Here is a 55970-nt window from a genome sequence, read left to right as displayed (position 1 = left end):
GGCGGCCGGTTTCAGGTGAGCGCGGCCAGCGCGGCCTCCACCGCGGCGGCCCTGACCTCCTGCAAGGGGAGGGTGGCGTGTTCCACCACGCAGTCGGACATGCCGCCGAGTGCCACGGTCGCGTGGATCTGCGCGGCCGTTGAGGGGGCAGGGCCGAGCAGAAGCGTGGTCAGCTGCTTGCGCCAGCGCCACATCCGCTCCACCAGGTCGAGTTCGGCGAGCATGGCGGGCGCGCGCAGGACCATCATGAGCTCTTCGCGGTGCCGCCAGATGAGGTCGAAGTAGTCCTCCAGCAACGCGCGCGCATCCCCCGGCTCGCGCTCGGCCGTGAACGCCTCCAGCTCGTCCATGAACGGCTGGACGATACTTCTGACCAGGTCCTCGCGGGAATCGAAATGGTAGTACAGGGCCGGTTTGGTGATGCCCAGCCGGTCGGCGATGTGCTTGAGGCTGGTGTTCTGCACGCCCTGCCGCAGGAAGAGCTCGCGTGCAGCTTCCTGGATGCGCGTCTTGGTGTCCGAAGGCCTGGCCATAAACCAAGAGTAGGGCTTACCTATCGTTAGGTAAGCCCTTGTGCGCTCTTGGGAATCATGCTTACCTATCGTTAGGTAAAGATTCTACCTAACGTTAAGTAAGCGAGGGGCGTATGCGAGTTCTCATCTCCGGTGCCAGCGTCGCCGGCCCCGTCCTGGCCTACTGGCTCATCCGCCACGGCTTCACCGTCACCGTGGTGGAGCGGGCTGCGGGATTGCGCAAGGCGGGCGGGCACGCGGTCGACCTGTTCCGCCCTGCCATGGACATCGTCGAGAAGATGGGCCTGATCGAGCCGGTCCAGGCCGCCGCGACCGGCACCGAGTGGCTCGCGTTCCGTACCGAGAACGGCGAGCGTTCCTACGAGCTGGGGATGGCCAGGCTGACGCGCGCCATCTCCGACCGGCACGTCGAGATCATGCGCGACGACCTCGCGGAGATCCTGCACCGGGCCACCCGCGACGACACCGAGTACCTCTTCGACGACTCCATCACCGCTTTGGCCGAGGACCCGGACGGCGTCGAGGTGACCTTCGAGCGCGGGCCCGCCCGCAGATTCGACCTGGTGATCGGAGCCGACGGGCTGCACTCCACCGTCCGGCGCCTGGCCTTCGGCCCGGAGGAGCGCTTCTCCACCTGGATCGGAGGCTACCTGGCCGTCATGTCGATCCCCAACTACCTGGGCCTGCGGGACCGCATGGAGGGCATCACGGGCGTGAACAGGATGGCGGCCGTCTACGGCGCGGCACGCCTGGACGAGGCTCGCGCGGTCTTCCTCTTCCGTCCCGAGACCGAGCTCGACTACCACCACCGCGACGTCGACCGGCAAAAAGAACTGCTGCGCCGGCACTTCGCCGGGATGGGCTGGGAGGTCCCCCGGCTGCTGGGTGAGGAGCTGGAGCGCGCCTCGGCGTTCTACTTCGACTCGATCACCCAGTTGCGGATGGACACCTGGTCACGCGGCAGGGTGAGCCTGGTGGGCGACGCCGGCTACTGCCCCGGCCCCGCGGTCGGCGGCGGCACCAGCCTCGCCGTCGTGGGCGCCTACGTCCTGGCCGGCGAGCTGGCCGAGGCGCGCGGCGACCACACCCGGGCCTTCACGGCGTACGAACAACAGATCGGCGACTACGTACGGCGCAGCCGGACCTTCGCCGTCGCCACCGCCAAGCGGCTCATCCCCGGCAGCCGCCTGGAGCTGTGGGCCTTGATCCAGGGAGCGCGGTTGATCAACAACGCTCCCGCGCCGCTCGCCCGTGCCCTGACCGGCCTCAACGGCAGGGGCATGCGCCTGCACGACGAGGTCACGCTCAAGGACTACCCGCACGAGACCTACCGGGCGGTGGCGTCAGAAGCAGACCAGCGACGCGAGATCACCCACCGTGCGCAGGTCGATTAGGCCGTCGGAGGTGTCTCGGCCTTCGCGGCGAAGAAGGCGAACAGCATCCGGCCCAGCCCGGACGGGTCTGTAGCGGTGCAGGAAGTCTCCGAGGGCATCGGTGCGTTCGTCATTGCTGGCGTAGGGCCATAGGTGGGCCCATTCCTCTACCAGGCGCCCGACGGCATCGAATCGATCCGTTCAACTGTGAAGGTTCGACACAGGTCCGGATGGTCCTGAGCATGCTGATTCGATCTTGGAACCGCGTTCGAGGCGCCCAACGCAGCATGAAAATTACACGACGTCTAGAACCGCATGATCTCATCAGGCGTGATGGGAGCCAGGCGGCCGAAGTGATCCGATCTCTGTGGAACCCTGAGCATTGACAGGTGGGAGTTTGGGCCTTATGTGTGATGTTCGGCCACGCCGTCGAACCGATACGACGCTCCCATTACGAGGAGACAGGATGCCCCCTCAAGCCGTCGGTTTTCGCCGACGAACGGCGACGGCCTGAACGGCCGGGCGGTGGCGCCCGCGGAGGGGCGGCCGGCCTCGGGAAGTGCCTCACAAACGGGATTCACCCGAAAGGATTACCGATGAAGCGGAGCGATCCCTCCTCCCGTCCTCGACGTAGGGCGAGCAGGTGGCCGGCTGTGGCGGCGGCCTTACTGCTGGTCGCGTTGATCGGGCCTCAGCCGGCTGTGGCGGCACAGCGGTCAGCGTCGTCGGAGTCCACCGCGTCGGAGTCCACCGCGTCGGTCGCCGCCGCTGGAGACCTCGACGGCTTCACCGCGGGCAATGCCGCGGTCGCCTCGGTCGATCTGGCCGGGACGTGGAGCTTCACTCCGGCGGGCCGGTCGACGACGTCGATCAAGGTGCCCGGAGGTGGCTGGTACAAGCAGGGTTTCACCGATGTGTCCCAGGCGGTGTACTCGCGTACGGTGACGGTGCCGGACTCGGGGCAGCCGCAGTCGGCGTGGATCGAGTTCGGCGCCGTGAACCACCAGGCGACCTTGTCGGTGGACGGCCGGGTGGTCGCGACGCAGACCACGGCCTTCACTCCCTCGAAGTTCGACATCAGCGCCTACGCCGCCCCGGGCACCACTCATACGATCAGCGTCGATGTGAAGGGCCGCGGCGCGTTGAAGGCGTCCAACGGCCGGTACCTGGTGCCCGACGCCGCCGACTGGTCCGAGGCGGTCCCCCAGGGGATCTTCCGTTCGGCGTTCCTGCGGGTGTACCCGGAGGTGTACGTCAGCGACACATTCGTGCGTACGTCGGTGGCGAACAAGACGTTGAGCTACGACGTGTCGGTGCGTAACACGTCGGGCAGTTCCCGGTCGGTGACGCTGACCGGGTCGCTGTCGTCCGACAACGGAACGGCTTTCAGCTACCCGCAACTGCCCAGCCGTACGGTCACCGTGGCGGCCCGCTCGACCGCGACCGTGACCGTCGGGCCGGTCGCGTGGAACCTCGACAGCACCTCGTACTGGTGGCCCAACGTGCCGTACCGGCCGGGGTACCGGGCGCAGCTGCACCGGCTGGCGGTGCATGCCGCCACCGATGACGGGCACACCAGCGACGCCACGTACCGGTTCGGATTCCGGGAGGCCACCCAGAACGGTGAGTACTACTACCTCAACGGCGTGCGCGTGAACTTCCGCGGCGACAACCTCCAGGGTGCCAACTACGACCGGATCAACAACGGCGGCAAGGGCGACGCCTTCGACACGCTGCCCGGATTCCTTCCGCCTTCGTCGGGCAACGGCGGCTGGCCGCAGGCGGTGGACAACTACCAGCGGCTGAACTTCAACGTGGTGCGCATCCACCAGGAGCCGGCCAGCCCGTACATGTTGGATGTCGCCGACGAGATGGGCCTGATGATCATCGGCGAGACCGCGATTCGCGGTTCCTCCGGCAAGCAGGATTGGATCGCCGGGCACGACAACATGGTCAACCACGCCCGTGCGCTGGTCCTGCGCGACCGCAACCACCCCGCGGTCATCCGCTGGAGTCAGTCCAACGAGCCGAACCAGAGCGGCCAGGATTCCGAACAGTTCGAGAAGGACCTGTACACGGCGATGAACGGCGCCGACGGCACCCGGCCGATCATTGCCGAGGTGGGCGTCAACGGGAATGTCAACGGCTATCCCGGGATGACGTACGCCAACTTCGCGGTGATCCCGCACTACGTCGACGGCTTCGGCAGGTACGGGGAGCGCCTGATCACCGTGAACGGGCGGCCCGACGGCGAGGGCGAGTACATCTGGCCGGCATGCAACACCAAGCAGGGCTTCGAGTGGTTCGCCACCGCAACCCTGGCCAAGCGCGGCAAGGACGCCAGCGACCTGCGTCCGTACACGCTGCTGTCCGCCTGGGCCAGCGTCGTGCCCGGAGTGCGGACCACCGACTTCGTCCCGGAGGAGGGCGGTCGCCCTGTCTACGGTGCGGACAACCTCTCGAACCCCTGGAGCAACCCGCAGTTCCAGCGCGTGCAGGCGGCGTTCAACCCGGTGGCAGCGGTCGACCTGCCGTACTGGTCGGCCTCCGGCAACTCGGACGCGAACGGCACCTTCCCGCTGCCGCAGGCCGTGCCCACCTACGCCCGCAACGCCACGGTCACCCGCAACATCACCGTCTTCAACGACGACTTCGCCGACACTTCGGTGGGCTTCACCTGGACGGCGCGGCTCGACGCGCCGGACGGCGCGGTCGTCGCGTCCGGAAGCACGACCCTGACCGTCCCGCTCGGCTCGCGGGTCACCCAGCCGGTCACCTTCACCACCCCGGCGAGCGGCTCACGGGTGTACCTGGTACTGACGACCACCAAGTCGGGCGCCACGACGTTCAGCGACGCGGTCGAGTACTTCAACCTCGGCGCAAGCGGACCCACACCGGGCAACTACCGCATCGTCAACCGCAACAGCGGCAAGCCGCTCGCTGTCGCGGGCAACTCCACCGCGGACGGCGCCAAGGTGATCCAGCAGAGCGGCACCGCCACCTGGACCATCGCCACGACCTCCGACGGCTCCTACACCCTCAAGTACGTCCCGAGTGGAAAGATGCTCGACGTCAACGCCGGCAGCAGCACGGCCGGGCTGCAACTGCAGCAGTGGACGGCCAACGGCGGCACCAACCAAAGGTGGTATCTGCGATCCACCGGCAACGGCTACTACACCATCGTCAGCTACAGCAGCGGACTGGTGGCGGACGTCTCCGGTGCGGCGACGAACGACGGGGCGCAAGTCGTGCAGTGGGCCGCCAACGGCGGGGCCAACCAGCAATGGCAACTGAACCCGGCCTGACCGGACGACCCGGTTCTCGCCTGCTGCCGCGGCGTCGACCGCGGCCGGCTCCTACAACCATGAGGAGATCCACATGGCTTGTTCGCACAGCTCGGGGGGCCTGTCAATTCCCCGAAATCGTGGAGGGCTCCGTTATGCGGCTTGAGCCATCCTGGCTTCGGCCATGAAGGGTTCGTAGTCGATGGGTGACATGCCGTCGCAGGCGCTGTGCCTGCGACGGCAGGTTGTGGAAGTCGACGATCCAGGTGGAGATCTTCAGTCGGGCTTCGTGGCGGGTGGCGAAGCGGTGCCGGTGGATGTACTCGACCTTGATGGTGGAGGTGAAGGCCTCGGCGGCGGCGTTGTCGAGAGCGGAGCCGACTCGCGCCCAGCTCACCTCGGCGTCGGTCGGCGAGAAGCTCTCCACCAGCTCCCGGCCCGAGACCACTCGGGCGAAGCGTGGATAGGCGATCCGGTCGATCGAGGTCACCACCAACCTCCCAGACCATCATCAACAAGACGAAGTCCACCCCAACGATCAGTCGTCAGACCGCGGTGTGTTTCCGTCGTATTCCGGCCATGCCCTCGGTAGGGAGGCAAACGGGCAAGGGGGCCGGGAAGGACCTGACGGGGTTCTCGGGGCGGCGTAGCGTCGAGGTATGGCCGAGGAGTAACAGGAAGCGCCGATCTGCGGTACCTGCTTGGGCGCGGGCATCGACGCCACGACAACTCCTTCGTCGTCGGCGTGCCACCGAGCCACGACGTCGCCCTGGTGCTCATCGACGACGCGAGGCGAGGCCTCATCGACAGCGCGAAGCGGTCCCGGTGCGAGCTCGGAACTCATCCATCGCTGCTGCCTTGTCCGGGGTCGGCCTCGACGGGGTCGACGGGCCGCAGCATCAAAAGCATGACGGCCAGCACGATGGGCCTGGAGATGATCTCGAACCAGGAACTGCCGGCATCCCATTGGATGACGGTGGAAAGAGCGATCAGAGCCCATGCGGCGATGAGGATCCGGCGCGCGCTGTGGCCGCGTCTCCAGTCCACCCCGGCCTGCAGCGCCAGCACGACGGGAGAAAGGGTCAGCCAGAGCGGCACCAGCCACGCCCAGAACCCCGACTGGTCGAGCCCCTGTGGCAACTGTGCCCACGCCAGCAGGTCGGTGAGCGAGAGCCACACCATCAGCACCGCTCCCAGCACGAGGACCGCCCCCTGAGCGGTCAGCCGCACCCGCCGGAACCACGTCGACTCGATCGGCGACGTCTCGCTCATTGGGGACTCCCCTCCGCGACAAGACGACGGTCGCGATCACCTTCGACATCGAGCTAACCGCATCACGGTCGGTGTCGTCCGGCAAGCGAGGCAACCCTGCGGGTCTACGTCATTGCGGCCGCGCTCCGGGCCCCCTTGCTGCTCCTGACCGCGTACTCGACCTCAGTGGATAACTGTGATTATCCACTGAGTGCCCCTATGATCTCAGTGAACAATGTCGTCCCGGAGCGCCCGGAACCCGGGGTGAAACTCAGTGGATAATAACGAGCGCCGCAGATGATCACCTCCCTCGCCGTCCCGCCACGGCCCGGCGCGGCCTTGGTCGGCGCGCTCGGCGAGCCGCGATGAACGCGCCCGTCGTCCCGCTCCGCCCCGGCGTCGACGTCGCGGCGGCCGCGCAGCACGCCCTGGCCGCCGTGCACCGCCACCTGGATCGGTGCAAGCTGTCGGCCAATACCGTCAAGGCCTACCGGCGCCAGAGCTCCGCGCACGTGGCCTGGCTGGCCGAGCACGGCGTCGACCACGACGACGCCTTCGCCGACCTGGTCGGCGCCGGGGCCGCCGTCACCGCCTGGCGCGAGCACATGATGGGCGCCCGCCGGGCCCCCGCCACCATCAACCAGGCGCTGGCCGCGGTGACGCTGCTGTACGCCCAGGTAGGTCTTCGGATCGACGTCAAGGGCGCCCGGCTGCCCAAGCCCGGCGAACCCGACGCCCTGAGCCCGGCCGAGCAGGGACGGGTGGAGCGGGCCGCGGCCCGCCGGGGCGTGCGCGACCGGGCGATCGTCGCGGTGCTGCTGTACGCCGGGGCCCGGGTGGAGGAATGCGGACGCCTGGAGACCGGCGACGTCGTGCTGACCGCCCGCACCGGCCATGTGCGCCTGCACGGCAAGGGCGATGAGGTGCGCACCGTCCCGCTGCCGCCGATCGCTCGCGAGCACCTGGCCGCCTGGCTCGACGCACGCGTTGGGGATGAGGCCGCCGGCGAGGGCACCGGCGTGCCGCTGTGGTCCGGCCAGCGCGGGCGACTCACCGACTCGGGCATCACCCAGATCATCGTGGCCATGGCCTGCACGAGGCGCTGGCCACGATCGCCGCCGCGGCGCTAGAGGTAGCGTGCCCATCAGCCGCCAGTGAGAGGTGCCGCCGGGCATCTTCTTCAACAAACAACGGAGTCCTTGCGTGAGTCTTGTGCCGCCCTATCGGCCGACCGGTGTTCTCTTCGGCGCCGCGTACTACGCCGAGTACCACCTCAGCGACCGGGTCAAGCAGGACCTGGACCTGATGAAGCAGGCCGGGTTCACAGTGATCCGGGTGGGCGAGTCGGTCTGGTCGAACTGGGAGCCGGAAGAAGGGCGCTTCGAGCTGGAGTGGCTGCTACCGGTGCTGGACAGTGCCCATGAACGCGGCATCAAGGTCATCCTGGGCACGCCCACCTACGCCGTGCCGCCGTGGCTTCAGCAGGCCTACCCCGAGATCGCCGCCGAGCGAGCGACAGGGAATCCGATTCCTTGGGGGGCCCGTCAAGAGGTCGACTACTCGCATCCGGCGTTCCTGTTCCACGCGGAGCGAGTGATCCGCAAGGTGGTGGGCCGCTACGCCGACCACCCGAGCGTCATCGGCTACCAGGTCGACAATGAGCCGGGCCTGGAGCTGTTTCACAACCGCGGGGCGTTCATCCGCTTCGTGCGCCGGCTGAAGGTGCAGTACGGCGATGTGGACACGCTCAACCGGGAGTGGGGCCTGACGTACTGGTCCCACCGGATCGCCGACTGGTCCGAGCTGTGGCGCCCCGACGGCAACAGCCTGCCGCAGTACGACCTGGCCTGGCGGCGGTACCAGTCGGAACTGACCACCGAGTTCATCTCGTGGCAGTCCGACATTGTGCGTGAGTACGCGCACGAGGACCAGTTCGTGACCACCTGCATCAACTACCCGCGCAAGGCGCACGACGACCTGAAGCTCTCCGCAGCGCTCAGCGTGACCGCCGGCAACCCCTACTACTCCATGCAGGACCACCTGGATGTGACCAAGGAACTGGCCCCGCAGACGGAATGGACCACCACGGGCGTCGCCGGCTTGTTCCGGCAGGCCGACCGCCTGTTCTCCTCGCGGCAGGAACGCTTCCTGGTCACCGAGACGAACGCGCAGAGCATCGACGGCAGCGCCAACAACCTGCCCCCGTGGCCCGGTCAGCTGCAGCAGGCGGCCTTCGCCCTCATCAGCCGCGGCGCCGCCATGATCGAATACTGGCATTGGCACACCATTCCCTACGGGGCGGAGACCTACTGGGGTGGTGTGCTCCCGCACTCCTTGCAGCCGGGTCGTGTGTACCAGGAAGTGTCCGCCATCGGTGCCGCGCTCGAGAAGATCGGCGACGCTCTGGACGGTTTCGAGCCCGACGGTGACGTGGCATTGCTGTGGTCGAACGACACGCGGTGGGCATTCCAGTTCTTCCCGCCGCTGAGCGTGGCCGGCCGCCCCGACCCGGCATCCTACGAGCGCATCTTCGACGCCTTCCACCGCGGCGTCATCGATGCGGGCGCGCAGGCGCGCATCCTGCACGCCCAGCAGGCCGTCGAACTCGGCGCAGCCGAGCTGGCGAAGCGTTACCCGGTGCTGATCGCACCCGCCTTCTACGTGGCGGCCGACCGCGAGCTTGAACTGCTGCGCGACTATGCGGCAGCCGGCGGGCACCTCATCATCGGCATCCGCACCGGCTACGGCGACCACGAGGCCCGCGCGCGCGTCGATGTCGCCCCCGCGGTCCTGCGAGAGCCCGCCGGAGTGCACTACGAGGAATTCTCCAACATCGATGAGCCGATCCCGGTCACCGGCCGCGGTGATTTTTCTTCCCCCGCGACCGCGGCGGCCACCTGCTGGATCGACGGCCTCATCCCGGAGGAGGCCGAACCGATCGCCGAATACATCCACCCGCGCTTCGGCGCCTTCCCTGCCGCAGTGACACGAGCCCACGGGTCTGGTCGCATCACCACGGTCGGAACCGTCCCGGACCCGACCCTGTCTGCGGCAGTGATCGCCTGGGCGCTACCGGCGGCGGTCGCCGACGAGCTCGCCCCGTCGCGCGCACTGCCCGTCACGATCTCGTCGGGAACCCTTCCGGACGGCAGACGTGCCTGGTTCCTCTTCAACTGGAGCTGGGACGAGGCCTCCGTCACGATCCTCCGGCCCACCAACGACCCGGTGGCCGGCACCGCCCACGAGGCCGGGACCGCCCTCTCCATCCCCGCATGGTCCACGCGGATCCTGCTCGACGGCTGAGTCCGTCCAGGTCAACGAAGCTCCGACACCATCACCCACGAGAAGAAGAACACAAATGTGTCGGGCTCATTGCAGTTCGCCGGGCAGCAAGCTGAACATCACCGAGTCACGGCGCCCGCCCTTGAAGCGCACGTGCGAGCGCAGCACTCCCTCACGCACGAACCCGCATCGTGCGGCTACGCGTTGGGAGGCGACGTTGTCGGGCGCGCATGTCAGCTCCAGGCGGGCAAGGTGGATGTGGCCGAACGCCCAACGCGCCAGCAGTCGCAGTGTACGAGTGGCGACCCCCCGCCCACGTGCGTGCGGTGCCAGCCAACAGCCGATCGCCGCACGCGCCTGGCCAAGGTCTACGTCATATATCGAAGCCCCACCCAAGATCAGGCCGGAGTCGGCCGCATCGGCTACGGCGAGGTTGAGTTCCTCCCCGCAAAGCCGTGCTTCCTCCTCCTCGTCGAAGCGCCTCCGCACATGCTTTTCGGCGAAGGGCTCGACGAGCGGCCAGGAGAAACGCAGACACAGCGGGTCGCAGAAGCCGGCAAACCGCTGCGGCACATCGGACCTTCGCCAAGGACGCAACGCAACGACCGCATCGGCGAGTGGAGGATCCGGAAACAGCAGCGCTGACACACCCCAGAAGTTACAACGAAGCCCGCCTCTCTGATCAGGCGGTCTCCTCGGCAACAACCTCAGCTGTCGGCGGCCGCAATCGACCAGCTCAAACAGTTCCCGAGGAAGAGCCGCACCCATCGCGGTTTGTCCCGGGGTCTGAATCAGGTGGACAGCCGGGCGTTCATCTAACGGTCGCCTGACAAACGCGAACGGGAACCCGTCGGAACACGCTGCCGTACCCCGCCGAACCGTTCATCTGGCCGTTCATTTTCCGGTAGCGTTCGGCTACCTTTCGCGGCACGTTTGATGAACGGGGGGCTCTCTTCGATGGCGCTCATCGGCCTGGTCCGGGTCAGCACTGACAAGCAGAACGCCCAGCGGCAGCATGACGCCCTCGACCCCATCTGCTGGAAGGTCTTCGAGGAGAAGACCAGCGGCAAACTCGCCACCGACGACCGGCCCGACCTGTTGAACGCGCTGTCCTACATCCGCGACGGCGACCTGCTGACCGTCCAGGAGGTCGACCGGCTCGGCCGCAACCTCCTGGAAGGCCTGATCGTCCTCAACGACCTGTTCCAGCGCGGCGTCGGTGTCAAGGTCCTGGAGGGCATCGCAGCTGGCGAGCACACCGAACGATCCCTCATCCTCGACCTCGCACTCGCCCTATCCGAAGACCGGCGCCGCGACATCGTCCGCAAGACCCGCAACGGCCTGGAGGCCGCCCGCGAACGCGGCAGGGTCGGTGGCCGCCGACCGGTCGTCGACGACGACAAACGCGCCGCCATCCTCGCCCGCCGCCAGCGCGGCGAATCCATCCGCGCCATCGCCGCCGGAGTCAAAGTCTCCGTCGGCGTCGTCCACAAGACCCTGGCGGCCATCGAGGGCAACCCCACTGACCAGGCCCCCACCCCTTGAGGAGAGCGCCCTGCCGCTGCCCCAGATCCCGCTCGACGACCCGCGTATCCTGGGCCTGGCCAAGACTCACCAGCAGCTCGCCCCACGACGGGCGCTCGCCCCGACCTGGGAGGAGCTGACTGACAAGGAGCGGGAGGGTTCCCCTTCCCGATGCCCGGACGCCACTCCGCGTCCGAACCCCAGGCGAAATCCCGGGCACGCCTACCTCGCCACCCTCGGCCACTACGCCTCGGCGCAGACACGGCCGAACGCATCACTCGCGAAGACGACCCGCCAACCGCCGCTGCTGACCGCAACGGACTTATTTCGTTACCGGCAGGCCTTTCACCGTGGGATGTCCATCCCCACTGAGCGCGCCCAGAAGGCGCAGCCCGTCCTCGGTGGGGCTCCCGGGTGCCGCGGACAGCACCAGCAGCTCCATGCCCGATTCATCCGGCAGCGCGAAGTTCTCCTGGTGCAGTTCCAGCAGTCCGACCAGCGGGTGCCGGTACGCCTTGCGTCCATGTGTGCGGGCGCGTACGTCCGCGCGGGCCCAGAGGCGGCGGAAGCGCTTGCTGCCCATCGCCAGCTCGCCGATAAGCGAGGCCAGGCCCCGGTCGTCGGGGTGCTTCCCGGCCGCCAGGCGCAGGTGCCCGACCACGTCGAGGGTGCATTTCTCCCAGTCGGCATACAGGCCGCGCTCGTCCTCATCGAGGAAGATGTGCCGGGCGGTGTTCAAGCCCGGCATCTCCCGACCGTAGAGGAGCCCGGCGAGGCGGTTCCCGGCGGCCACGTCCAGCCGGTGGTCCATGATCAGGGCGGGCGCGTCGGTGACCAGGTCGAGTACGCGAAGCAGCTCCGGCCGCAGGCGCCCGCTGGGCGATTTGGCGCGGCGGCGGCGCTGCCGGGCAAGCCGGTACAGGTGCCCGCGTTCGGTCTCGTCAAGGCCGAGGACGCGGGCGAGCGCGTCGAGGACCTGTTCGGAGGGCTGGGTGGCGCGGCCCTGCTCCAGGCGTACGTAGTAGTCGACGCTGACTCCGGACAGGTGTGCGACCTCTTCGCGGCGCAGCCCTTCGACGCGGCGGCGGCTGTCGGTGGTGATGCCGACGGCCGCTGGGTCGACCCGGGAGCGCCGGGTGCGCAGGAAGCCCGCGAGATCGTCCATGCCCCCAGTATGGCTCCGGTGACGCACGTGAGGGTGGTCCTGCTGTTACCAGGAAGTCCCGTCCGATGGAAGAGGCGCCCCTGAATGACGAGGCCTCGGCGGCCCGAGCATCTATGGCGACACACCTCTTTGAAGGGAACAGCCATGAAGACGCTCATTGTCTACGCCCACCCCGAGCCGCGTTCGCTGAACGGCTCTTTGAAGGACCTCGCCGTGTCCACTCTCGAAGCCGCCGGGCACCAGGTGCGGGTGAGCGACCTGTACGCGATGAACTGGAAGGCCGTGGTGGACGCGGCGGACTTCGGCGAGCACGCCACGAGCCCGCTGCAGGTGATACCGAGTTCGGCCGGGGCCTACGACGCCGGCGCGCTCACGCCCGACGTGGCGGCCGAGCAGGAGAAGCTGCTGTGGGCCGACACGGTGGTCTTCCAGTTCCCGATGTGGTGGTACACGATGCCGGCGATCCTCAAAGGCTGGGTGGACCGGGTGTTCTCCTTCCACTTCGCGTACGGCGTCGGAGTGCACGACGAGACCCGGTACGGCGAGCGTTTCGGTGAGGGGACGCTGCGGGGGCGGCGGGCGATCCTGTCGGTGACCGTCGGGGGCCCGGAGTCCCACTACACCGATCGCGGGATCAACGGCCCGATCGAGGACCTGCTGTTCCCGATCCACCACGGGATCCTGTACTACCCGGGCGTGGAGGTGCTGCCGCCGTTCGTGCTGTACGGCACCGACCGGATGACCGACGAGGACTACCCGGACGTCGCCAAGGCCTGGGAGCAGCGGCTGCTCACCCTGGAGTCGACCGAGCCGATCGCGTTCCGGCGCCAGAACTTCGGTGACTACGAGATCCCGTCACTGCGGTTGAAGGAGGGCCTGGAAGTGCCGGGCCGCAAGGGTTTCGGCCTGCACGTGCGGGATTAGCCGCCGGCGAGGGACAGGACGAGCGACCACCCGCATCAGAACGGCCAGTGACGATAACCCGAGCTCCGACGGCTCGCTAACGTCACTGGCCGTTCGGTTGCTGCTCAACCCCCGAGCCCACCACCCAACCCGTCGAGCTGGCCGTCGCCGTGGTCACCGCGCCGGCTGCTGTGCTGGGGTTCGGGGGTGCTGTAGCGGGCGGTCAGGTACTCGGCCGCCCACAGCCGATCCCCCGGCCGCGCCTGCTGCAGGTCGTCGGCCAGCAGGGCGGCGAGTCCGCCGCCGGGCCGCAGCAGGCGTTCGGCTAGGCGCTCGGGGCTGGTGTCGTGCCGCCGGTCGGGTCGCCCCGGGCGTCTCAGCCCGGGGCTCCCACAGAACCGTGCGTAACAATCTCTCGTTACACGGCTCTTGTCGTTCTGGTCACCAGACTACCGGAACCGTGTTCACCCAGATCCAGTGAGCGAAGAACGTGGGCCGCAGCTTCACGACCCTTTCCCACTGGGCTTGGGCCTTCTTTCGGCTCCGTAGCCGCTTGTACTTGTTGCGCGACCACCGCATCAGGTAGGCGTTGATGCGGGCCAGGAGGGGATGCAGCGCGGAGCGATAGAACGCTCCGTAGTACTGCATCCAGCCCCGCACGACCGGATTGATCTGCCGTGCGAGGTCGTGTTCGGAGGACCCGGAGCGATGGTGGAGCCGCCAGGCTCGCACCTTCGCCCCCATCTGCTTCAAGGCTTTCTTGCTGACCGCCGGGTTGAAGCCGCAGCGCATCTTCCCGGTCTTGGTCCGCACCCCTCGCGGCCGGAAGGTGAACCCCAGGAACGTGAACGACGTGTGCTCGTGTGAGCCGCGCCGTCTGTCGTCCTTGCAGTACACGATCCGGGTCTTGTCCGGGTGCAGGTGAAGTCCGACCTTGGCCATCCGTCCCTTGATCGCCGCCAACACTTCTTCGGCCTGCCCCAGGCTGGAGCAGTGCACGACCGCGTCGTCGGCGTAGCGCTCGAACACCACATCGGGGAACTCCCGGGCGATCCAGGCGTCGAACGCGTAGTGCAGGAACAGATTCGCCAGGACGGGTGAGATCGCCGACCCCTGCGGGGTTCCGCGCTCTCGATCTTGCAAGGTTCCGTCGGGCAGTGCCAGCGGCGCGGCAAGCCACCGCTGGACATACAGCACCACCCACGGCAGGTCGGTGTGCGCCTGGACCGCCTTGACGATCAGAGCCCAGGGCACGGAGTCGAAGAACTTCCGGATGTCGAACTCGACCACCCAGTCGAACTCCCAGCAGCGTTGCCGACAGGCCCCGACCGCATCCAGCGCCGAGCGGCCCGGACGATAGCCATAGGAGCTTGGATGGAAGATCGGTTCGACCTTCGCTTCCAGCACCCCGGCTACCACCGTCTGCGCGATCCGATCCGCCACGGTAGGAACGCCCAGCATCCTGGTGCCACCGCCGTGCGCTTTCGGGATCTCCACAGCCATGACCGGAGGCGGAAAGTACGTTCCCGAAGACATTCGATTCCAGATCTTGTACAGGTTGTTCTTCAGATCCTTCTCAAATTCCCCGATGGATACCCCGTCCACCCCGGCTACGCCCTTATTCGCCTTGACCTTCTCCCACGCCACCTGGACAGCCCATTTGGAGATTTCAAACGGCTTGCCCGGTGCTTTCAACTCGTTCACGCGACTCCTCCCGGAGAACTTCCGGTTGATCGAACAAACGGGTCACGAACGACCCGGCCCCTTCGCTCCAGCCCCGTTACAGGACCTTCACCACTACTACGGGCCGGTCCGCCAGCGCGCCCGGCAACGGGTACTCTGACGCCGCCTCCCGGGGTTTCCCCCGACCACAGCTCTCCCCTGTCGCCCGCCGAGGCGGGCAGTGTCCGAACAGCGCCTTCTCCTGTTCCACTCGAACGCCGCAGACCGGACTCACGCCACCTCCATGCCGGACACCGCCTGGCCAATAAGCGGACACCCGCCAGGCTCATCCCGGGGTCGTATTCACTCCCCGGTTTCGATGTCATCTGTTCTGATTTCGACACGTCGTCAGTGGTTCACTCGCGTTCGCCTTCCCGGTCCCTACCTGACGCCTTTGCAGCGCCTTTTCCTCATCGCTCACCACGACTGTCTTCAGCAAACGCAGCATGAGGCGGTTTGAAGCCTCCCTCCGCAGGGCGACTTCGAAGGGCCAAACCTTCATCGTCCGAGCAGCATCGCTCCAGATCATTCGCCTACATCGAACTCTCCTTCACGTTCAGGACACACGAATACGGCAGAAACGGGTCGCAGGCGTGCCGCTTGCTCTAGCTGTGGACCTCGATTCGGGTCACGGTGGAGGACGTGAAGCCTGTCTCGATAGTGGTGGCTGCGGTCGGCGTGGCGTTGGTGGCGGAGATCGTCTGGGTGCTGGGCCCGGGGCGCGCTGGGTGCTGGAGCACGTGGACGGGATGGCGATCGGCGGGCCGGAGGGGTTGGCCGGTAAGGACCTGGCAACGGCCCTGGATGCGGTCCGCGGCCGGGTGCTGGCCGTGGCGACCGGGCTGGCTGCGCTGGTCGCGGTCTACTACACCGCGCGCAACGCCGACACCGCCCGGCGCACCTTCCAGCTCGGCGAGCGCGGCCACGTAACCGACCGCTACGGCAAAGCCGTCGAGCAGCTCGGCAGTGCCCAGGCCCCGGTCCGCCTAGCGGGCCCGACGGCCCCCTTCTGCCATATTCCGGCCGTACCCCCGTAACGCACGCCAGCCATCCCCACGCGCGAGGGCGAGCAACGACGAGGATTCAGCGACGAGGGCACGTCGAGGATCGTTGCCAGCCTGCGCTACGTGCAAAGCCGTACTGGATCCCGACGGCGGATGCCTCAACAGACGCCGTTAACGAAGAGGTGCCACCGGTCGGGTCGGCCCGGGCGTTTCCGGGGTTGAGGAACAGGATGATCAGCACCTGATGTCCTTGCTGGTGTGGTTGAAGGCCTACCAGCGGCTGGGGTACTTTTCGAAGCTGGCCGACGTGCCTGCAGCGGTCGCCGAGCACGGACGAGATCGATCCCGTCCGATCGAGGTGATCGGACGGGATCTCATCGGCTCTCTTCAGATCGGCTTAGAAACGGCCCTTTCTATGGGATGGGTTGTTTGAAGTCCGCCGCATGATCCGCCGCCCACCGCGCGAAGGTGCGACCGGGACGGCCGGTGAGACGCTGTACGACGGCGGCTCGCTCCTCGTCGACGGGTGCGGGGTCGCGTGCGGACTCCGCCCACATTCCGAACAGCCAGTCGACGACCTCCGCCGGATAGCCATCCTGAATCCACTCGTCGCGGGCCTGTGTCGGATCCTGCTCCTCGAATCGGATCTCCTGACCGATCGCCACCCCGATCGCCTTCACCTGCTCGGCCACGGTGAGTGCCTCGGGTCCGGCGAAGGTGTACGTCATGCCCGCGTGGCCGTCCTCGGCCAGGACCGTGGCGGCCACCGCGGCGACGTCAGCCTCGTGGGTGGGCTGGGTCACCGCGCCGCCGTAGGGCCGGCGTACCACCCGCTCGGTACGCACCCTCTCCGCCCAGTCCAGCCAGTTGCCCGCGAACTCACCTGGCCGCAGGTGCGTCCACTCCAGCCCGGACTCCTCCACTGCCCGTTCGACGACCTGGTAGCCACTCCCGAACACGTCGTCGTCGGCCTCCGCTCCGGATAGGACCACCACCTGCCGGACGCCGGCCCGCTTCGCCATCGCGACGACGTCGGAGACCGCGTGCGGAACGGGGAACAAGTACATCCGCTCGACGCCTCGCAGGGCGGCCCGCAGTGACTCGGGCCGCTCCAGGTCACCCTCGACCACGGTGACCCCTTCGGGCAGCCCGGCGACCGCGGGCCGGCGGGTGAGTGCGCGCACATCGTGGCCCGTCTTCAGTAGTTGGCCGACAACCTCCCGGCCCACCAGGCCGGTCGCTCCGGTCACCAGGATCGTCATGCCGCCTCCTCCGTGCGTCCGGCCGGACGGAAGTCCGCCGCGTGGTCGAGGGCCCACCGCGCGAAGGTACGCGTGGGGCGTCCGGTGATCTGCTGGAAGGTGGTGGTCGGCGGGAGCGATCCCGGCCCGTCGACTGCCGCGGCCAGCAACTCGATCCGCCAGTCGGCCATCTCCGGCGGGTAACCGTCCTGAAGCCACTGCTCGCGGGCTTGCTCCGGTGTCAGTTCCTCGAAGCGGATCTCTTCCCCGATCGCCCTGCCGATCGCCTTCACCTGCTCGGCCTGCGAGATCTTCGCCGGACCGGTGATCGTGTACGCGGCGCCGACGTGGGAGTCGCCCAGCAGTGCCGCGACCGCCACTTCGGCGATGTCGGCCTCGTGGACCAGCGGATATCCGGCGGTGCCGTACGGCTCACGCACCACCCGCTCGGCGCGGATCCGCTCCGCCCATCCCAGGGCGTTGACCGCGAGCAGCCCCGGTCGCACATGGGTCCATTCGGCATCGGTGGCCTCCACCATCAGCTCCAGCTCCCGATGAGCCTGCCGTTCCTCGGCGAGGTGGCGCCGGAGCGGGCTGAGGCTCCGGTCACCCGGCTCGTCACCGGGGGCGAATCCGGCAGCCGCGGCGGAGTGCACCACGAACCTGCGAACACCCACCTTCGCCGCCTGTTCGACGAACCCGGCCCTGGGCTCTGAGGCGACATAGGGGAAGGGGAACAGGTAGACGCGCTCGATTTCGTCCAGCACGTCCGGCCAGGTCTCAGGCCTCTCGAAATCCCCGTACACCACCTCGACCCCGTCGGTGAGGCGCGCAGCCCGCGGATCGCGGGTCATGGCTCGCACCCGCTGACCGGCACCCACCAGCCGATCCACTACACGGCGACCGATGTTCCCGGTCGCACCTGTCACTAGAATCGTCACGTTGCTCCTTCGGTTGCCTGACTGGATGGCACAACAGACCGCCGTCGCGTTGTGGCCCTTCGCGGCGGCGGTCGTTTCCGGGATGCTAGGTCGGTTTCTGAGTAGCCGCATATGGATCGTTCCAAGGGCGTTTTGCATCGCTTTCGATGGTGACCGGCAGCGGCAGGCGTTCCGGCTCGTCGCCCGGTTGAACCTGGCAGCGACTTCCCACCCGCACCATGCCGGAGTGCCGGTAAGACTCGTGCCACAGGTACACGCGATTGCGTCGGTGCAGATGGAGGCCAGGGCGATACCGGCCAACGCGCGCACCCTGTCGGATCGATCCGGTCAGCAGCAGAAGCCGAGCCACGTCGCTCCAGGAGGCGTTCTCGACGATGTCGACGGCCGCGCGGTGGGCCGGAGCACCATACTCGCTGGGCCGGTTTCTCATGGGCTCCCAGCACGAGGCGCAGCGCACGAACGCCACCTCCTGGGCCATCGCCGGGTCGATGTTGGTCACGGCCGCCTGAACGCCCGTGGTGGGGTCGGTGGTGTTGACGAGCGCGATGACGACCGGACCGGTGAAAACGGGGGGTCAGGTTGGGTCGGACCGGGGCGCCCGCGCTTCAGCGAGTCGCTGTCCGATCTGCCGCATTCGGTAGGGATTTCCCCGATTACTCGGGAGTGGGCCCAACGCCATCGTTGCTCCTGGAAGCGCCCCGGCAGCGGGCCGGGCGCGCCGATCGAGCAACTGGAGGACGACGGATGCGACTTGCATCAGGTGTGAGAACCGGGCGGGCCACAAGCGGCGCCCGGCGCGTCACGCCGCGCACGGCTGCGGTTGGTCTCCTGGTTATCGGGAGCCTGCTGGCCCTGCCGGCACTGCCCGCGCATGCCGACCCGCCCCCCGTTTCCAGTGCCGCCCCCGACGCGGTCGCAGAAACCTCCCCACCTGACGACGGCGCCCTCATCACCCCCGAGGAGGCCCTGGATCGGGACGCCACGGCCGTCGCGGGCCTGGCGAAGGTCTCGGTCTCCGAGGCCAAGCGGCGGCTGACCATCCAGCAGAGGGTCACGAAACTCGTGGAGTCGCTGCCTGAGGACGTCCGGGCGCAGTCGTACGCCGGAGGCCGGTTCGACTTCACCGCGAACAGGCCGGCCACCCTCTACTTCAAGGGCCAGGTTCCGGACGCGGTGCAGGCGGGCACCATTCCCGAGATCGAGTTGACCGGCGGGAGGAAGTACTCGTTCGACGAGATGGTCGCCCGCCAGAACGCGGTGCACGCGGCGGCCAAGGATCTGGGCTTCACGCAAATCCGCTCGGACTTCGACCTGGTGACGCAGCGCATCGGACTCACACTCGCGCTTCAGCGAGAACAGCCGGACCTGCGCGGGCGGGCACTGCGCGACAAGCTGACCGCCCGCCTGGCCGGAGGCCGACTCGCCCTGCAGAATTCCGACTTCTCCATCAAGGAACTCGCTCCCGGGACCAGGCTGGCCGTTCCCAGCACCGGGTACGGAGGATCGATCCTCCGCAGCGGTGGCGCCTACGCGTGCACCTCGGCCTTCGTCGTCCGGCGCACCAGCGACCAGGCCGAGGGCGTGCTCACCGCCGCGCACTGCGAGGGCATCAACCAGATGGATCAGAACAACTCCGCTGGCGGGGTCGTCTCGACCTTCTCCGCGCCGTTCGTCAGCGAGCACATCGGCGCCAACGGAGAAGTGGAGTGGCACACCACCACAGGCCACGACGACGTCCCTGAGTTCTGGGACACCTTCAGCACACGACGCACCGTGACGTCCCGCATCGGCAGTTCCGGCTACATGTCGGGGGCCTACGTCTGCCACTTCGGGCGGACTAGCGGAACCACCTGCGGCGTGATCAACAATCCGAGCGTGAGCATCAACTTCCCGTGGGGCGGCTGCGGCGGCTGCACGAAGATCGCTTCGAACATGGTGCGCGTCTCGGGGGCAGCCAGCCTGCCGGGCGACAGCGGAGGCCCCTGGTATGTGCTCAACCAGGCTTTAGGCGTTCATCACGGGTATGACCCGGTCAGCCTCGATGTGTTCTTCAGCCCGATCGAGCGGGCGGAGAACCAGTTCGGCGTGAAGGTGCAGTTCGGCTAGCCCCACCTCTCCCGATCCCCCGCGCCGGAGCGCTTGTCTGGGCCCGGGGGAGGTCGTGGCCGGAGTCCCCTAAACGGACGGGACCCCGGCCACGACCGCGTGAACGTCCGCCCGCCGCCCCCGGTCTGCTAGGGGGAGCATCGGCTCAGCCGGTACGGGGGCGGTCGGCGGCCTCGGGTCGTGGACCGAGCCCCGCCAGCTCGCTGCGGTTGCGCACGCCGAGCTTGCGGTAGATGCGGGTGAGGTTGGCCTCGACGGTCTTGACGCTGATGAACATCCGTCCGGCCACCTCACGGTTGGTCAGGCCGGACGCGACCAGCCGGTGGATCTCCTGCTCGGTGGGCGTCAGCTGGCGATCGGGCACCCGGCGCTGCCCGCACCTGCGCAGTTCGGCCGCCGCCTGCGCGGACCACAGCGGCGCACCCAGCTCGTCGAAGGTCTGCTCGGCCTGGGTCAGCACGTCCCTGGCCGGGATCTTCCGCTTGCTCGCCCGCAGGACCTTGCCGTATACCAGCAGGGCGCGCCCGCGTTCGAAGGGCATCGGCAAGGCGGCGCATGCGTCCAAGGCCCGCTGCGCGGCGCGGGCCGCCCGGTCCAGGTCGCCCTCGGCTGCGGCGACGACCGCTTCGCTACGGGGCAGGATCGCCAGCAGCCAGGGACGCGGCGCGACCTCGGCCCGGTTCCGCAGCCGCGCGAGCAGCTTGCGCGCCTGCGTCGTCCGGCCGGTGGCGGCAGCGGCCTCGATCTGGTCGCCGTGGAACATGTAGCGCGCCGGTTCCTTGATCTTCATGGCGCCGACCAGTCCGTCCGCCTGGCTCAGGTGGTGATCGGCCCGCTCGAGATCCGCCGCGGACAGCGCGACGAAGCCGAGGACCTGCCGCAGCAGGGCGGCCACGTACGGGTCGCCGGACTCCTCGGCCTGCTCCAACGCATTCCGGGCGGCGGCCTCGGCCTCGCCGACGCGACCGAGGTGCGCATCGACCAGGGCCAGGGCGTACCGGCCGAAGCCGAGCCAGCGCCGTTGGCCGGTCAGTTCGATCACCTCGATGGACCGCCGTGCCTCCTGACGGGCCCGCGGCCAGTCCCCCAGCCAGCAGTCGATCTCGGCGAGGTGCATCAGCGCGTGTCCGATCGCGGGTTCGTCCCCAGATTCGGTGGCCAGGCTGAGCTCGACCGCGAAGCGCTTGCGCGCCTCAGCGGGGTTCACGCATTTGGCCCAGGCCCCCAGGCTCTGTCGGCTCCATGTTTCGGCCCAGTGCCGCGACGGCTGCGCCGGCAGTAGGCGGGCGGCGCGCTCGAGATCGCGATGGGCGATGCCCAGGCCGTTGGTGAGCCGATACATCGCCCGTACGGACAAGGCGCACGACAACAACACGGGCTCCGGACACGCCCCCGGCCACTGAAGCACCTCGACGGCGGCCTCGGCGGCGGCCAGTTGCTCGGTCGCGTCGTGGGTGCTGAACCAGGCCCGGCGTAGGTGTAGCTCCGCTTGCAGGTCCCGCTGGCCGGTCGCGTCGACCAGCGCGCGCTGGCACAGCCGACCCGCCTCGACCGTGCCGCCCTCGTAGAAGACGACCTCGGCAAGTCGTAGCAGCGCCTGGGACCGCAGTGGGTCCGGCGGCCTAGCCGCCACCACCGCCTCCAGCACGCGACGGGCACGAGCGGCGTCCCCTGCGGCGAGCAGGCACCGCGCCTCGTCGACTGTCCGCCGATGGCCACCGTCCATATCGGCTGGCGGGGTACGGGCCGCCGCCAGGTTCCACAGTTCCGCAGCGGCCGCCGGGCTCCCCCGGTGCCAGGCGCTGGCGGCTCCTTGTTCCAGCAGTGCCGCGACCTTCTCGTCCGGCCCGTCTTCGCACAGCGCCAGGTGTCGGCCCTGCTGCTCGACATCGGAGACCACCTCAGCCAGCCGCCGTCGCACCCGCCGATGACGCTCGGACGAGGTCACCGCGCGGACGGCGGAGGCCAGCAGCGGGTGAGTGAAACCGATCCGGCCCTGCCGGACCTCAATCACGCCGAACTCCTCCGCCACCGTCAGGGAGGACAGCCGCCCTTCCGGCACCCCGATCGCCGCCCGCACCGTCGCGACCGTCGGGTGCGCCAGCAGCGCGACATGCAACAGCACATCAACGACGGGTTCACCCAGCGCGCGTATCCGCTCACCCATCAGCTTCGCCACCGACTCGGGAACGGGAAGCGGTTCACCGGGCCCCGGGTAGGCGCCGGTGCGGTGAAGGGACCGTACGATCTCCAGGGCGTACAGCGGGTTGCCTCCCGAGGCCTGGTGGAGGCAGCGAAGTGCCGGCATGCTCCACTCCTCACCGGTGTGGCGCAATAGCATCCGACGCAGCGCGCCCAGGCCGAGGGATCCCAGCCACATCATGCCGACGCGGGAGGCGGGCAGCGCCTGAGCCAGCCCCAGCGGTGGGGCGGCTGACGGCCTGGTCCGCATCGCCACGAGCAGGCCCACGGGCTCCTCCGTCAGACGGCGCACCACGTAGGCGATCGTCTGTGCGCTGGTCTCGTCCAGCCACTGCACGTCGTCGATCGCCAGCAGGACGGGACCCTTCCGCGCCAGGGCCCGCACCGCCGACAGCGCGGCGGCGCCGAGGGCACGCGGGGCCAGCGGTGCTCCCTCGGCCTCCGCCCGCTGAAGAAGCGCCACCTGCAGAGCCTGTGCCTGGAGCGGCGGAAGCATGTCGCCCGCGTCCTCAAGCACGCCATGAAGCAGGTCGGCCAGCGCGCTGAGCGTCAGTGTGGTCTCGGCCTCGGCGGGCCGGCAAGACAGAACGCGGTGACCGAGGGCACCAGCGCGGGCGACGCCATGGTTCCACACCGTGGTCTTGCCGATGCCTGCGTCGCCAGCCAGGACGAGAGCCGCGGCGCCACCGGACAGTGAGGTCAGGAAACGGTCGAGGATGGCCAGTTCGCGGGCGCGACCTCCCACCTCAGACAGCGCGTACCCCATCATCCCGATCACCCCGAATGCCTCATGCGATTTTGGCCGGGCCCAGCCAGCCCTTCCGCTTGCACCGTCCGATCTCGGCCGACCAGCCGTGCGGGCCGGAGCGGCGGCCGCCCCGCCGTCACCCAGGCAGGGCGTGTCCCCGCGTCATCGCGAGATGTGCGGCTTCGAGCCACCGACCGGCTTCCACGCCGAACTCATCATCGAGATGCGCCCTATCCGGGCGCGTGCGTGACGCCGCTGAGAGTCTGACTCGCCTATGACGAAAAACTCGCCAGGCGGTCTCCCTTTTCGTCGACGGTCATCCTGAATTCATAAGCCCCCGAGCCATGGCCGAGGTGGGGAATGTGCAGGACTTGCCGGAGAGCCATGTCACCGCCGGGGTCAGGAGGGCCGACACGCATGACGGCACTTTAACCACGGCGATGCGCCCGCAACTATGACCATGAAGGTTTGAAACTCCTACAGCTCCGGTGAGCCGCCACTCGGACTCCTGATCGATGGGTCACCTTCGGCAAGCGGTCGGCGCGGTCGCGAAGTGGCGAGCGGTGCCGGTATTGCCGAGGTAGAACGAACGAAGGAGCAGGTGGGGAAAGAGCAGGCAAGGCGAGGGGCGGGGTGCATGGGATGGTCAAGGTCCTCGGTCGAGCGGCATCTGCGGGCTCGGCCCGGTGACCCGGCTACGCCGGTTGACCAGCAGTCCGCGCTCGCGCGTGTGGCGTGCGGAGCTGGACGGGACGAGCGTGGTGATCAAACAGATCGCCGGTGGTGCGGACGCTGACCTGCGCTTCCACCGTGAGGTGAGCGCGTTGCGACTCGCGCGCGGGCCGATCCGCCGCTGGTGCCCGAAATCCTCGGCACCGACCCCGACCACCAGATCTTGGTCTTGGAACATCTCGACGCCGCTGAGCCGGCTGATGGCTGGATGGTCGACTACGCGGCGGCACTGGCCCGGCTGCACGCGACGACGAACGCCGCCGACGCCGGGGCGCTACCGCGCTGGTCCCCGCCCGGATCCGGCGATCTCGACGCGTTCGTTCGTCTGGCCGGCCAGTTCGGCGTCACGGTGGCACCGGCGGTTCGGGCGGAGTTCGACGGCGTGCTCGAGCGGCTGGGCTACGTGCTGGGCAACGCGCTGTTGCACGGGGATCCCTGTCCTGGAAACGACCTGTACACCCGTGATGGAGTCCGTTTCGTCGATTTCGAGCAGGCCTCCCTCGGCAACGGAGTGACCGAGCTGGCTTACCTGCGTATCGCCTTCCCGACCTGCTGGTGTGTCACCGCCACCCCTTCGGCGCTGCTGCGCCGCGCCGAGGAGGTCTACCGCGCCGCGTGGACTAGCGCCACCGGCGCCGAGCCCCAAGGTGACCTGGCCGATGCGTGTATCGGCTGGCTACTGCGCGGCGACGCTCTCGTCGAACGGGCCCGCCGCGACGGTAGCGACCATCTGGCCAGGACGGCTGAGCGTGACTGGCGCTGGGGCACGGCCACCGCCCGCCAGCGCCTGCTACACCGCCTGGGGGTCGTCGGCGAGCTCACCGCCGACAGCGCCGATCTCGCGGGCATCGGCGGCCTGACCACGATGATGCGCGATCGCATGCTCGATCGCTGGCCCACGCTACAACCGCTTTCCCCGCGTCGCCTCCCGGGTCAGCACGGCCGTCGAAGAACGAGCGTTTTCCGAAGATCATGAAGTCGGCGCGGTCGGCGCGCACCCGTCAAACTCACGCGGCGGCTGCCGGACGGGTGACTCGAGCGGCGGCCACGTCGCGCTGCATGCGCAGGTGAGCGCGGGCGGCTTGGTGGTCGACGCGGCCGCGATGATCGCGCGGGGAGCGAGGTCGATTCGCATGCGAGGGAGCCCCGGCCAGGATGAGGCGGCCTTGGCCCGCGATCGCGTGGTTAGGGGTTCCGGTAGCAATGAAGAAATTTCCAACGAAGTACCGTCTGACCTACGCTGATGAAGGCATCGTAGAAGCCGGGGTTTCGGCTGTGGATAGCCGAGCCCGGCATCGGGCCGGATTGGCCCCGTAGCACTCTCGCCGTGCTGACCTGGGCAGACGCTGTTCCGGGAAGGGGACAGTACTCAGGTTCTGTCCAGTTTGCGGCAGGTCCGTTGGATTTTTCACGATTACTACTGGGATGCCATCAGGCCGCTTCGTCGTGAACCGACTCCTGGGGCCGGGGCACGGCGTCACCCGCCCCGTCCGGCGGCCTCCGGCCGGAACCGCCGGGGAAGCCCTCGGCCGCGCGTGCGGTATCCGCCTAAACGCCCCGAACACCTGGACAGGGGAATGATCAACCCTAATTCTTTGCCTCGATGTCGCCGTCCCATCACATGGATGAAGTGTTCACGTCGGTCCGCAGGAGTTGGTTGACAAGTCGTCATGGTTGTTTTGAACAGGAGTTAGCCCAGGTGTCTCCTTCTCGTCGTACCCTCCTCACCGGCGGTGCCGTCGGCGTAGGTCTTGCCGTCGCCGGTAGCCTCCCGTCCCTGGCCCAGTCCCACCCGGACCGGCCCCGCCCGCCGGCCGGGAGCGGCCACCCGCCCTTCCCGCCGCTCGTGGACGACCCCGACGGCATCCTGGCCCTGCCCAAGGGCTTCGAATACTCCGTGGTCACCAAGACCGGCGTCACTCGGCTCGACGGCGGCCAGGGAACGACGCCGTCCGACCACGACGGCATGGCCGTCTACGACGCCGGCCGCGACCGTTACACCCTGATCCAGAACCACGAGATCGACCCGGGCGCCGAGTTCGGCGTACCGCACGTCAAGGGCACTGTCTACGACCCCGGCGCCGTCGACGCCGGTGGCTGCACCGTAATCAGGACTGACCGCGCGGGCCGCAACCACGGCGAGTTCGTCGCCCTCTCCGGCACCATCGCCAACTGCGCGGGCGGGCCCACCCCGTGGGGGACGTGGCTGACCTGCGAGGAGGCCGAGGAGCGGGCCGGGGATTCCTGGAAGGAGAACGGCAAGTCCGGCGTCTTCCAGAAGGACCACGGTTACGTCTTCGAGGTCTCGGCCGACGGCAAGGCGGACCCGAGGCCGATCAAGTGCCTGGGCCGCTACGCCCACGAGGCCCTGGCGATCGACAAGGACCGCACCAAGATCTACCTCTCCGAGGACGCCGACGGGCCCAACGGCCTCTTCTACCGCTGGACCGCGCCCCGCGGCGTCAAGCTCGGCCCCGGGGTGCTCACCCGCCTCGCTCCGGACGCCGGCGTCCTCGCCGCGATGCAGATCATCATGGATGACGGCTCGGTGCTGCCGGACGTCGCCTACCTGACCTCCGCCCAGCTGGGCCGCCCCTTCCCCGTACGGTGGATCGAGGTGCCTGAGCGCGACGCGCGGACCAAGACCGTGCGCGAGCAGTTCGCCGACGGCCAGGTTACCCGCGGACGCAAGTTCGAGGGCGTGTGGGGCACCGACGAGGGCGTGTACGTGGTCAACTCCTACGCGTGGGACGAGGGTGACCTCCCGGCGGACGCGGCCCCGCACGACGGCATGGTCTGGTTCTACAACTACCGGGCCCAGACCATCCAGCTGGTGACGTACTTCCCGCACCAGACCGCGTCGGAGGAAGGCACGCCGACCAAGTACAGCGACCTCACCTTCGACGGCCCGGACAACGTCACCGTCACCCCGTGGGGAAGCCTCGTGCTCGCTGAGGACGGCTCGGGCGCCTCCCACGTGCTCAGCTCGATCCCGGGCGGCCCGACGTACGCGATCGCTCGCAACCAGCTCAACGACTCGGAGTTCTGCGGCCCGACCTTCACCGCCGACGGCAAGGTGCTCTTCGTCAACATGCAGGACCCCGGCCTCACCCTGGCCATCACGGGCCCCTGGGAGAAGTATTTGGGCTGACGAGCCCGATCGACCGGCAGAGGGTGCGGAGCAGCTCGGTCCTGGCACGTTCGGTCCCGCCAGAACAGGGTCCTGACCTGCCAGGACGGCTTCGCGCTGGTCGACCGCCTCGAGTCCTGGATCGAGCTCGACCTCGATGGTGCCGTTGAACGCCTCGGCCGCCGCGTTGCCGGGCGCGCGGCCCGCCCGGACCGCCGACCGGACCGCGCGCAGACGGTTCGCCGGCCTCTCACCGGGCACCTCATGAACGGCGGACCAGTGCGCGAACGCTGACCGCGAGCCCGACCAGGCACCAGGCCGGCAGCACCACCAGGTCGGGCCAGTTCACCCCCTGGCCGCCCGACACCAGCCCGGCACGCAGCAGGTCGCGCGCGGGCCGGAACGGGAGCACGTCGTGCACCGCCCTGAACCAGTCAGGCAGCTGACTGGCCGGGAAGGTGATCGGCGAGAACACTGGAGCCCCGCCCGCGGCCGACACCGTCACGCCGTGTCGAGGCCGGTCAGCAGCGCGGCTGCGGCCGCCGCTCCCCGGCGTCGACGACGCCGGAGTGATCGACGAGATCGGCGACGAGGTAACGGACTACGCCGTCGGCGACGAGGTCTTCGGCGCGGTCGACGTGGCACGGCTGGGCGGCGCGAGCGCGCAGTACGCGGTCCTGGGCTTTCTGGGCGCGCAAGCCGCACGGCATGACGTGGGCCGAAGCCGGCGCGGCGGGCACCGGCGTCGAGACCGCGACCCGCGCCCTCGACCTGCTCGGCATACAGGACGACACGACACTGCTGGTCGACGGTGCGGCCGGCGGCGTCCACAAACTCACGTCGGCCGCAGCACTCGCCGGCCAGGGCCGTTTCCGCGTTCCGGTCCGGGCCGCCTACCCGGCCCATCGGGCGGCACAGGCACACGAGACAGCCGCGCAGCCGCCCCGATGGGGGGGCGGACCTGACCCATACCGGTTAGACCGCGACCGGCACGACTGAGCGCTCACCGGTACCCCCTGGTAAGGCGCCGCTCCCGGAGGGGATCGACTTCGATCGCCTCGTACCCTGACCGCCGATCCGCCGATCCGCCGATCCGCCGCTTTGACCGCGGGGCCGCCTGAGGCGAACGCGCAGACGAAGGGCCGCTGAGAACAGGGTTCACGCCGGGATCCGGCTCCAGCGTGGAGCGGTCACGGGGCGAGGGCGCCGCCGACGAAGGTCCGCTCCGGAGGAGAGGCGAGGAGCTCGACCATGATGCCCGGGCGGAGTTCCTCGCCCAGGACCGATGTGATCGCGTCGGTGAGGGCGGCGCCGAGGCGGGCGGTGATCTCGGCGGCGTCAGGACGTTCGAACACGCCTGCCCGGACGCCCAACGTGACCGAAGCGCCGGTATCCACGGGCACGCCCCCCTGGGCGAAGCGGCCCGTGGGAACACCGGACAGCCGGATGCTCACCAGCGGCCGCGCCCACTCGCCGTAGACGCCGACGATCGCCTCGGTCAGGGCGATCACGAGCTCGGGTTCGTTGCCCGCTAGCCTGGCGTCTGGAAGATGGGCGGTCAGATGCGGCACAGTGGACCTCGTTTTCTTTGACCTTAAAGGCTTTGAGTTTAAAGGTAACGGTGAGGGGTTGCTGATGTCCACCGAGCCGGGTGGTATCGCCGTCGACGAGGCCGTCCGCACGCTGCTGTTGCTCATGCCTCGGCTCGTCGGCCGCGCCAAACGCCTGCCGATTCCGCCGGAACTGCGAGACCTCGACCTGGCGCCCCGGCACCTGGCCCTGCTGGCCCACCTGGAATACGACGGCCCTGCCAGCGTGAACGAGCTCGCCGATCGGCTGGAGGTGGCGCCGACGACCGTCAGCCTCATGGTCAGCGAACTCGTGCGGCCACGTGTCTTGGAGCGGACCGCCGACCTCGCCGACCGTCGCCGCCGCATCATCGCCATCGCCCCGGCCTACGCCGAACCGATCCGCGCCTGGCTGTCCGGCAGCGCCACCGCCTGGGAACACGTCATGAGCGACCTGTCGCCCGCCGAACGCGCGACCGTCGTCACCGCGCTCCGCTCCTTCGAGGCCGCGCTGGAACGCCGCGATCCGCAACCGAACGACGAACCGCGAAGCTGACCAGGGCCAGACGGAAATCGGGTTCGGCTGATCACGCCCTGCGGTCTGATCGCGGCAGGAGGTCGCGCCAGCGTTCGGCCGACGCCAGAGCGTCCAGGCTGATCCGCTCCAGGAACGCACCGCCCCTGGCCAGGCGGCGTCCCACCGGCGTGTCGAGCCCGAGCGTCTCCCCCGCCGCCTTCGCGATCTCCGCCGCCGCGAGCGTCTGCTGCGAGCTGATCATCGTCGAGTGGTACCAGGCGTCATCGTCGACCACGTAGATGTCGTGCCGCCGCCGCGGATCACGTTCGCGCCTGATCAGCCCCTGCCGGGTCAGGTAGCCCACCGCCGTGGAGATCGAGGCGGGACTGACCTTCAGCCCGCGCGACAGCTCGGCCGCGGTGAGCCTGCCGTCCTCGCTCAGCCACAGGCCGATGAGCACGCGCGCCATCATTTTCGGCAGGCCCATCCCGATCGCCATCTCGACGGCTCCCTCTTCCGCCTCGAAGACCTTGCGGTCCTGGGGTTCGGCCTCGGGCGGACGTGCCGGGGTGCCGCGCCGCGCCCGCCGCACCGCCGCCTGGTGCGCCCGCTCGGGGCGGTAGTCGCCGGGGCCGCCGTTGCGGCCGACCTCACGGCTGATCGTCGAGGTCGGCCGGTCCAGCCGCCTGGCGATCTCGGCGTAGGAGCGGCCTTCGGCGAGGCCGGTCGCGATGCGCCGGCGGTCCTGCAGGGTCAACCTTCCTTCTGACATGAGACCACTATTGCGTTCGGCATCACACAATGCAATGCTTCATTGCATTCAGCTTCAGGGTCCACGCATCAATTTATCCATGTTGAGCTGCGCATATATGTATTGGTTGATTGACATAATTTCTGAAAGCAACGTAGCTTTCAATTATGATGAACACGTACTATCGCGACGAGCCGATCACCCCGTCCCTCGACCGCTCACCCGCCTGCCCCTTCGATCCGGCCCCTTCGCTCACCGCCCTGCGCGCAGAGCGGCCGATCGCCCGCGTGGCCGTGCCCGAGGGCGCCCCCGGCGTCTGGATCGTCACCGGATACGACCTGGTCCGCCAGATCCTGGCCCACCCGCGGTTCAGCTCCCGCTACGAGACCCACTACCACCCCCTGGCGGGCGGGCACCTGCCGCCCGCCCCCGTCGGCGACCTGACCGGCATGGTCGCACCCCGACACACCCGCTTCCGCAAGCTGCTGGCGGGCAGGTTCACCGTCCGCAGGATGAACCTGCTCACCGAGCGGGTCACCGAGATCACCCGTGAGCGGCTCGACGCGATGGAGCGGCAGGGGCCGCCCGCCGACCTCGTCGAGGTCTTCACGCAGCCGGTTCCAGCGCTGATGATCTGTGAGTTGCTCGGCGTGCCGTACGAGGACCGCGACCGGTTCCAGAACTCCGCCCGGGCACTGCCGGACGCCGGGACCGCCGAGGCGCAGTACGCCACCTTCGCCGAGCTCGGCGCGTACCTGCGGGAGCTCGCGCTCGCCAAGCGGGCCAAGCCGACCGACGGCCTGCTCAGCGACCTGGCCACCGGCGGCGACCTGACCGACGAGGAGTTCGGCGGCAGGCAGCTCAGGGCGGGCGACACGGTCATCATCGCGATCAACGCCGCCAACAGGGACCCGGCCAGGTTCGCAGACCCCGACGTGCTCGATCTGCGCCGTTCGGCCGCCGGGCATCTGGCCTTCGGCCACGGCGTCCACCAGTGCCTCGGTCAGCAGCCTGCCCGCATCGAGACGCGTGTCGCGTTTCCCGCGCTGCTCATCCGCTTCCCCACGCTGCGGCTCGCCGTACCGGCTGAGGAGCTGTCGCCGCGCACCGGCCCCTCGCAGGTGTACGGCGTGCACAGCCTGCCCGTCACCTGGGATCGGGGGTGAACGCGATGCGGACCACGCGAAACTTCGTCTCGGTGACGGGGCTGCGTAAGTCCTACGGCGCCCACCGCGTCCTGGACGGCATCGACCTCGCCATCCCGCAGGGCACCGTCTTCTCGCTGCTCGGCCCCAACGGCGCGGGCAAGACCACCACGGTGCAGATCCTGTCCACCCTGATCAAGGCCGACGCGGGCGAGATCCGGGTCGCCGGGCACGACCTGGCCAGGGAAGCCGACAAGGTGCGTGCCGCGATCGGCGTCACCGGCCAGTTCTCCGCGGTCGACGGCTTCCTCACCGGCGAGGAGAATCTGCGGCTCATGGCCGACCTGCTCCACCTCGGCCGCGCCAAGGGCCGTGGGCGCGTCCGCGAACTGCTGGAGCGCTTCGACCTCACCGACGCCGCGCGCAAGCCCGCGGTCACCTACTCGGGCGGCATGCGCCGCCGGCTCGACCTCGCCATGACCATGGTCGGCACGCCCGGGCTCATCTTCCTCGACGAACCGACCACGGGCCTGGACCCGCGCAGCCGCCGCACCATGTGGCAGATCGTCAGGGACCTCGTCCAGCAGGACGGCGTGACCATCTTCCTGACCACCCAGTACCTGGAGGAGGCCGACGAACTCGCCGACCGCATCGCGCTGCTCAGCCAGGGCCGGCTGGTGGCCGAGGGCACCCCCCAGGAGCTCAAGCGAATGGTCCCCGGCGGCCACATCGTCGTGCGCTTCGCCGACCCCGACGGGTACCGCAGGGCGGCCGGCCACGTCGGCGCCACCTCCGGCGACGACGCGGCGCTCACCGTCCAGATCCCCGACTCCGGCGGAGTCGGGACGCTGAGGAGGCTCCTGGAGTGGCTGGACACGCATGCCATCGACGTCGCCGAGCTGTCGGTGCACACCCCCGACCTGGACGACGTCTTCCTCACCCTGACCCAGGAGCCCTCGACCCAGGAGCCCTCCCGATGAGAGCGATCACCGACTCGGCGACGATGCTGCGGCGCCAGGTCATACACATCTGGCGCTACCCCGCGCTGATCCTCACGTTCACGGCCGTGCCCGTGGTGTTCCTGCTGCTGTTCGTCTACGTCTTCGGCGGCGCCATGGGCGCGGGCATCGGCGCCGACCGCGCCGCCTACGCCGGTTACCTCATCCCCGGCATCATGATCACGACGATCGTCGGGGCCGCGCAGGGGACCACGATCTCGGTGGCGACCGACATGACCGAGGGCATCATCGCCAGGTTCAAGACCATGGCCATCGCCCGCGTCTCGGTGCTCACCGGGCACGTACTCGGGGCGATGGTGCAGACGTTCCTCGCGATCGCCATGGTGACCGTGGTGGCGCTGCTGATCGGGTTCCGCCCGTCCGCCTCGGTGCCGGGCTGGCTCGGCGTGGTCGGTGTGCTGGCCATGTTCACCTTCGCGATCACCTGGCTGTCGGTCGCGCTCGCCATGGTCACCAAGAACGTGGCCACGGCCAGCAACCTGCCGATGCCGCTGATGCTGCTGCCGTTCCTCGGCAGCGGCTTCGTCCCGACCGAGTCGATGCCGGCCGGTCTGCGCTGGTTCGCCGAGCACCAGCCGGCCACCCCTGTCATCGAGACGCTGCGCGCGCTGCTGGCCGGGCGTCCGGCCGGGTCCGGCTTCCTGGAGGCGGCTGTGTGGAGCGCGGGCATCGCCCTGGCCGGTTATCTGTGGGCACGCAGGCTCTACAACCGGTGAGGTTCGCTGGATTCGGTCCAGGATCGGACGGGTCACCGTAGGCCGCCTCCTGCTCGGCGCGTGAACGCGGTGTCAAGGCGCGCACGCGGGCCAGGTCGGCGGGGCGCTCGCGCAGGACCTCCCAGGAGGTCATCAGGTCACGGTCCAGGTCGTTGACCGCCTCCAGCCGGGACGGTTTCTTCCCCAGGCCGCCGTGATCGGCCGGCGTCCTGGGGAGAACGCCCGGCACGCGGGCGTCAGGTCGCGCGTCGGGGGCCGGGCAGGATGCGTTCGACCACGTCGGTGACCAGGGCGTGGATCTGGTCCTCGGGAAAGATGTCGGGCAGCGTGAGCCGTTCCAGGATCAGCCAGTTCAGCGCCAGATAGAGCAGGACCACGGTGGTCGCGTCGCCGGGCAGGCCGGCCTGGACGTGGTGGCTGATGTTGGCGTCGACGTCGGCACGGATGCGTTCGGTGAGCAGGCGCCGCAGTTCCGGGCGGCGGGTGGCCTCCAGGCGTAGCTCCAGCAGTGCCAGGTATCCGGAGCGGAAGTGGCTGACGCGGTCCACCAGGTCGTGCATGAGCTCGGTGACCCGGTCGCGGTCACGCGGACCCTCCAGGACGGCGGCCATCACCCCCGGCTCGGGCTTCAGCCGCTCGTAGAAGCGGTGGCCGACCTGGGTGAGCAGATCATCGCGGTTGTCGAAGTAGTTGGAAGCCGTGCCGTTGGGCACCCGCGCCTCGACGTCGACGGCGCGGAAGGTCAGTCCGCGCGCCCCCTCGCGGGCCAGGACCTCGATGGCCGCGTCGAGGAGCGCCGCCCGTCGTGCCGGGTTCTGCCGCATTGCGATCTCCCCTGGAATCGATGTTGACACCACTTCAATCATAGTACTACGGTTCAACCACTACAGGCAGAGTACTACGCCGAAGGCATCAACTCGGAGGAACCCAGAGATGCGAGTTCAGCTCAACGCCCTGACCGGCTTCACCGCGCCGTCCGCCGCCGCTCCGTCATGGACCGCCGGCCCGGCCTCACGCCCCTTCCCCCAGGCCGGGCCGGGCCACCGGCAGCCGAATCCCCAGCCGCGCTCGGCGCCGCGGCCCAGGCCCCTGCCCAAGCCCGGAAACCGGTAGCCCGGCTGTCCAAGGCGGGTAACCGGTAGCCCGGCGCGGCCGGCCCCAGGACGCCGCCGCTTCACGCCTCCCCATTCGAAGCCGCATAAAGACCGCGAACAGGACCAGAAATGCGAAAGCTCGTTTACTACATCGGCATGACCATCGACGGCCGCATCGCCGCCCCCGACGGGAGCGCCGACTTCTTCCCGGTGACGCAGGACGTCATCGACTTCATCGTCGAGGACTATCCCGACACCCTGCCGACACACATACGTGAGCAGCTCGGCGTGCACGGCCCCAACCGGAACTTCGACGTCGGCGTGCAGGGGCGCGTCACCTACGAGCCCGCCCTGGAGATCGGGGTCACCAGCCCGTACACCCACCTGCGCCAGTACGTGGTCTCAGAAAGCATGAAGGAGACCCTGGACCCCGCGGTTGAGATCATCTCCACCGACGTGGTCGGCAGGATCCGCCGGCTGAAGGCCGAGGACGGCAAGGACATCTACCTGACGGGCGGCGCCCGGCTGGCGGGCACCCTGCTCCCGGAGATCGACAAGCTCGTCGTCAAGCTCTACCCGGTGGTCGTCGGAGCCGGGATCCCCCTGTTCACCGCCGACTTCTCCCCCACCCACTTCGAGCTCACGGGCACCCGCGCCCTCGAGAACGGCACGGTCATCCTCACCTACGACAGGAAGTGATCGCTGTGGTGGGGACGGTCCACCGGCGATCACCTCGCCACCCTGGACCGCCCGCACGTCGACTCCCCGGCCGCGACCGCCGTGCGGTCGCGGCCGAGCCACTCGCCACGAGCCTGCGCGCCTGCTCGCCTTCCGCGGGCACGGCGCGCAGAAGCTCCCGCTCCACGACCTGACGCAGCCCGCCGGCACGACGGTCCGGCCGTCTCGGCCGCCCCGGCCTGATGACGGGCGGCCGCCCCGCGGCGAGGCCGGTCCGGCCGGTGCGAGGTTCGCCGCCCGCCGAGGCCCGCCGGCAGACCTAGCCCGAACAGAGCTGGGCGCGAAGGGTCTGGTCGGCCCACTGCTCCCAGCGCTCGCGTGACCAGCCCCGCTCGCGGGTGAACAGCAGGTACAGCTCGGGGCTGAGCAGGCCGAACAGCAGATCGGCCGCCTCCTCCGCCGGCAGTCGTTCCCGTGCGCCCGGTTTGGCGACCAGCGCTTCGGCGGCCTCTCGATGGACGACGTAGCGCGGATCGACCTCGTGCGGCCACAGGGCGGCGACCTCGGGGTCGCTCGCGACCGCTCCTTCCAGGACTTTGCCGATGGGTGCGGCTCGTTCCAGGATGGAGGTCGTGCCGGTGACGTAGGCGCGGACCATGTCGTGGGCGGTGTCCGCGGCCAGCGCGTCGGTGTACCACCGCCGGTCCATCGTGGCCACGGGCTCGTCGTCGCCCGCGATCGTGACGTCGACCAGTTCCTTCAGCAGGGCGCGCTTGTTGCCGAAGACGAAGTAGATCGTCTGCACCGCGACCCCGGCCTGGCCGGCGACGTCCTGAAGGTTCGTCGCGCCGTATCCGTCCCGCACGAACAGCTCCAGTGCCGCCGCCAGGATGCGCTGTCGCGTCTCCTGCGCCTTCCGCGCTCGCTTGCTCACCGGTTTGACATCACTCATGGCTAGAGTCTATCTCTAGATACAGTTACTAGAAGTCAACTCTAGAGAAGAGGTCTAGCCATGTCGCTTGTCAGCGTCACCCGCTTCCAGGCCGATCCCGCCGACGCCGACCAGGTCCGGGCCAGGCACGCCGCCCTGGTCACCGCGATCAGAGCCGCCCAGCCCGGCCTCACCGAGGCACGCCTCGGCCGGCTCGACGACGGGACGTGGGTCGGCGTCTGGCGCTGGGACAGCGCCGCCAGCCTGCGGGCGGCCCGCCAGGCGGCGCCCGGCACCGCGGCGGCCGTCGCGGCGTTCGAGGTGGCCCGCGAGGTCATGGCGGAGGACGTCGAGATCCTCGACGAGCTCTGACCGCCTGCCCCCGGCCCCGCGACCCGGGGCCGGGGTTCCCCCACCGAGGAGATGACATGATCGAAATCGAAGCGCTGACCAAGGTGTACGGCACGGCCCAGACGCGGGCCGTCGACGAGGTGTCGCTGCACGTCCCCGCCGGATCGGTGTTCGGCTTCCTGGGACCCAACGGCGCGGGCAAGACCACCACCATCAAGATGCTGGCCGGGTTGCTGACCCCCACCTCCGGCCGGGTCCGGCTGGGCGGCTTCGACGTGGCCCGGCAGCGTTCGGCCGCCATGGCGCAGTTCGGAGCCGTGCTGGAGGGTTCGCGCAACGTCTACTGGAGCCTGTCGGCCTGGCAGAACCTGATGTACTTCGGCCGGCTCAAAGGCCTGCGCAAGGCCCAGGTCGCCGACCGTGCCGGGGACCTGCTGACCGGGTTGGGGCTGTGGGAGCGGCGCGGCGACAAGGTCGGCGGCTTCTCCCGCGGCATGCAGCAGAAGGTCGCGATCGCCGTCGCCCTGATCGCCGGCCCGCCGATCGTGCTGCTGGACGAGCCGACGCTCGGTCTGGACGTCGAGGCCACCCGCGTCGTCAAGGACTGGATCGCCGAGCTGGCCCGGGAACTGGGCACCACCGTTCTGATCACCACCCACCAGCTGGACGTGGCCCAGGAGCTGTGCGACCGGGTGGCCGTCATGCGCCGGGGACGGCTCGTGGCCGACCTGCCCACGCACGAGCTGCTGGCCGGCTTCCGCGAACGCGACCGCTACGAGATCCGCGTCGAAGGAGCCGCGCCGGCCGGCTTCGACGCCGTCACCCGCGAGGGCGTCACCACGATCGACGTGCGGGTGAACGAACCCGGCGAGGTGTACGACGTGGTCGAACGCCTGCGCGCGCACGGGGCCGTCCTGGAGTCGCTGACCCAGGTCCAGCCCGACCTGGAGGACGTGTTCCTCGCCCTGGTGAACGAGCCGTCCCATGCTTAACGTCCTGGGCGCCGAGATCGGCAAGGGGCTGCGCGTGCAGCTGGCCCACCCGGTCGGCCACGTCATCACGCTGCTGCTCAGCACCATGATGTACCTCGGCCTGCAGTTCGTCCTGGGCCAGGGCCGGCTGCGCCAGGATCTGCTGCCGCAGACCCTCGTCGCGATCGGCGGCTACTGGTTCCTGCAGTACGCCGCGCTGGTGATGGTGGCCGACCTCATCGAGGAGAAACGCGCCGGCACCTTCGCCCAGGCCCAGATGAGCACGGCGCCACCGTGGCTGCCGATGCTCGGGCGGCTGATCACCGCCTCGGTGTTCGGCCTGGCGGTCGCCGCCGTCGCCGCGCTCGTCCCCATGCTGGTGGCCGGGATCACGATCCCGGCGCGCTGGGCGGCGCTCCTGCCCGCCGTACTCCTGGGGGTGAACGTGCTGGCCTTCACCTTCCTGCTGGCGGCCCTCGCCCTGGTCTCCCCGATGATCGGCGCCCTGCAGTCGTTGTTCACCTCACTGGTGTTGCTGCTCAACGGCTCGTTCCTGCCGCTGGCCTTCTATCCGGACTGGCTGGCCGTTCTCGCCAGGGTCCTGCCCACCACACTGGGTATCGAGGCGATCACCCAGACGCTGTTCGAGGGCCGGAGCCTGTCCGAGGTCTGGAGCGGCGGCACCCTGCCCTGGCTGCTCCTGCACACTTTCGCCCTGGTCGCGGTCAGCGGCCTGCTGTTCGTCCGCAACCACCGCCGAGCCCTGCAGGAGTCCTCATGAGCTTCGCTCGCGGATTCGCCGCCGAAGTCGGCAAGGGCCTGCTCAATCTGGCCGCCGGCTGGCGTGAAGGCATCCTGGAAATGGTCACGTTTCCGCTGTTCTACCTGCTCATCGTGCTGTTCATGGGACGCGGGCAGTTGCTCCCCGACCTGCTGCTGCCGGTGCTGCTCGGCATGGTGGCGCTGACCTTCATCCACGAGCAGGTCAACCGGGTGTTCTGGAGCTACCTGGGCGACATCCAGTCCGGGGTGCTGGAACAGACCTACCTGACCTCGCTGCCCTCGGCCGCGAGCATCCTCGGCCGCCAGGTGGCCGCCGTGATCTCGGCCCTGCCCGCCGCGCTGGCCGTCCTGGCCACCGGCGCCGTCGCCGTCACCCTCCAGGGCGGGCGGCTGCCCCTCGACGCGCAGGTGATCGTGCCGCTGGCCGCCATCGTGCTGGGCACCTGCGGGCTGGCCCTGATCCTGTGCGGGCTGACCCTGGTGTTCAAACGCATCGAGATCATCACCCAGCTGTCGGTGGCCGTCTACGCCATCGTCGGCGGCACCCTGGTCCCCCTGGCCGCCCTGCCCGATCCGATCGCCGCCCTCAGCCGGCTGCTGGTTCCCATCGCGCCCGGCATCGAGGCCATGCGCGACATCCTGCTCGGCGGCCACTCCCTGACCGCCCTGCCGACCGGCTGGGGCCTGGGATGGCTGCTGGTCCAGCCGTTGCTCCTCACCACCGCCGGGGTGGTGCTGTTCAATCGACTCGAACACCTCGCCAAACGCCGCGGCACCCTAGGCCGCCACTAGAAGGTGGAGACCACCATGACATCGGACACCGTGACCGTGCGACCCGTCGGCCAGGTGGTGGGCGGGCGCGGCGAGATGGCCGAAGACGACTGGCACGACGTTCGAGCCGTGATCCGGCTGGACGGCGAGGCCTTCACCACCTCGGCGGTGCAGGGCCTGGAGGACTTCTCCCACCTGGAGGTCGTCTTTCTCTTCGATCGCATCGATCCGGCCGAGGTGCGCACCGATCCCCGTCCCCCGCGGGGGAATCCGGACGCGGCCCCGGTGGGGATCTTCGCCCACCGCGGGCCGTACCGGCCCAACCGTCTCGGCGTCTCCCGCTGCCGGCTCCTCGCCGTGGACGGCCTGAACCTGCACATCGCCGACCTGGACGCGCTGTCAGGCACACCCGTCCTGGACATCAAGCCGTACCTGATCGAGTTCGCTCCCCGTCATCCGGTCACCCAGCCGGCTTGGGCCACCGAGCTCATGAGCCCTTACTACTGAGCAGGTCGTGGGCGACTCGACCTCGAACCGCCGGCCTGCCCGGGCGGCACCCCTCGCGGCCTACGAGACGAGGTGCCCCGGCACGCCCGCGCGGGTCACGGCGGTGGTGGCGGTGGTGCGAAAGCGTGCCCGGTAGGTGGTCGGGGCGACGCCCAGGGTGTGCTGGAAGACGCGGCGCATGGTCTCCGCGGATCCGAAGCCGGACTCCTCGGCCACCTTCTCCACGGGGTTGTTCCCTGCCTCGAGGAGCGCCTGGGCGGCCTCCAGCCGTACCGATTCGAGGTAGTGCCCCAAGGTCGTCCCCGTCTCGCGGCGGAAGAGCCTGCTGAGGTGGCGGGCGCTGACACCGGCGCCGCGGGCCAGGGAATCCAGGCTGTGCGGGGCGGCCGGGTCGGCCACGACAGCGTCCATCACGAGCCGCAGCACCGGGTGCGCCGCCTCACGCGGGGCCAGGCGGGCGCTGAACTGGGACTGCCCTCCGGGGCGGGCCATGAAGACGACCAATTCGCGGGCGACGTCGCGCGCGAGACCGGCCCCGTGGTCGGCCTCGACCAGGGACAGCGCCAGGTCGATGCCCGCGGTGACCCCGGCGGAGGTGACGACGTGGCCGTCCCTGACGAACACCGGGTCCGGCTCGACCCTCACCCGGGGATAGGCGGCCGCCAGCTGCGCGGCGAGCCGCCAGTGGGTGGCGGCGCGCCGCCCGTCGAGCACGCCCGTCTGCGCCAGCACGAAGGCCCCGGCACACACCGAGGTGACCCGCGCCGAGCGGCGGGAGAGCTCCGTGACCAGGGCGATCAGGTCCTGGTCGGCCACGGCCCGCCGCCAGTCACGGCGGCCGGGGACGACGATCGTGCCCAGCCGCGCGGGCAGGCTCTCCAGGGCCCCGTCCACCCCGATCCGCACCCCGGAGGAGGTCCGCACGTCCGCGCCTGAGGGGGAGACGACCCGTACCGCGTAACGGGCGCCGAAGCCGTTGGCCGTGGTGAGGACCTCGGCGGGACCGGTGACGTCCAGCAGCTGCACGCCGTCGAAGGCCACCACCGCGACCACGTGGTCCGCCCGCCGACGCGAGGCTACTCGGCCCACGGGGAGTCCAGGATGGTGCGCACGAAGTCCCCGCGCACGAAACCGGGGACGTAGTGGGCGAGCACGTCGGCCTTCACGTTGCCGAACGTGGTCTGCGGCTTGTGCCGGATCCCCTCGGTGAAGGCTTCCAGGATGCGCCGTTTGAAGTCGGGGCGCGGGTGCAGGGCCACGATCGCCGCCCGGTCGGCCTCGCTGACGTCGTGGTAGCCGATGCCCAGCACGTCGTACTCCACCCCCGCCGTCACCAGTGCCACCTCCGGCTCCATGAACTCGGGGATGCCCGGGGTGGTGTGCAGGGCGATCGCGGTCCACACCCGGCGGACGCCGTCCTCGGGCACCTGGCGCTCCCGCAGGAAACGGCGGGCCTCGTCGGCGCTGTCGACCTCGAAACGCCGCCCGCTGCCGTGGAAGGGCTCGCCCAGGCCCAGGTCGTGGAACATGGCCGCGACGTAGAGCAGCTCGGGGTCGAAGCCCAGATCCCGGTCGCGCCCCTGCAGGGCGCCGAAGAAGTACACCCGGCGCGAGTGGTCGTAGATCAGATCGCTCGCGCTGTCGCGTACCAGCTCGGTCGCCTCCCTCGCCAGCGTCGAGTCCGGCACCCGTATCCCGGCCGGTGCGGAAAAGTCCCCGATCATCGCCATCACCCCTGCTCACGTGCCCGCCGGCCCCTCCGGCGGCACCTCCAATCTACGAACCGCCCGGCCGCGGCGCCATGGCCGCAGGGCCCAGCAACCCACAGATACGGACATCGTCTGGAGTGGTCTGCCGGGGAGGGGCGGACCGGGTTCCGGCGTCCGAGACGATCTTGACGATGATTCGGTGACGGGGGCTTTCTCGCCCTGGCCGAGGGCCCCGGCGTGCCTGCTCACGCCCGCCGGGCGGCGTTCAGCGCGTGATCGCCCAGCCCGGCGCCCAGGTCCCGGGAGCGCCGTGGCCGGCCGCCGCGGCGGCGAGGTGACCGCGGCCGGCCGTGCGCCCGCCTCGTCCTCGCCGTCTCCTCGCCGTGTCCTCGCGTCCTCGCTGTGCCCTCGCCGTGTCATGGTCGCGTCACGGCCTTGCCGACGGTCGCGCCGGCGGTGGCCGCCGTCGAGAAACGGTGACATCCGGCGGACGGCGCGCGCACGTCCGGCGCCGATCGTGGTTCGTCATGAACGAGCCACGCACGATCCCGACTCGGCCCCGTGACCGGCTGTACGCCGCGGTCACGCTGGTGCTCGCCGTGTTCCTGCTGCCCGCGGCGTTCGCCCGGCATCCCGGCCGTGCCCGCGAACTGGCCTGCCACTGGGCGTTGCGGATGCGCTTCCCCGCCGAGGACCTCACCGGTCTCGCCGACGGCGCCCTGGCGGCGTTCACCGCTGCGCGCACCCAGGCGCTCTGGCGTCACGGCCAGCTCATCGGCCTCACCTCGGGGTACCGCGATCCCCATGTCCAGCAGCGGATGTTCGACGAGGAGGTGCGCCGCTCCGGCTCCCCGGCGCTGGCGCGCATGCTCGTGCTGCCACCGGCGGAATCCTCCCACGTCAAGGGCATCGCGCTGGACGTGCGCCCCCATGAGGGCGCGCGCTGGCTGGAGGAACACGGCGCCCGCTACGACCTGTACCGCATCTACGACAACGAGTGGTGGCACTTCGAGTACCGCCCGGGCAGCGGCGGGCCACCACGACGACGGCCCCACCCCGGCGTGGGCCGGGCCGGCGAGCACGCGGACCGGCCATAGCCCGCAGGCGGCCCCCGAGGACGGCCCGGCCGTGACACAACCATGACACGGCGCTGACGAGGCGGGGACACGGTCGGCCGACAGTGGACGGGGTTGACCGGAGCCTGTTCCCCAGAGGTGGGTCCGGTCGTCTCCGTGCCACCGAGGAAGGCTGATCGATCGTGACCGAACGCGTACGCGTGGCTGTGCTGGCGGGTGGGCCGTCCGCAGAGCACGAGGTGTCGCTGCAGTCGGCGCAGGCCGTGCTCAATGCCCTGCCCAGGGATCTGTACGAGCCCGTCGCCGTCATCGTCGACCGGAAGGGCAGGTGGCCGGTGGAACTGCGACGCGATCTGGCGGACGTGGTCTTCCCCGTGCTGCACGGGCCGTTCGGCGAGGACGGCGTCGTCCAGGGTCACCTGGAGACGCTGGGCATCCCGTACGTGGGCTGCGGCGTCATGGCCTCCGCCGTGGCCATGAACAAGGTCGCGATGCGGCACGCGTTCCTGGCGGAGGACATTCCGGTCACCCCGCACGTGTGGTTCACCGGGCACGAATGGAGCACCACCACCGACCACTGGGACCTGGTGAAGTCGCTCGACTGGCCGATGTACGTCAAACCGGCCAACATGGGCTCCTCCATCGGCATCTCACGTGTCACCTCCATGGAGGAGCTGCGCGCGGGCGTGGACCTGGCGCTGACCTACGACCGGGTGGTCGTCGTCGAGCAGGGCGTGACAGCGCGCGAGTTCGTCTGCGGCGTGCTCGGCGGCTACGACACCCCGGACGCCTCGGTGCCCGGCGAGCTCATCGTGCCCGGCGACTGGCTCGACTACGAGGCCAAGTACCTCAGCCGGGCCGAGATCGCCGTCATCCCCGCCGTGCTGCCGGAACGGGTGGCCGAGGACGTGCGCGAGCTGGCCCTGCGCGCCTTCCGGGCGATCGGCGGCTACGGCCTGTCCCGCGTCGACTTCCTCCACGAGGAGGACACGGGACGCCTGTACGTGCTGGAGATCAACACCATGCCCGGCTTCACCTCCCGTTCCGTCTACGCCAGGTCGTGGGCCGCGAGCGGTGTCCCGTACCCGGACCTGCTGCGCCGCCTCATCGACCTCGCGTTCGCCAGGAGCGGCTCATGATCCCCATGACGCTGAACGAGATCGCGCGGGTCGTCGGCGCGAGCCTGCACGACGTGCGCGACCCGCAGGAGCCGGTGACGGCGCCCTCGGCGGTCGACTCCCGCGAAGTGGTGCCCGGCGGCCTGTTCGCCGCGACGGCCGGCGCCCGCGCCGACGGTCACGACCACGCGGCCGCCGCCGTCGCGGGCGGCGCCGTCGCCGTGCTGGCCTCGAGGCCCGTCGGCGTGCCCGCCCTCGTGGTCGAGGACGTCCAGCTCGCGCTCGGCCTGCTGGCCAGGCACCTGCTCGAGCACATCAGCCCGACCGTGATCGGCCTGACCGGCTCCGTGGGCAAGACCACGACCAAGGACCTGCTGGCCCAGGTGCTCGAACGGCACGCCGCGACGGTCGCCACCGACAGGTCGTTCAACAACGAGCTCGGACTGCCGCTCACGGTGCTGCGTGCCGACGCCGCCACCCGGTACCTGGTGCTGGAGATGGGCGCGGGCCGCAAGGGCGACCTGAGGTATCTCACCGGGATCGCACCGCCCCGGATCGGGCTGGTGCTCAATGTCGGCACCGCGCACGTGGAGCGCATGGGAGCCGGGCCGGCCGACGTGGCCGAGGCCAAGGGCGAGCTGGTCGAGGCGCTTGCGGCGGACGGGTTCGCACTGCTCAACGCCGACGACCCGTACGTCATGGGCATGGCAGGCCGCACCAGGGCCCGGATCCTGTGGTACGGCCGGTCGGCGAAGGCGCAGGTGCGAGCCGAGGACGTGCGGATGACCGGCCGCGCGCGGACCGCGTTCGAGCTGGTGACGCCCTCCGGCCGCGCCCTGGTCGAGCTCGACCTCATCGGCGAGCACCAGGTGGGCAACGCCCTGGCCGCCGCCGCCGTCGCCACCGCGCTCGGCCTGGACGTCGCCGGGATCGCCGAAGGGCTGACCGCCGCCCGGCGGCGCTCCGCGGGCCGGCTGGAGATCGTCGAACGACCTGACGGCGTCACCGTCGTCGACGACGCCTACAACGCCAGCCCCGAATCCGTGCGGGCCGGGCTGCGGGCGGTGAAGGCCCTGGCGGGCACGCGCCGTACCGTCGCCGTGCTCGGCGCGATGGGACAGCAGGCGGAGGCCTCCCGCGCCCGGCACGCGGAGATGGGCCGGCTCGTCGCCGGCCTCCGCTTCGACGTGCTGATCACGGTCGGAGCGGGGGATCCGCTCGCGATGGCGGAGGCGGCGGAGTCCTCGGACCGGGGCGTGGCCGTCCACACCGCCGAGGACGTGGCCGAGGCCCTCAGGCTGGCCACCGCGCTTGTCGAACCGGGAGACGTGGTGTTCGTCAAGGCCTCCAGCGAGATCGGGCTCGGTGCCTGCGCCCGCGCGCTGGCCGGCGCCTGACCGCCGGCGCATCGCCGGAGGGCCGGGCGGATCGGGCCCGTCCACGCTCGTGCACCGGCCTGGCCGGTGGCGGCACCGTCACCACGACCGGCACCGACCAGGCTGCCGGCACAAGTCATCGAAACGGAGTTCCATGCGCACCATCGGTCTCATCGGCGGGTTGAGCTGGGAATCGACGGTGATCTACTACCAGATCATCAACCAGCGGGTACGCGAGCGGCTCGGCGGCAGCCATTCCGCCAACAGCCTCATCTGGTCGGTCGACTACACGACCGTCGAGGACCTCGTCTTCGCCGACCGCTGGGACGAGGTGAGCACGCTGCTGGCCGACGCCGGCGGGAAGCTGGAGAACCTCGGCGCCGAGGTCCTGCTCGTCTGCAGCAACACCTTCAGCCGGGTGAGCGACGACGTGGCGCGGGCCACGGACGTGCCCGTGCTGCACATCGCCGACGCCGTGGGCGCGGAGGTCCGCGCCAGGGGGATGCGCAAGGTCGGCCTGCTGGGCACCCGCTTCACCATGGAGCAGCCCTTCTACCGCGACCGGCTGGCCGCCCACGGCTTCGACGTGGTCGTCCCGCGGCGCGAGCAGCGGGAACTGACCCATCGCGTGATCTTCGACGAGCTGGTGCGCGGGGTGCTCAGGGAATCCTCCAGAAACGCGTACGCCCAGATCATCGCCGATCTCGCGGCCGACGGAGCCGAAGGCGTCATCCTCGGCTGCACCGAGATCGAGCTCCTGATCACCGAGAAGGACACCGTCGTCCCGCTGCTGCCGAGCGCACGGCTGCACGCGGAGGCGGCGGCCGGCTTCGCGCTGGCCGGCTGACGCGCCCCCGGCCGCGTTCTCTCACGGCGCGCCGGCGCCACCCGGGCAGTTCCGGGGGCCGACACTCTGCCCGGCACCGACGACGGTGACCCGGACCTCGGCGGGGCTTTCCGGCGCCGTGGCGGCGGCCGTGCACACGATCTGCCCGACGGCCGGTGCGGACAGCTCGCCGGCCGGAGCGGACAGGGTCACCACCAGGTGGCCGGCCGGCCTGGCGGTCACCGAGAACGGGCCGGCTTCGGGCGGGACCTCGGTGGTGAACCCGTTCGCCCGCTCCCCCGCGGTGGGTCCGTCCGCCAGCAGCGCGAGCGTGTCCGCCGGGAACATCGGACGGTCACGGGGCCGCGTCACCGCGCTGATCCGGCCGTCCTTCACCAGGTAGAGGGTGGTCGTCGTGGCCGGTACGACGCGTCCGCTCGGCGGGGCTTCTCCGGTGATGACGCCGCTGGGCTGCACGCCGCAGCCGGCCGCGGCGGCGAGCGACACGAGGCCCGCGGCGAGCACGCGGCGGGCGCGTCCGGTCCTCATTCGGGGCCTCCGTCCGGATCGGGTGACCGGCGCGGCAGGCGCAGCGTGAACACGGCGCCGCCGTCCGGGGCGTTGGCGACGGTGAGGTCGCCTCGGTGCAGGCGCGCGTTCTCCCGCGCGATGGCCAGGCCCAGGCCGCTGCCCTCGGACCTGGCCCTGGCCGCGCTGGCCTTGTAGAACCGGTCGAACACGTGCGGCAGCACGGCCTCGTCCAGCCCCGGTCCGTGGTCGCGGACCTCGAGGACGATCCAGTGCGGGTCGGTGTCAAGCCGTACCGACACCGGTGGCTCGCCGTGCCGCAGGGCGTTGCCGACCAGGTTCGCGAGGACGACGTCCACCCGGCGCGGGTCCAGCCGCGCCGTCACCCCGGCCGGGATCTCGGTGTGCACCCGTTCCGACCAGCCCCGGACGCGCAGGGTCGCGCGCACCAGCTCGGCCACGTCGACCTCGTTCGGCGCGAGGGCCGCGACGCCGGAGTCGAACCTGCTGATCTCGATGAGGTCGTTCACCAGGGCGGTGAGGTTGAGCGTCTCCTGGCTGACCAGCCTGGCGGCCCTTCCGGCGGGCTCGGGCAGCCGGCCCGCCTGCTCCTCCAGGACGTCGGCGACCGCGGCGAGCGCGGCCAGCGGGGTACGCAGCTCGTGGGACACGTCGGCCACGAACCGGCGGGCGTCGGCCTCCATCTCGCGCAGCTGCCCGACGAGCCGTTCCAGCTCCGCGGCGGTGTTGTTGAACGTGCGCGACACGTCGGCCAGCTCGTCGGAGCCGCGCACCGCGATCCTGGTCCGCATCTCGCCCTCGCCCAGCAGGCGTGCCGCCCGGCCGAGCTCGCGCACCGGGCCCAGCACGCCACGGGTGGCCAGCAGCGCCAGGGCGACCGCGAACGCCAGGGCCGCCGCGCCGATGAGCCAGGCGCGTGCGGCGAGCTCGTCGACGCTGCGCTCTTCGGGGAGCAGGCTGCGCGCGCTGTAGACCTCGATGCCGGACACCCGCGTCGTCCGGTCCTGCTCGATGATCAGCAACGGCGTGCCGATGATCAGGATGGGCGCGTTGTGCCAGACCACGCGTTGCCACGCGATGTCGCCGCCGGCGACCGCCCGCCGCAACTCCGGTGAGATCACCCCGAGGTCCGAGATCCGGGCGTTCCCGCCCGGCCTCCGGGGCCCCGCCCCCGGCGCCGGGGGCGGCCCCGGGGGGAGCGGCGAGTGCGTGTCGCCGTAGACGGCGACCGCGAAGCTGTTCTGGTCGGCCGCGGCCTCGGCGATCTCGCCGAGCTCGTCCGGGCCCGGCGCCGCGCTCCGCAACGGGTAGAGCGCCTCCAGGCGGCCGGTCATCGCCTGCACCGCGGCGTCCTGGGTCCTCTCCAGGATGGCGTTGCGGGCCTGGACGTAGATCCCGCCGGCCACCGCCGCCGCGGTGACCACGCACAGCAGCGCGAAGGCGGACAACAGCCGGGCACGCAGCCCCAGGCTCGGCCGGAGTGTCACCGGCGCCTCACACCGGCCCGAACCGGTACCCGAACCCACGCACCGTCTGCACGTAGACGGGCGCCGCCGAATCGTCCTCGATCTTCGCGCGCAACCGCTGCACGCACGCGTCCACCAGGCGCGAGTCGCCGAAATACCCGTGTTCCCACACCGACTCCAGCAGCTGCTGGCGGCTGTGCACCCGGCCCGGCGTGCCGGAGAGCTCGAGCAGCAGGCGCAGCTCGGTCGGGGCGAGGTCCACCGGCACGCCGCGTTTGGCGACCACGATCCCGGCCCGGTCGATGGTCAGGTCCCCGTGCCGCTCCAGCTCCGCCTGCTCCCGGCCGATCCGCCGGAGCACGGCGCCGATGCGTGCCTCGAGCACCCTGGGCTGCACCGGCTTGACCACGTAGTCGTCGGCGCCCGCCTCCAGCCCGGCCACCACGTCCATGTCGTCGCCGCGCGCGGTCAGCATGATGATCGGCAGCTGGCCGGCGGCCCGGATGCGGCGGCAGACCTCGAACCCGTCCATGCCGGGCAACATCAGATCGAGCACGACGACGTCGGGAAGATCCGTGCGCAGCCGCTCCAGCCCCTGCTCGCCGGACTCCACCGCGCGCACCCGGTATCCGTGCAAGGTCAGGGCCAGCTCAAGGCCCTCCCGCACGGCCGGGTCGTCCTCGATCAACAACACCCGCGACACGCCCCCGAGTTTCACAGCACGCCCCCGTAACCCGTCCGTAACCCGTCCGCCGGTCAACCCCGTCCACTGTCGGCCGGCCATGTGCCCGTCTCGTCCTCGCCGTGTCATGGTTGTGTCACGGCCCTGCCGACGATCACGCCGACGGCGAACGGTGACGTGCGGCGGACGAGGCACGCACGTTCGGCGCCAATCGTAGTTCGCCGGGCAGGACCCGCCACAGGAACACCCGCACCGTCAACCGCCGGGCCGCGGTGGCGCGTTCCCTCGCACCTGGTGACAGTGCTCTCGCCGGGACCCCGATCAGTCGAGAACCTTGATCTTCTTCATGGTCGGCTGGGAGATCACCCGGGCCACGCCGGGAATACCGATGATCTTCCCGGTCTGGAACGCCTCGTAGGCGGCGTAGTCGGCGACGAGAACGCGCAGGTGGTAGTCGGGGGTGGCGAACAGGCGGCGGAACTCGACGACCTCGTCGTAGGCGGCGATGGTCCTCTCCAGTTGCTCCAGGGTCTTCAGATCGCTCACGGCGACCTCGATGGAGACGATGACCTCCAGCCCGCCGCCGAGGATCCCGTGATCGACCGTCGCCCGGTAACCGGTGATGACGCCCGCCTCCTCCAGTCGCTTCACCCGGCGCAGGCACGGGGGCGGGGTGAGCCCCACACGCCTGGCGAGCTCGACGTTGGTCAACCGGCCGTCCCGCCGGAGGTGGAACAAAATTTCGCGGTCAATGGCATCCAGTACGTTTTCATTGCTCATATTGCGATTTTAGAGCCAGAATCGGAAACCATATGAGGCTGCTTTAAATCTATAATTACGTCAATTGTATTTCGGTGGCTGAACGCCCTTCTTTCCGCTGTGCACACCCGTACCGGCTCCGGGGGCGAGCCGCACCGTGACACCGTCCGACGAGAGGTGAGAACCCCATGGCGAACCACGCCGCGCAGGTCGGAGCCTGGCTGGACGAGCGGGCCGAGGAGATGGCGCTGCTTCTCGAACGTCTCGTGGCCGTCGACTCCGAGAACCCGCCCGGCCGCGCGCTGGGCCGCTGCGCGCGGGTGCTGCGCGAGGCGATGGACCCTCTCGGCCTGTCCCCGGAGATCATCGATCTCGTCGACCCGTCCGGTGAGCTCGAAGAGCCCTGCGTCGTGCGCGGCACCGCCGGCGACGGTGACAGGCTCGTCTACTTCCACGGCCACTTCGACGTGGTGCCCGCCCAGAGTCGCGGGCAGTTCACGGCCGTACGCCGCGGCGGGAGGATCATCGGCCGGGGCGCGGCGGACATGAAGGGCGGCATCGTGAGCATGCTCTACGGCGCCGCGGCCGCCAGGGACCTGGGGCTGCTCGGCGACGGGCGGATCGTCGTGCACCTGGTGTGCGACGAGGAGACCGGCAGCGTCGTGGGCACCGGGCACCTGCGCGCCGCCGGGCTGATCGAGCCGGCCGCGCTGGCCATGGTCACCGCCGAACCCAGCGGCGGCGCCATCTGGAACGCCGCCCGCGGCGCCGTCTCCGTCCGCGTGGACATCAGGGGCCGCGAGGCCCACGTCGGGCAGGCGAACCTCGGCGTCAACGCCTTCCAGCAGATGCTGCACATCGCCCGCCCCGTCGAGCGGTACGCCGCCGAGATGGCCGGGCGGCACACCGGCTTCCCGATGAGCCCCGGCGACGCCCGCGGCAGCATGATCGTCGTCGGCGGCCTGTCCGGCGGCGGCTCCAACTTCAACGTCGTGCCCGGCTCGGCCTTCTTCACCGTCGACGGCCGCTACAACCCCGAAGAGGACCTGGAGGGCGAGCTCAAGCGCCTGACCGGCCTCGTCGAGGACGCCGCCCGCGAGATCGGCGCCGGCGTGTCGATCCGCACGACCCAGCTGCAGCCCTCCGCCGGCACCGAGCGCGACCATCCCGCGGCCGTCGCGCTCGCCCGCGTCGTCGGCGACGTCCAGGGCGCGCCGGCCCGGTTCGAGATGTGCGCGGGCATCCTGGAGACCCGCTGGTACGCGCAGCTCGGCATCCCCGCCTTCGGCTACGGCGCGGGCCGCCTGGACGTCTCGCACGGCCCCGACGAGTACGTCGACGAGATCGCCATGCGCCGCTGCGCCGCCGTGTACGCCCGCTACGCGAGCGACATGCTGTCTTGACGACCGGGTGCGGCCCGTCCCGGTGGTGTCCCGGCGGGCCGCACCCGGACGCGTCAGGGGGTCAGCCGGTGGAGGTCACGGGGAAACAGGGTGGCGCGGCGGATGTTGTCGGCCCCCGTCAGCCGGGTGGTCCACCGTTCCAGGCCGAGGGCGAAGCCACCGTGCGGGGGCATCCCGTGCCGGAAGGCGGCGAGATAGCCGGCGTAGGGCTCCGGCGACTCCCCGCGGGCCGCCAGGGCCGCGAGATAGTCCTCGTGGCGGTGCAGGCGCTGGCCGCCGGTGACGAGCTCCAAGCCGCGAAAGAGCAGGTCGAAGCTGTTGGAGTACTGCGGCCTGCCGGGCTCTGGGTGGGTGTAGAAGGGACGTTTGGCCATCGGGTAGCCGGTGACGAACAGGAACTCGCTGCCGTGCTCGCGCAGCGCCCACCGCGACAGCCAGCGTTCGTGGGCCGGGGCGAGGTCCGGCTCCCCCCTGGGGTCCTCGCCGGTGTGGGCGGCCAGGAGTTCCTGGGCCCGGGCGAAGTGGATCTCCGGGATCCGTTCCGGGACGTCGGGCAGCTCGACGCCCAGCAGCGCGCAGGCCTCGCCGGCGTGCTGCTCGACGGCGGCCGTCATGCCCGCGATCACCTCGCGCAGCACGGCCATCACCTCCCGGTGGTCGGTGACGAAGCCGAGTTCGGCGTCCAGCGAGGTGTACTGGGCCAGGTGCCGCGCGGTGTCGTGAGGTTCGGCCCGGAAGACCGGCCCGGTCTCGTAGACGCGCTCGAAGACGCCGACCATGGCCTGTTTGAAGAACTGCGGCGACTGGGCCAGGTAGGCGCGGGTGCCGAACCAGTCGATCCCGAAGACGCCGGCACCGGACTCGGTCGCCGAGGCCACCACCTTGGGTGTGTGGATCTCGGTGAAGCCGAGCGCGTCCAGCGTCGTGCGGAAACCCGCCACCGAGACCGCGGAGATGGCGTGGGGCGCCCGCAGCAGCGGATGGCGCAGGGCGACCGGGGCATGGTCGAGGATGGTCGGCAGGGTGGCCGGTACCGCGGGGCGGTAGAGGTCGAACGGCGGGGCGGCGGCCGGTCCCGACAGGGCGGTCACCTCCGGGGAGGTCACCTCGGCTCCGCCGGGAGCCTGGGGGTTGGCGGTCACGGTCCCGGTGATCTGCAGGACGGTCTCTTCGGGATGGCCGCCGGCCGCGGCCATGGCCTCGGGCTCGGTGACCACGGCCTGGACCAGGCCGGAGCGGTCCCGCAGGATGAGGAAGACCACGGATTTCAGGGTTCGCCTGCGGTGCGGCCAGCCGGGCCGTCCATCCAGCACACCACCTCCGAGGTCCGTCCACGAGGCTCGAACAGGCCCTGAGAAGACAGGTACCGGCAGGGCCACCCGGCCGGACTCCCCCCGGCCCCGGAGGTGAGGGACGGGAATGAGGTCCCGGCAGCGGAAGGCGGCGCGACCGGCCGTCTACTCCCGGACGATCGCCGCGTTCTGGAGGCGCGCCGCGTCCTGGCCCGGCGGGACTCCGAACATGCGCCGGTACTCGCGGCTGAACTGCGACGGGCTGTCGTATCCGACGGCGTACCCGATCGCGGCCACGTCGTGCGGCGCCGCGATGAGTTGCAGGCGGGCCCTTTGGAGCCGGAGTTGTTTCTGATACTGAAGTGGGCTCATGGCGGTCACCGCACGGAAGTGCCGGTTGAGCGAGGAGACGCTCACCCCGACCTCGCCGGCGAGGTCGTCGATGCGGATCACCTCGTCGTAGCGGGCCCTGATCCACCCGATCGCACGGGCGACGAGGGTCATGCGGCTGTCGGCCAGGCCGATCTGCCTGACCAGGTCCGCCTGGGACCCGTTCAGCAGCCGCCAGTGGATCTCGCGTCGGACGCCGGGGGCCAGTATCGGGATGTCAGGTGGCTCGTCCAGCAGGCGCAGCAGCCGGACGACGGCGTCGAGCAGCCTGTCGTCGGCATCACTGGTCGCGATGCCCGGCCCCTCGTCGGACGGACGACGGGAGCGAACGACGGAGGGGCCGGCCTCCAGCAGCAGTTGCGCGATGATCGCGGGCCGCAGCGGGAGTCCGAACCCGAGGAACGGCTCGGAGGGCGTGGCACGCGTGATCTGCGAGGTCAGGGGAAGGTCGACCGTCACGACGAGATACTGGCCCGCGCGGTAGTCGAAGACGCGGTCGTTGAGGACGGAGCGCTTCGCTCCCTGGGCGACCAGGGCGAACATGGGCGTGGTGACCGTGCCCAGCGGTTCGGTCACGTGCCCGGTCGAGAACACCGTGATTCCCTCGATCCCCAGCGGGCGTGGGCCGCCCGCGGCCAGTCGCGCGATCCGGTCGCGAAGTTCCTCCAGGTGACGCACCACACCAGTGGACCACGGAGATATGCGCAAGACCAAGATGATCCGGGCAAGGTTGAGCGGATCGTGCAACGCTGCGCGCGCATCGTTCTAGGCGATCGCGGCGTTTCGCGCTCGAATGGGGGAACACGGGGAGACGGCGTCCATGCCGTCCCCACCCCTATCAGCTCGGAGTCACAGGATGTCGCTCGATTCCTACGTCACGCTCGGCCGCTCGGGTCTGCGGGTCAGCCCGTTCACGCTCGGCACGATGACCTTCGGTGAGGATCACGGTTGGGGCTGCAGCCCAGAGGAGTCCAAGAACATCCTCGCGGCCTATCTGGGCGAGGGCGGCAACTCGATCGACACGGCCAACATCTACACCAACGGCCACTCCGAAAAGATCATCGGCGACTACTTCGCCGGCCGGCCCGCACTACGCGATCGAGTGGTGATCGGCACGAAGTTCTTCGGCAACCTGTACGAGAACGACCCCAACGGCGGCGGAGCCGGCCGTAAGTCGATCGTGCAACAGCTGGAGAACTCGCTACGGCGCCTGCGGACCGACTACGTCGACGTCTACTGGCTGCACAACTTCGACCCGTCCACGCCGGCCGAGGAGACCCTCCGCGCGCTGGACCACCTGATCGGCGACGGCAAGGTCCGCTACGTCGGATTCTCCGACGTGCCGGCCTGGGCGACGGCCGAGGCGGCCACCATCGCGCGCCTGCGCGGCTGGGCTCCGATCATCGCCCTGCAGCTGGAGTACTCCCTGCTTGAGCGGACCTCGGAAGGAGAGCTGATCCCCATGGCCCAGGCCCTGGGAATGGGCGTGATGGCGTGGGGGCCGCTGAAGAGCGGGTTCCTGTCCGGCAAGTACTCCAGCGCCGGCACCGGTCCGGTGGACACCGCTCGCACGCAGCTGGTGGGCGCCCCGGGCGAAGCCGATTACGTCGTGATCGACGCGCTCAACGACGTCGCCGCCGACGTGGGCGCCAGTCCCGCCCAGGTGGCACTGGCCTGGGTGCGGGACCGTCCCGGGATCACCTCCACCCTGGTCGGCGCACGCCGCATGGACCAGTTCGAGGTCAACCTGCGTGCCCTGAACCTCACCCTCACCGAAACCCAGCGCGCCACGCTCGACGACGTGTCCACTCCCACGCTGAACTTCCCCGCCGAGAACAACAGGCACCTGGGCCGCATGCTGCAGTTCGCCGGAGCCACCGTGGACGGGTTCCCGTCGGCGGTGTCCCCGCTCCTGCGGGCCGGCAGCGCTCGCTACTGAACCCATGGCCGAACACGCGACGCTCGCTACCGAACACCATGGCCGAGCACGCGACGGAGGTCGCGCCGCTCGGCCGGCGGCGGGGCTCCGGCTCACTGGTTTCGGGTCTGGCAGACCTCCCGGCCGGCCTCGATGTCCGGCGCGGCCGGCCTGGCCCTGCCGCCGCTGACCGGGATCGCGCCCTTTGCGGTCCAAGGGATGGACCGGGCATGAAACATGAAGGTTGCTAAGACCGGTGGTGACCTTGGAGGCTCTCCTTGACGACGCGCGTACGACCTTCCAGGAGTGCCCTGTGATCATCGAGGATCTGTCCGAGCCGGAACTCGCCCTCTGGGAGGCGTTTCCCGCAGCGCGTCCTGTGGATCTTCCCGGCACCCCCGTCCGGGCCGCGATCATCGCAAGGATGCTGCTCGGCGCCCGGGAAGGCCTTGCAGGGCAGACGCCCGGCATGCACCTGTCCGGCGCCCGGATCACCGGCCGATTGGACCTGTCGTACGCCGAGGTGCAACACCCTCTGATCTTGACCAAGTGCGAGTTCGAGGAAACGCCGGTCTTCACCGGAGCCCGCACCGGCCTGGTGGACCTCGCGGCCTCCCGGGCACCCGGACTGCAGGCCGTAGACGCTGTGATCGGCGGGGCACTGCGCCTGGAAGGCTGCGAGATGGCCGGCCCGATCCAGCTCGCCGGGGCCCACGTGTCCGGGACGCTGAATCTCGGCGGCGCAGCGATCCACGCGCTTCAGGCCGTCCATGCCGACGGCCTGATCGTCGACCGTGATCTTCTGTGCGCGAACGCCGTCATCGACGGTGAGTTACGCGTTGTCGGCGCCAGGATCGGCGGGACGATGACCCTCGACGGCGCACGGGTCGGGCGGTCAGGCGGCTTCAGCCTCACCGCCGAGGGGGTCGTCATCGACGGCGGGTTGTCGTGTGCCCGCGGTTTCCGCTCCTGGGGGGAGCTGAGCGTGCAGGACGCCCGGATAGGGCGCCGGTGCCTCTTCAGCGGAGCCCGGCTGTCCAACCCGGACGGCATCGCCCTGAACGCGGAGAGACTCGGTGTCGAGGGCGGGCTGCGTATCGATGACGGCTTCTCGGCCGAAGGTGAGGTCCTTCTGCGCGGAGCCCGCGTGGCCGGTTCGCTCCGTTTCGCGCAGGCGAGCCTCGCCAATCCGGGAGGACGCGCGCTGAACGCGCCGCTGATGGAGATCGGCAGCGGACTGCGGCTCACACCAGGTTTCGTGGCGAACGGAGAGGTCTTCCTGGACTCCACCCAGGTCCGCGGATCGGTCAACCTCGACGGCGGGAGGTTGTCCAACCCGGGTGCGACGGCGCTTTCCCTGCGCCGGCTGGGGGTCACCGGCAGGCTCAGCTGCAGCGAAGGCTTCCGTGCCGACGGGGAGATCGTGCTCGTCAACGCCCGGATCGAGGGCAGCTTGGAGTTTCACGGTGCCACCCTCGGTAATCCCGGCGGGCGGGTTCTGTCCCTGTGGGAGGTGACCGCGGGCGGGGGCATCGACTGCTGCGAAGGCTTCGCGGCCACGGGAGACGTCTCGATCAGGAACTCCCGGATCGCCGCCACACTGTGCCTTGCGGAGACCACCATCGACGGTGACCTTCACCTTCGTGGTGTAGAAGCGGCTTCGCTGAAGATCGGGCCCCGGACGGAACTGCTGCGGGCCGTCGACCTTCGCCACAGCCGGGTCGGCGTACTCGATGACGCTCCCAGCCGGTGGCCTGCTCACGTCCTGATGAACGGCTTCACCTATGACAGCCTGGAGGCTCCCCTGCCTGTCAAGGAGCGACTTGACTGGCTGGCCAGGGAAGATTACCAACCTCAACCCTATGAGCAATTGGCCGCCGTCTACCGCCGGCAGGGCCACGATGAGGCTGCTCGGGACGTGCTGCTGGCCAAACAGCGTCGCCGCCGCTCGGGGCAGCGGCTCGGGGCACGGATGTGGGGATATGCGCAGGACTGGACCGTCGGGTACGGCTACCGGCCCTTCCGCGCTGCGCTCTGGCTCGCAGCCCTTCTCCTTGCCGGCACGGTCGTCTTCACCGCCCACCAGCCACCGGCCTTCAAGCCGGGCGAGGCTCCCCCCTTCAGCGCCTTCCTCTACACCCTGGACCTGCTCCTCCCGATCATCAGCTTCGGACAGGAGAGCGCCTTCGGCCCGCGCGGCGCACAACAGTGGCTCGCCGCGGCGATGATCACCGCAGGGTGGATCCTCGCAACGACCATCCTGGCCGGCCTCACTCGCGCGCTCTCCCGCCAATAACGCGACCAGAAGCGGGCAGTCGATCACGTTGTCGCCGAACAGCGAGTCGATGTGCTCGAAACCGGTGTCCCGGCGGCGGGGGGGGGGGGGGGGCGCCGGCGCGCCCGCCCGGGCCCCCCCCCCCCGCCCCGCGCGCCGGGCGCGGGAGGGGAGAACAACACACACAA

General features: G+C 69.9%; 53 protein-coding genes. 29 read left to right on the top strand and 24 right to left on the bottom strand.

Features of this window, described 5'->3' with window-relative positions; translation table 11 throughout:
• Positions 1-11: 11 nt before the first annotated feature.
• Entirely contained in the window at positions 12-533 is a 522-nt protein-coding gene (locus tag AB0G15_RS34570) for a TetR/AcrR family transcriptional regulator (RefSeq protein WP_362848137.1), read from the bottom strand.
• Between the two features lie 113 nt (positions 534-646).
• Here AB0G15_RS34570 and AB0G15_RS34565 point away from each other — a divergent pair, with 113 nt between their 5' ends.
• Both AB0G15_RS34565 and AB0G15_RS34560 read left to right on the top strand, forming a co-directional pair.
• Entirely contained in the window at positions 647-1927 is a 1281-nt protein-coding gene (locus AB0G15_RS34565) for an FAD-dependent monooxygenase (protein WP_362848134.1), read from the top strand.
• A gap of 632 nt (positions 1928-2559) precedes the next feature.
• Positions 2560-5211 carry an RICIN domain-containing protein gene (locus AB0G15_RS34560; protein WP_362848131.1) on the top strand — a complete coding sequence of 884 codons (2652 nt, stop codon included), beginning with the start codon at positions 2560-2562 and terminating at the stop codon, positions 5209-5211.
• Between the two features lie 103 nt (positions 5212-5314).
• Here the strand turns inward: AB0G15_RS34560 and AB0G15_RS34555 are convergent, their stop codons facing one another.
• The gene (locus tag AB0G15_RS34555) at positions 5315-5680 is read right to left on the bottom strand and encodes an integrase core domain-containing protein (RefSeq protein WP_362848128.1); all 366 of its coding nucleotides are present in this window, start codon (positions 5678-5680) and stop codon (positions 5315-5317) included.
• A 350-nt stretch (positions 5681-6030) separates the two neighbouring features.
• Positions 6031-6462 (bottom strand): hypothetical protein, encoded by a 432-nt coding sequence (locus AB0G15_RS34550; protein WP_362848125.1) that lies wholly within the window; start codon positions 6460-6462, stop codon positions 6031-6033.
• Positions 6463-6806: 344 nt separating this feature from the next.
• On the opposite strand from AB0G15_RS34550, the gene AB0G15_RS34545 reads away from it, so the two are divergent.
• Both AB0G15_RS34545 and AB0G15_RS34540 read left to right on the top strand, forming a co-directional pair.
• The gene (locus AB0G15_RS34545) at positions 6807-7571 is read left to right on the top strand and encodes a tyrosine-type recombinase/integrase (protein ID WP_362848122.1); all 765 of its coding nucleotides are present in this window, start codon (positions 6807-6809) and stop codon (positions 7569-7571) included.
• A gap of 73 nt (positions 7572-7644) precedes the next feature.
• On the top strand, positions 7645-9744 hold the full coding sequence (locus AB0G15_RS34540) for a beta-galactosidase (RefSeq protein ID WP_362848119.1): 2100 nt from the start codon (positions 7645-7647) through the stop codon (positions 9742-9744).
• 66 nt (positions 9745-9810) lie between these two features.
• Here the strand turns inward: AB0G15_RS34540 and AB0G15_RS34535 are convergent, their stop codons facing one another.
• Positions 9811-10371 (bottom strand): GNAT family protein, encoded by a 561-nt coding sequence (locus AB0G15_RS34535; RefSeq protein ID WP_362848116.1) that lies wholly within the window; start codon positions 10369-10371, stop codon positions 9811-9813.
• 309 nt (positions 10372-10680) lie between these two features.
• Here AB0G15_RS34535 and AB0G15_RS34530 point away from each other — a divergent pair, with 309 nt between their 5' ends.
• Positions 10681-11268, top strand: a complete 588-nt coding sequence (locus tag AB0G15_RS34530) for a recombinase family protein (protein ID WP_362848113.1) — start codon at positions 10681-10683, stop codon at positions 11266-11268.
• A gap of 301 nt (positions 11269-11569) precedes the next feature.
• Here AB0G15_RS34530 and AB0G15_RS34525 read toward each other — a convergent pair whose 3' ends face one another.
• On the bottom strand, positions 11570-12412 hold the full coding sequence (locus tag AB0G15_RS34525; protein ID WP_362848110.1) for a helix-turn-helix transcriptional regulator: 843 nt from the start codon (positions 12410-12412) through the stop codon (positions 11570-11572).
• A gap of 144 nt (positions 12413-12556) precedes the next feature.
• Here AB0G15_RS34525 and AB0G15_RS34520 point away from each other — a divergent pair, with 144 nt between their 5' ends.
• Positions 12557-13336, top strand: a complete 780-nt coding sequence (locus AB0G15_RS34520) for an NAD(P)H-dependent oxidoreductase (RefSeq protein ID WP_362848108.1) — start codon at positions 12557-12559, stop codon at positions 13334-13336.
• A gap of 420 nt (positions 13337-13756) precedes the next feature.
• Here AB0G15_RS34520 and ltrA read toward each other — a convergent pair whose 3' ends face one another.
• A complete protein-coding gene (gene ltrA, locus AB0G15_RS34515; RefSeq protein WP_362848106.1) occupies positions 13757-15019 on the bottom strand; it encodes a group II intron reverse transcriptase/maturase in 1263 nt (420 codons plus the stop codon).
• A 746-nt stretch (positions 15020-15765) separates the two neighbouring features.
• On the opposite strand from ltrA, the gene AB0G15_RS34510 reads away from it, so the two are divergent.
• Both AB0G15_RS34510 and AB0G15_RS34505 read left to right on the top strand, forming a co-directional pair.
• Complete coding sequence (locus AB0G15_RS34510) at positions 15766-16074, top strand: hypothetical protein (protein WP_362848103.1); 309 nt, start codon at positions 15766-15768, stop codon at positions 16072-16074.
• A gap of 211 nt (positions 16075-16285) precedes the next feature.
• Positions 16286-16474 carry a hypothetical protein gene (locus AB0G15_RS34505; protein ID WP_362848100.1) on the top strand — a complete coding sequence of 63 codons (189 nt, stop codon included), beginning with the start codon at positions 16286-16288 and terminating at the stop codon, positions 16472-16474.
• On the opposite strand, the gene AB0G15_RS34500 is transcribed toward AB0G15_RS34505, so the two are convergent.
• From AB0G15_RS34500 to AB0G15_RS34490, 3 genes are all read right to left on the bottom strand, one after another.
• A complete protein-coding gene (locus AB0G15_RS34500; protein WP_362848097.1) occupies positions 16455-17303 on the bottom strand; it encodes an NAD(P)H-binding protein in 849 nt (282 codons plus the stop codon). The genes AB0G15_RS34505 and AB0G15_RS34500 overlap by 20 nt on opposite strands.
• Positions 17300-18211 carry an NAD(P)H-binding protein gene (locus AB0G15_RS34495; RefSeq protein WP_362848153.1) on the bottom strand — a complete coding sequence of 304 codons (912 nt, stop codon included), beginning with the start codon at positions 18209-18211 and terminating at the stop codon, positions 17300-17302. Before AB0G15_RS34495 ends, AB0G15_RS34500 begins: the two co-directional genes overlap by 4 nt.
• 97 nt (positions 18212-18308) lie before the next feature.
• Positions 18309-18722 (bottom strand): hypothetical protein, encoded by a 414-nt coding sequence (locus AB0G15_RS34490; protein WP_362848095.1) that lies wholly within the window; start codon positions 18720-18722, stop codon positions 18309-18311.
• A 245-nt stretch (positions 18723-18967) separates the two neighbouring features.
• On the opposite strand from AB0G15_RS34490, the gene AB0G15_RS34485 reads away from it, so the two are divergent.
• Entirely contained in the window at positions 18968-20329 is a 1362-nt protein-coding gene (locus AB0G15_RS34485; protein ID WP_362848093.1) for a S1 family peptidase, read from the top strand.
• 145 nt (positions 20330-20474) lie between these two features.
• Here AB0G15_RS34485 and AB0G15_RS34480 read toward each other — a convergent pair whose 3' ends face one another.
• Positions 20475-23300: an AAA family ATPase gene (locus AB0G15_RS34480; RefSeq protein WP_362848150.1), complete on the bottom strand. Its 2826-nt coding sequence runs from the start codon at positions 23298-23300 to the stop codon at positions 20475-20477.
• 835 nt (positions 23301-24135) lie between these two features.
• Between AB0G15_RS34480 and AB0G15_RS34475 the strand changes: the two genes are divergently transcribed.
• Together AB0G15_RS34475 and AB0G15_RS34470 are read left to right on the top strand one after the other, a co-directional pair.
• Positions 24136-24987: a hypothetical protein gene (locus AB0G15_RS34475; protein WP_362848091.1), complete on the top strand. Its 852-nt coding sequence runs from the start codon at positions 24136-24138 to the stop codon at positions 24985-24987.
• Between the two features lie 723 nt (positions 24988-25710).
• Positions 25711-27162 carry an alkaline phosphatase PhoX gene (locus tag AB0G15_RS34470; protein WP_362848088.1) on the top strand — a complete coding sequence of 484 codons (1452 nt, stop codon included), beginning with the start codon at positions 25711-25713 and terminating at the stop codon, positions 27160-27162.
• A gap of 241 nt (positions 27163-27403) precedes the next feature.
• Here the strand turns inward: AB0G15_RS34470 and AB0G15_RS34465 are convergent, their stop codons facing one another.
• Entirely contained in the window at positions 27404-27616 is a 213-nt protein-coding gene (locus AB0G15_RS34465) for a hypothetical protein (protein WP_362848086.1), read from the bottom strand.
• A gap of 46 nt (positions 27617-27662) precedes the next feature.
• A complete protein-coding gene (locus AB0G15_RS34460) occupies positions 27663-27839 on the bottom strand; it encodes a hypothetical protein (RefSeq protein ID WP_362848083.1) in 177 nt (58 codons plus the stop codon).
• Positions 27840-27849: 10 nt separating this feature from the next.
• Here AB0G15_RS34460 and AB0G15_RS34455 point away from each other — a divergent pair, with 10 nt between their 5' ends.
• A complete protein-coding gene (locus AB0G15_RS34455; protein ID WP_362848080.1) occupies positions 27850-28140 on the top strand; it encodes a hypothetical protein in 291 nt (96 codons plus the stop codon).
• Positions 28141-28331: 191 nt separating this feature from the next.
• Here the strand turns inward: AB0G15_RS34455 and AB0G15_RS34450 are convergent, their stop codons facing one another.
• Complete coding sequence (locus AB0G15_RS34450; RefSeq protein WP_362848077.1) at positions 28332-28712, bottom strand: hypothetical protein; 381 nt, start codon at positions 28710-28712, stop codon at positions 28332-28334.
• 64 nt (positions 28713-28776) lie between these two features.
• Here AB0G15_RS34450 and AB0G15_RS34445 point away from each other — a divergent pair, with 64 nt between their 5' ends.
• On the top strand, positions 28777-29265 hold the full coding sequence (locus AB0G15_RS34445; RefSeq protein ID WP_362848074.1) for a MarR family winged helix-turn-helix transcriptional regulator: 489 nt from the start codon (positions 28777-28779) through the stop codon (positions 29263-29265).
• A gap of 31 nt (positions 29266-29296) precedes the next feature.
• On the opposite strand, the gene AB0G15_RS34440 is transcribed toward AB0G15_RS34445, so the two are convergent.
• Positions 29297-29998, bottom strand: coding sequence for a helix-turn-helix domain-containing protein (locus AB0G15_RS34440; protein WP_362848071.1), 702 nt, complete (start codon positions 29996-29998; stop codon positions 29297-29299).
• A gap of 146 nt (positions 29999-30144) precedes the next feature.
• Here AB0G15_RS34440 and AB0G15_RS34435 point away from each other — a divergent pair, with 146 nt between their 5' ends.
• The 3 genes from AB0G15_RS34435 to AB0G15_RS34425 are packed head-to-tail and all read left to right on the top strand — an operon-like array spanning position 30145 to position 32857.
• Positions 30145-31143: a cytochrome P450 gene (locus AB0G15_RS34435; protein ID WP_362848068.1), complete on the top strand. Its 999-nt coding sequence runs from the start codon at positions 30145-30147 to the stop codon at positions 31141-31143.
• 5 nt (positions 31144-31148) lie between these two features.
• A complete protein-coding gene (locus tag AB0G15_RS34430) occupies positions 31149-32102 on the top strand; it encodes an ATP-binding cassette domain-containing protein (RefSeq protein ID WP_362848065.1) in 954 nt (317 codons plus the stop codon).
• Positions 32099-32857, top strand: coding sequence for an ABC transporter permease (locus tag AB0G15_RS34425; protein WP_362848062.1), 759 nt, complete (start codon positions 32099-32101; stop codon positions 32855-32857). The genes AB0G15_RS34430 and AB0G15_RS34425 overlap by 4 nt, the downstream gene beginning before the upstream one ends.
• A 236-nt stretch (positions 32858-33093) precedes the next feature.
• Here AB0G15_RS34425 and AB0G15_RS34420 read toward each other — a convergent pair whose 3' ends face one another.
• Positions 33094-33681, bottom strand: coding sequence for a TetR family transcriptional regulator (locus AB0G15_RS34420; protein ID WP_362848059.1), 588 nt, complete (start codon positions 33679-33681; stop codon positions 33094-33096).
• A 399-nt stretch (positions 33682-34080) separates the two neighbouring features.
• On the opposite strand from AB0G15_RS34420, the gene AB0G15_RS34415 reads away from it, so the two are divergent.
• Positions 34081-34650, top strand: a complete 570-nt coding sequence (locus AB0G15_RS34415; protein ID WP_362848057.1) for a dihydrofolate reductase family protein — start codon at positions 34081-34083, stop codon at positions 34648-34650.
• Positions 34651-34948: 298 nt separating this feature from the next.
• On the opposite strand, the gene AB0G15_RS34410 is transcribed toward AB0G15_RS34415, so the two are convergent.
• Complete coding sequence (locus AB0G15_RS34410; protein ID WP_362848054.1) at positions 34949-35581, bottom strand: helix-turn-helix domain-containing protein; 633 nt, start codon at positions 35579-35581, stop codon at positions 34949-34951.
• 60 nt (positions 35582-35641) lie between these two features.
• Between AB0G15_RS34410 and AB0G15_RS34405 the strand changes: the two genes are divergently transcribed.
• From AB0G15_RS34405 to AB0G15_RS34385, 5 genes are read left to right on the top strand one after another with little or no spacing between them, the layout of a single operon-like run.
• Positions 35642-35932 (top strand): antibiotic biosynthesis monooxygenase, encoded by a 291-nt coding sequence (locus tag AB0G15_RS34405; protein WP_362848052.1) that lies wholly within the window; start codon positions 35642-35644, stop codon positions 35930-35932.
• Positions 35933-35988: 56 nt separating this feature from the next.
• Entirely contained in the window at positions 35989-36903 is a 915-nt protein-coding gene (locus AB0G15_RS34400) for an ABC transporter ATP-binding protein (protein ID WP_362848050.1), read from the top strand.
• Positions 36896-37663 carry an ABC transporter permease gene (locus tag AB0G15_RS34395; RefSeq protein WP_362848047.1) on the top strand — a complete coding sequence of 256 codons (768 nt, stop codon included), beginning with the start codon at positions 36896-36898 and terminating at the stop codon, positions 37661-37663. Before AB0G15_RS34400 ends, AB0G15_RS34395 begins: the two co-directional genes overlap by 8 nt.
• A complete protein-coding gene (locus tag AB0G15_RS34390) occupies positions 37660-38457 on the top strand; it encodes an ABC transporter permease (RefSeq protein WP_362848045.1) in 798 nt (265 codons plus the stop codon). The genes AB0G15_RS34395 and AB0G15_RS34390 overlap by 4 nt, the downstream gene beginning before the upstream one ends.
• Before the next feature lie 15 nt (positions 38458-38472).
• Positions 38473-38943, top strand: a complete 471-nt coding sequence (locus tag AB0G15_RS34385; RefSeq protein WP_362848042.1) for an SAM-dependent methyltransferase — start codon at positions 38473-38475, stop codon at positions 38941-38943.
• Between the two features lie 60 nt (positions 38944-39003).
• On the opposite strand, the gene AB0G15_RS34380 is transcribed toward AB0G15_RS34385, so the two are convergent.
• Together AB0G15_RS34380 and AB0G15_RS34375 are read right to left on the bottom strand one after the other, a co-directional pair.
• The gene (locus tag AB0G15_RS34380) at positions 39004-40032 is read right to left on the bottom strand and encodes a GlxA family transcriptional regulator (protein WP_362848039.1); all 1029 of its coding nucleotides are present in this window, start codon (positions 40030-40032) and stop codon (positions 39004-39006) included.
• Entirely contained in the window at positions 40020-40667 is a 648-nt protein-coding gene (locus AB0G15_RS34375; protein ID WP_362848036.1) for an HD domain-containing protein, read from the bottom strand. The genes AB0G15_RS34380 and AB0G15_RS34375 overlap by 13 nt, the downstream gene beginning before the upstream one ends.
• 512 nt (positions 40668-41179) lie before the next feature.
• Here AB0G15_RS34375 and vanY-N point away from each other — a divergent pair.
• The 4 genes from vanY-N to AB0G15_RS34355 all read left to right on the top strand — a co-directional run bounded on the left by vanY-N (position 41180) and on the right by AB0G15_RS34355 (position 45069).
• Complete coding sequence (gene vanY-N, locus AB0G15_RS34370; RefSeq protein ID WP_362848033.1) at positions 41180-41749, top strand: D,D-peptidase/D,D-carboxypeptidase VanY-N; 570 nt, start codon at positions 41180-41182, stop codon at positions 41747-41749.
• 161 nt (positions 41750-41910) lie between these two features.
• Positions 41911-42867 (top strand): D-alanine--D-alanine ligase family protein, encoded by a 957-nt coding sequence (locus AB0G15_RS34365; RefSeq protein ID WP_362848030.1) that lies wholly within the window; start codon positions 41911-41913, stop codon positions 42865-42867.
• The gene (murF, locus tag AB0G15_RS34360) at positions 42864-44243 is read left to right on the top strand and encodes a UDP-N-acetylmuramoyl-tripeptide--D-alanyl-D-alanine ligase (RefSeq protein WP_362848028.1); all 1380 of its coding nucleotides are present in this window, start codon (positions 42864-42866) and stop codon (positions 44241-44243) included. The genes AB0G15_RS34365 and murF overlap by 4 nt, the downstream gene beginning before the upstream one ends.
• 133 nt (positions 44244-44376) lie before the next feature.
• On the top strand, positions 44377-45069 hold the full coding sequence (locus AB0G15_RS34355) for an aspartate/glutamate racemase family protein (RefSeq protein ID WP_362848025.1): 693 nt from the start codon (positions 44377-44379) through the stop codon (positions 45067-45069).
• A 21-nt stretch (positions 45070-45090) separates the two neighbouring features.
• On the opposite strand, the gene AB0G15_RS34350 is transcribed toward AB0G15_RS34355, so the two are convergent.
• From AB0G15_RS34350 to AB0G15_RS34335, 4 genes are all read right to left on the bottom strand, one after another.
• A complete protein-coding gene (locus AB0G15_RS34350; protein WP_362848023.1) occupies positions 45091-45597 on the bottom strand; it encodes a hypothetical protein in 507 nt (168 codons plus the stop codon).
• Positions 45594-47084, bottom strand: coding sequence for a HAMP domain-containing sensor histidine kinase (locus AB0G15_RS34345; protein WP_362848020.1), 1491 nt, complete (start codon positions 47082-47084; stop codon positions 45594-45596). Before AB0G15_RS34345 ends, AB0G15_RS34350 begins: the two co-directional genes overlap by 4 nt.
• A 7-nt stretch (positions 47085-47091) precedes the next feature.
• Positions 47092-47766: a response regulator transcription factor gene (locus AB0G15_RS34340; RefSeq protein ID WP_362848017.1), complete on the bottom strand. Its 675-nt coding sequence runs from the start codon at positions 47764-47766 to the stop codon at positions 47092-47094.
• 300 nt (positions 47767-48066) lie between these two features.
• Positions 48067-48525, bottom strand: coding sequence for an Lrp/AsnC family transcriptional regulator (locus tag AB0G15_RS34335; RefSeq protein WP_362848014.1), 459 nt, complete (start codon positions 48523-48525; stop codon positions 48067-48069).
• Positions 48526-48692: 167 nt separating this feature from the next.
• Here AB0G15_RS34335 and AB0G15_RS34330 point away from each other — a divergent pair, with 167 nt between their 5' ends.
• Positions 48693-49907, top strand: coding sequence for a M20/M25/M40 family metallo-hydrolase (locus tag AB0G15_RS34330; RefSeq protein ID WP_362848011.1), 1215 nt, complete (start codon positions 48693-48695; stop codon positions 49905-49907).
• Positions 49908-49960: 53 nt separating this feature from the next.
• Here the strand turns inward: AB0G15_RS34330 and aspS are convergent, their stop codons facing one another.
• Both aspS and AB0G15_RS34320 read right to left on the bottom strand, forming a co-directional pair.
• Positions 49961-51220, bottom strand: a complete 1260-nt coding sequence (gene aspS, locus AB0G15_RS34325) for an aspartate--tRNA(Asn) ligase (RefSeq protein WP_362848008.1) — start codon at positions 51218-51220, stop codon at positions 49961-49963.
• Between the two features lie 144 nt (positions 51221-51364).
• Positions 51365-52267, bottom strand: a complete 903-nt coding sequence (locus AB0G15_RS34320; RefSeq protein ID WP_362848005.1) for an AraC family transcriptional regulator — start codon at positions 52265-52267, stop codon at positions 51365-51367.
• Positions 52268-52445: 178 nt separating this feature from the next.
• On the opposite strand from AB0G15_RS34320, the gene AB0G15_RS34315 reads away from it, so the two are divergent.
• Both AB0G15_RS34315 and AB0G15_RS34310 read left to right on the top strand, forming a co-directional pair.
• Entirely contained in the window at positions 52446-53528 is a 1083-nt protein-coding gene (locus tag AB0G15_RS34315) for an aldo/keto reductase (protein WP_362848003.1), read from the top strand.
• Between the two features lie 292 nt (positions 53529-53820).
• Positions 53821-55803 carry a hypothetical protein gene (locus AB0G15_RS34310; protein WP_362848000.1) on the top strand — a complete coding sequence of 661 codons (1983 nt, stop codon included), beginning with the start codon at positions 53821-53823 and terminating at the stop codon, positions 55801-55803.
• Positions 55804-55970: the final 167 nt, after the last annotated feature.

It is taken from the genome of Streptosporangium sp. NPDC023825 (assembly GCF_040639575.1).
Lineage (GTDB): Bacteria > Actinomycetota > Actinomycetes > Streptosporangiales > Streptosporangiaceae > Streptosporangium.
This window is presented reverse-complemented; position numbering and strand designations above follow the sequence as displayed.

Excerpts from the sequence above, each read along its gene's own strand:
- AB0G15_RS34570 (WP_362848137.1), bottom strand. The coding sequence starts at position 533 with ATGGCCAGGCCTTCGGACACCAAGACGCGCATCCAGGAAGCTGCACGC.
- AB0G15_RS34565 (WP_362848134.1), top strand. The coding sequence starts at position 647 with ATGCGAGTTCTCATCTCCGGTGCCAGCGTCGCCGGCCCCGTCCTGGCC.
- AB0G15_RS34550 (WP_362848125.1), bottom strand. The coding sequence starts at position 6,462 with ATGAGCGAGACGTCGCCGATCGAGTCGACGTGGTTCCGGCGGGTGCGG.
- AB0G15_RS34545 (WP_362848122.1), top strand. The coding sequence starts at position 6,807 with ATGAACGCGCCCGTCGTCCCGCTCCGCCCCGGCGTCGACGTCGCGGCG.
- AB0G15_RS34530 (WP_362848113.1), top strand. The coding sequence starts at position 10,681 with ATGGCGCTCATCGGCCTGGTCCGGGTCAGCACTGACAAGCAGAACGCC.
- AB0G15_RS34525 (WP_362848110.1), bottom strand. The coding sequence starts at position 12,412 with ATGGACGATCTCGCGGGCTTCCTGCGCACCCGGCGCTCCCGGGTCGAC.
- AB0G15_RS34520 (WP_362848108.1), top strand. The coding sequence starts at position 12,557 with ATGAAGACGCTCATTGTCTACGCCCACCCCGAGCCGCGTTCGCTGAAC.
- AB0G15_RS34505 (WP_362848100.1), top strand. The coding sequence starts at position 16,286 with ATGTCCTTGCTGGTGTGGTTGAAGGCCTACCAGCGGCTGGGGTACTTT.
- AB0G15_RS34500 (WP_362848097.1), bottom strand. The coding sequence starts at position 17,303 with ATGACGATCCTGGTGACCGGAGCGACCGGCCTGGTGGGCCGGGAGGTT.
- AB0G15_RS34485 (WP_362848093.1), top strand. The coding sequence starts at position 18,968 with ATGCGACTTGCATCAGGTGTGAGAACCGGGCGGGCCACAAGCGGCGCC.
- AB0G15_RS34480 (WP_362848150.1), bottom strand. The coding sequence starts at position 23,300 with ATGATGGGGTACGCGCTGTCTGAGGTGGGAGGTCGCGCCCGCGAACTG.
- AB0G15_RS34455 (WP_362848080.1), top strand. The coding sequence starts at position 27,850 with ATGACGTGGGCCGAAGCCGGCGCGGCGGGCACCGGCGTCGAGACCGCG.
- AB0G15_RS34445 (WP_362848074.1), top strand. The coding sequence starts at position 28,777 with ATGTCCACCGAGCCGGGTGGTATCGCCGTCGACGAGGCCGTCCGCACG.
- AB0G15_RS34440 (WP_362848071.1), bottom strand. The coding sequence starts at position 29,998 with ATGTCAGAAGGAAGGTTGACCCTGCAGGACCGCCGGCGCATCGCGACC.
- AB0G15_RS34435 (WP_362848068.1), top strand. The coding sequence starts at position 30,145 with ATGATGAACACGTACTATCGCGACGAGCCGATCACCCCGTCCCTCGAC.
- AB0G15_RS34430 (WP_362848065.1), top strand. The coding sequence starts at position 31,149 with ATGCGGACCACGCGAAACTTCGTCTCGGTGACGGGGCTGCGTAAGTCC.
- AB0G15_RS34425 (WP_362848062.1), top strand. The coding sequence starts at position 32,099 with ATGAGAGCGATCACCGACTCGGCGACGATGCTGCGGCGCCAGGTCATA.
- AB0G15_RS34420 (WP_362848059.1), bottom strand. The coding sequence starts at position 33,681 with ATGCGGCAGAACCCGGCACGACGGGCGGCGCTCCTCGACGCGGCCATC.
- AB0G15_RS34415 (WP_362848057.1), top strand. The coding sequence starts at position 34,081 with ATGCGAAAGCTCGTTTACTACATCGGCATGACCATCGACGGCCGCATC.
- AB0G15_RS34410 (WP_362848054.1), bottom strand. The coding sequence starts at position 35,581 with ATGAGTGATGTCAAACCGGTGAGCAAGCGAGCGCGGAAGGCGCAGGAG.
- AB0G15_RS34405 (WP_362848052.1), top strand. The coding sequence starts at position 35,642 with ATGTCGCTTGTCAGCGTCACCCGCTTCCAGGCCGATCCCGCCGACGCC.
- AB0G15_RS34400 (WP_362848050.1), top strand. The coding sequence starts at position 35,989 with ATGATCGAAATCGAAGCGCTGACCAAGGTGTACGGCACGGCCCAGACG.
- AB0G15_RS34395 (WP_362848047.1), top strand. The coding sequence starts at position 36,896 with ATGCTTAACGTCCTGGGCGCCGAGATCGGCAAGGGGCTGCGCGTGCAG.
- AB0G15_RS34390 (WP_362848045.1), top strand. The coding sequence starts at position 37,660 with ATGAGCTTCGCTCGCGGATTCGCCGCCGAAGTCGGCAAGGGCCTGCTC.
- AB0G15_RS34385 (WP_362848042.1), top strand. The coding sequence starts at position 38,473 with ATGACATCGGACACCGTGACCGTGCGACCCGTCGGCCAGGTGGTGGGC.
- AB0G15_RS34375 (WP_362848036.1), bottom strand. The coding sequence starts at position 40,667 with ATGATCGGGGACTTTTCCGCACCGGCCGGGATACGGGTGCCGGACTCG.
- vanY-N (WP_362848033.1), top strand. The coding sequence starts at position 41,180 with ATGAACGAGCCACGCACGATCCCGACTCGGCCCCGTGACCGGCTGTAC.
- murF (WP_362848028.1), top strand. The coding sequence starts at position 42,864 with ATGATCCCCATGACGCTGAACGAGATCGCGCGGGTCGTCGGCGCGAGC.
- AB0G15_RS34355 (WP_362848025.1), top strand. The coding sequence starts at position 44,377 with ATGCGCACCATCGGTCTCATCGGCGGGTTGAGCTGGGAATCGACGGTG.
- AB0G15_RS34350 (WP_362848023.1), bottom strand. The coding sequence starts at position 45,597 with ATGAGGACCGGACGCGCCCGCCGCGTGCTCGCCGCGGGCCTCGTGTCG.
- AB0G15_RS34335 (WP_362848014.1), bottom strand. The coding sequence starts at position 48,525 with ATGAGCAATGAAAACGTACTGGATGCCATTGACCGCGAAATTTTGTTC.
- AB0G15_RS34330 (WP_362848011.1), top strand. The coding sequence starts at position 48,693 with ATGGCGAACCACGCCGCGCAGGTCGGAGCCTGGCTGGACGAGCGGGCC.
- AB0G15_RS34315 (WP_362848003.1), top strand. The coding sequence starts at position 52,446 with ATGTCGCTCGATTCCTACGTCACGCTCGGCCGCTCGGGTCTGCGGGTC.